At 39.6% G+C, this 42,364-nt stretch carries 39 protein-coding genes; 11 read left to right on the top strand and 28 right to left on the bottom strand.

Annotated elements, in window-relative coordinates; all coding sequences use genetic code 11:
* Positions 1 to 13 precede the first annotated feature (13 nt).
* Positions 14 to 520 (top strand): hypothetical protein, encoded by a 507-nt coding sequence (locus DKM50_12525; protein PZM78167.1) that lies wholly within the window; start codon positions 14 to 16, stop codon positions 518 to 520.
* 29 nt (positions 521 to 549) lie between these two features.
* Here the strand turns inward: DKM50_12525 and DKM50_12520 are convergent, their stop codons facing one another.
* From DKM50_12520 to DKM50_12395, 26 genes are all read right to left on the bottom strand, one after another.
* Complete coding sequence (locus DKM50_12520; protein PZM78166.1) at positions 550 to 2,376, bottom strand: ABC transporter ATP-binding protein; 1,827 nt, start codon at positions 2,374 to 2,376, stop codon at positions 550 to 552.
* 11 nt (positions 2,377 to 2,387) lie between these two features.
* On the bottom strand, positions 2,388 to 3,500 hold the full coding sequence (locus DKM50_12515) for a hypothetical protein (protein ID PZM78165.1): 1,113 nt from the start codon (positions 3,498 to 3,500) through the stop codon (positions 2,388 to 2,390).
* Positions 3,497 to 4,345: a dTDP-4-dehydrorhamnose reductase gene (gene rfbD, locus DKM50_12510; protein ID PZM78164.1), complete on the bottom strand. Its 849-nt coding sequence runs from the start codon at positions 4,343 to 4,345 to the stop codon at positions 3,497 to 3,499. Before rfbD ends, DKM50_12515 begins: the two co-directional genes overlap by 4 nt.
* A gap of 10 nt (positions 4,346 to 4,355) precedes the next feature.
* Positions 4,356 to 4,799: a hypothetical protein gene (locus DKM50_12505; protein ID PZM78163.1), complete on the bottom strand. Its 444-nt coding sequence runs from the start codon at positions 4,797 to 4,799 to the stop codon at positions 4,356 to 4,358.
* 2 nt (positions 4,800 to 4,801) lie between these two features.
* The gene (locus DKM50_12500) at positions 4,802 to 5,917 is read right to left on the bottom strand and encodes a hypothetical protein (protein ID PZM78162.1); all 1,116 of its coding nucleotides are present in this window, start codon (positions 5,915 to 5,917) and stop codon (positions 4,802 to 4,804) included.
* A 189-nt stretch (positions 5,918 to 6,106) separates the two neighbouring features.
* Complete coding sequence (locus DKM50_12495; GenBank protein ID PZM78161.1) at positions 6,107 to 8,827, bottom strand: hypothetical protein; 2,721 nt, start codon at positions 8,825 to 8,827, stop codon at positions 6,107 to 6,109.
* 58 nt (positions 8,828 to 8,885) lie between these two features.
* A complete protein-coding gene (locus DKM50_12490; protein PZM78168.1) occupies positions 8,886 to 10,139 on the bottom strand; it encodes an MFS transporter in 1,254 nt (417 codons plus the stop codon).
* 28 nt (positions 10,140 to 10,167) lie between these two features.
* Positions 10,168 to 11,289 (bottom strand): hypothetical protein, encoded by a 1,122-nt coding sequence (locus tag DKM50_12485; protein PZM78160.1) that lies wholly within the window; start codon positions 11,287 to 11,289, stop codon positions 10,168 to 10,170.
* 507 nt (positions 11,290 to 11,796) lie between these two features.
* Positions 11,797 to 13,320 (bottom strand): apolipoprotein N-acyltransferase, encoded by a 1,524-nt coding sequence (gene lnt / locus DKM50_12480; GenBank protein PZM78159.1) that lies wholly within the window; start codon positions 13,318 to 13,320, stop codon positions 11,797 to 11,799.
* Complete coding sequence (locus DKM50_12475) at positions 13,317 to 14,168, bottom strand: hypothetical protein (GenBank protein ID PZM78158.1); 852 nt, start codon at positions 14,166 to 14,168, stop codon at positions 13,317 to 13,319. Before DKM50_12475 ends, lnt begins: the two co-directional genes overlap by 4 nt.
* Positions 14,119 to 16,680: a hypothetical protein gene (locus DKM50_12470; GenBank protein PZM78157.1), complete on the bottom strand. Its 2,562-nt coding sequence runs from the start codon at positions 16,678 to 16,680 to the stop codon at positions 14,119 to 14,121. The genes DKM50_12475 and DKM50_12470 overlap by 50 nt, the downstream gene beginning before the upstream one ends.
* A 243-nt stretch (positions 16,681 to 16,923) precedes the next feature.
* Complete coding sequence (locus DKM50_12465) at positions 16,924 to 19,383, bottom strand: hypothetical protein (GenBank protein ID PZM78156.1); 2,460 nt, start codon at positions 19,381 to 19,383, stop codon at positions 16,924 to 16,926.
* A 103-nt stretch (positions 19,384 to 19,486) separates the two neighbouring features.
* Positions 19,487 to 20,593: a hypothetical protein gene (locus DKM50_12460; protein ID PZM78155.1), complete on the bottom strand. Its 1,107-nt coding sequence runs from the start codon at positions 20,591 to 20,593 to the stop codon at positions 19,487 to 19,489.
* Positions 20,594 to 20,627: 34 nt separating this feature from the next.
* Entirely contained in the window at positions 20,628 to 20,819 is a 192-nt protein-coding gene (gene rpsU / locus DKM50_12455; protein ID PZM78154.1) for a 30S ribosomal protein S21, read from the bottom strand.
* 101 nt (positions 20,820 to 20,920) lie between these two features.
* Positions 20,921 to 21,265: a histidine triad nucleotide-binding protein gene (locus tag DKM50_12450; GenBank protein ID PZM78153.1), complete on the bottom strand. Its 345-nt coding sequence runs from the start codon at positions 21,263 to 21,265 to the stop codon at positions 20,921 to 20,923.
* A complete protein-coding gene (locus tag DKM50_12445) occupies positions 21,258 to 22,007 on the bottom strand; it encodes a stage 0 sporulation protein (GenBank protein PZM78152.1) in 750 nt (249 codons plus the stop codon). Before DKM50_12445 ends, DKM50_12450 begins: the two co-directional genes overlap by 8 nt.
* Before the next feature lie 43 nt (positions 22,008 to 22,050).
* Positions 22,051 to 22,974, bottom strand: coding sequence for a hypothetical protein (locus tag DKM50_12440; protein ID PZM78151.1), 924 nt, complete (start codon positions 22,972 to 22,974; stop codon positions 22,051 to 22,053).
* A gap of 129 nt (positions 22,975 to 23,103) precedes the next feature.
* Positions 23,104 to 24,117, bottom strand: a complete 1,014-nt coding sequence (locus DKM50_12435) for a hypothetical protein (GenBank protein ID PZM78150.1) — start codon at positions 24,115 to 24,117, stop codon at positions 23,104 to 23,106.
* Between the two features lie 161 nt (positions 24,118 to 24,278).
* On the bottom strand, positions 24,279 to 24,773 hold the full coding sequence (locus tag DKM50_12430; protein PZM78149.1) for a hypothetical protein: 495 nt from the start codon (positions 24,771 to 24,773) through the stop codon (positions 24,279 to 24,281).
* A 283-nt stretch (positions 24,774 to 25,056) separates the two neighbouring features.
* On the bottom strand, positions 25,057 to 25,980 hold the full coding sequence (locus DKM50_12425) for a molybdenum cofactor synthesis protein (GenBank protein ID PZM78148.1): 924 nt from the start codon (positions 25,978 to 25,980) through the stop codon (positions 25,057 to 25,059).
* Entirely contained in the window at positions 25,973 to 26,425 is a 453-nt protein-coding gene (gene moaC / locus DKM50_12420; protein ID PZM78147.1) for a cyclic pyranopterin monophosphate synthase MoaC, read from the bottom strand. Before moaC ends, DKM50_12425 begins: the two co-directional genes overlap by 8 nt.
* Before the next feature lie 28 nt (positions 26,426 to 26,453).
* A complete protein-coding gene (locus DKM50_12415) occupies positions 26,454 to 27,641 on the bottom strand; it encodes a hypothetical protein (protein ID PZM78146.1) in 1,188 nt (395 codons plus the stop codon).
* A gap of 165 nt (positions 27,642 to 27,806) precedes the next feature.
* Entirely contained in the window at positions 27,807 to 29,048 is a 1,242-nt protein-coding gene (locus DKM50_12410; protein ID PZM78145.1) for an oxalate:formate antiporter, read from the bottom strand.
* Positions 29,049 to 29,332: 284 nt separating this feature from the next.
* Positions 29,333 to 29,662 (bottom strand): DUF190 domain-containing protein, encoded by a 330-nt coding sequence (locus DKM50_12405; GenBank protein ID PZM78144.1) that lies wholly within the window; start codon positions 29,660 to 29,662, stop codon positions 29,333 to 29,335.
* Positions 29,663 to 29,678: 16 nt separating this feature from the next.
* Positions 29,679 to 30,035: a fluoride efflux transporter CrcB gene (locus DKM50_12400; GenBank protein ID PZM78143.1), complete on the bottom strand. Its 357-nt coding sequence runs from the start codon at positions 30,033 to 30,035 to the stop codon at positions 29,679 to 29,681.
* Positions 30,036 to 30,056: 21 nt separating this feature from the next.
* A complete protein-coding gene (locus DKM50_12395; GenBank protein ID PZM78142.1) occupies positions 30,057 to 30,581 on the bottom strand; it encodes a chromosome condensation protein CrcB in 525 nt (174 codons plus the stop codon).
* A gap of 152 nt (positions 30,582 to 30,733) precedes the next feature.
* Between DKM50_12395 and DKM50_12390 the strand changes: the two genes are divergently transcribed.
* Genes DKM50_12390 through DKM50_12380 form a run of 3 tightly spaced genes read left to right on the top strand, consistent with a single transcriptional unit; the run spans position 30,734 to position 32,307 of the window.
* Entirely contained in the window at positions 30,734 to 30,913 is a 180-nt protein-coding gene (locus tag DKM50_12390) for a hypothetical protein (protein PZM78141.1), read from the top strand.
* Complete coding sequence (locus DKM50_12385; protein PZM78140.1) at positions 30,870 to 31,502, top strand: hypothetical protein; 633 nt, start codon at positions 30,870 to 30,872, stop codon at positions 31,500 to 31,502. The genes DKM50_12390 and DKM50_12385 overlap by 44 nt, the downstream gene beginning before the upstream one ends.
* 1 nt (position 31,503) lies before the next feature.
* Positions 31,504 to 32,307 (top strand): radical SAM protein, encoded by an 804-nt coding sequence (locus DKM50_12380; protein PZM78139.1) that lies wholly within the window; start codon positions 31,504 to 31,506, stop codon positions 32,305 to 32,307.
* Between the two features lie 19 nt (positions 32,308 to 32,326).
* Here DKM50_12380 and DKM50_12375 read toward each other — a convergent pair whose 3' ends face one another.
* Positions 32,327 to 33,898: a hypothetical protein gene (locus DKM50_12375; GenBank protein ID PZM78138.1), complete on the bottom strand. Its 1,572-nt coding sequence runs from the start codon at positions 33,896 to 33,898 to the stop codon at positions 32,327 to 32,329.
* A gap of 294 nt (positions 33,899 to 34,192) precedes the next feature.
* Here DKM50_12375 and DKM50_12370 point away from each other — a divergent pair, with 294 nt between their 5' ends.
* The 7 genes from DKM50_12370 (at position 34,193) to DKM50_12340 (ending at position 40,814) form a co-directional block, all read left to right on the top strand.
* Positions 34,193 to 34,726 (top strand): hypothetical protein, encoded by a 534-nt coding sequence (locus tag DKM50_12370; GenBank protein PZM78137.1) that lies wholly within the window; start codon positions 34,193 to 34,195, stop codon positions 34,724 to 34,726.
* On the top strand, positions 34,711 to 35,409 hold the full coding sequence (locus DKM50_12365; GenBank protein PZM78136.1) for a hypothetical protein: 699 nt from the start codon (positions 34,711 to 34,713) through the stop codon (positions 35,407 to 35,409). Before DKM50_12370 ends, DKM50_12365 begins: the two co-directional genes overlap by 16 nt.
* 389 nt (positions 35,410 to 35,798) lie before the next feature.
* Positions 35,799 to 36,023, top strand: a complete 225-nt coding sequence (locus DKM50_12360) for a hypothetical protein (protein ID PZM78135.1) — start codon at positions 35,799 to 35,801, stop codon at positions 36,021 to 36,023.
* Between the two features lie 98 nt (positions 36,024 to 36,121).
* On the top strand, positions 36,122 to 37,246 hold the full coding sequence (locus DKM50_12355; protein PZM78134.1) for a hypothetical protein: 1,125 nt from the start codon (positions 36,122 to 36,124) through the stop codon (positions 37,244 to 37,246).
* A gap of 382 nt (positions 37,247 to 37,628) precedes the next feature.
* A complete protein-coding gene (locus DKM50_12350) occupies positions 37,629 to 39,689 on the top strand; it encodes a hypothetical protein (protein PZM78133.1) in 2,061 nt (686 codons plus the stop codon).
* A gap of 117 nt (positions 39,690 to 39,806) precedes the next feature.
* Entirely contained in the window at positions 39,807 to 39,992 is a 186-nt protein-coding gene (locus tag DKM50_12345; protein PZM78132.1) for a hypothetical protein, read from the top strand.
* A 138-nt stretch (positions 39,993 to 40,130) separates the two neighbouring features.
* On the top strand, positions 40,131 to 40,814 hold the full coding sequence (locus DKM50_12340) for a DedA family protein (protein PZM78131.1): 684 nt from the start codon (positions 40,131 to 40,133) through the stop codon (positions 40,812 to 40,814).
* A gap of 109 nt (positions 40,815 to 40,923) precedes the next feature.
* Here DKM50_12340 and DKM50_12335 read toward each other — a convergent pair whose 3' ends face one another.
* Entirely contained in the window at positions 40,924 to 42,045 is a 1,122-nt protein-coding gene (locus DKM50_12335; GenBank protein PZM78130.1) for a hypothetical protein, read from the bottom strand.
* Positions 42,046 to 42,364 lie beyond the last annotated feature (319 nt).

Here is a 42,364-nt window from a genome sequence, read left to right as displayed (position 1 = left end):
TTGCAAAACAAGGTTGCAGCCTGGGAAAAATCTCAATCCAAACCGCCAACCAACTTCAAACTGCCAAAAGGTTATTTACCCACCGAAAGTATCTGCACCCCTGTCGATATTTGCACTTGCAGTATTTATTATTTACAATATAATTAATTATATGAACAGAAAAATATTACTCATTGATGACGTTGTTAGCATACTTACAGTATTTTCTTATAGTTTAAAACAAGCGGGATATGATGTCTATACTGCGGACAATTGCACTGACGGATACAAGTTAGTAACCGAAATACTTCCTGACTTAATAATAATTGACAACAAAATGCCAACTGGTATCAGCGGCTGGGAAACCACAAAAACCATCAAATCAAACCCTATAACAAGACACATCCCGATTGTAGGGTTTACCGCTTATACAGGCAAAAACGAAATAGCTAACGGAATGAGATCGGGTTTAGATGAAATAGTGCTCAAGCCAGTTTATATTGACGAGTTACTAACAGTAATCAGGAAATATGTTCGCTAACTCTCCCCAAAACACAATTTCCCCTCTATCTACTCAATATCTGGCATAGAAGTCCTCTTAAATTGTAAATTGTATAATTTACGGTAATTTCCCTCATCAATTTTCATTAATTCCTCATGAGTACCGATTTCGACAATCGATCCGTTATCAAATACAAAAATACGGTCCGCATTAACAATAGTTGACAACCTATGAGCAATAACGAATGAAGTTCTTCCTTCCATCAGCTTATACAATGCATCCTGAACCAGCCGTTCCGACTCAGTATCGAGTGCCGATGTCGCCTCATCAAGGATCAAGATCTTCGGATTTCTGAGGATAGCCCGGGCAATCGATATTCGCTGTTTCTGGCCTCCGGACAACCTCGCACCTCGCTCACCAACCCTTGTATAAAAACCATTTTTTAACTTTACGATGAATTCATAGGCATTAGCCTTTTTGGCAGCTTCAATAATTTCTTCCATTGTGGCATCTAATTTTCCGTAAGAAATGTTGTCCTTAATTGTGCCGCTAAAGAGCATTGCATCCTGAGGAACTATCGCGATCTGATTCCGAAGGGAAAATATCTGGCAATCTTTAATATTTATCCCGTCAACCAGCATACGGCCATCAGTGGGATCATAAAATCGCGGAATAAGGTTCGCAAAAGTAGTTTTTCCTGAGCCACTAGCGCCAACAAGTGCGACGATCTCTCCGGGAGTAACGGTTATATCTATATTCCGAAGCACATTCCCTTCAGATTTCTCATAATAAAAGTTAATATTCTCAAATCTCACTTCACCGTTAATGCTATCAAAGATGATCGGCTTACTGATTTCTTTAATACTGGGCTCTATATCAATAAGGGTAAAAACTCTTCGCGCCGACGCCATTGATCTCTGGGTCTGAGTATAAACACGGGATAAAGCCAAAATAGGATCTATTAACAAAAGTACGCCGATAAAAAAAGAGGCTAGTTCCGGACCGCTCATTTTTCCAATATAGATCTGATATCCCCCGAACCATATTACAAGAGATATGGCTGCGAATTGAAGCAGCTCAATAACCGGACTGCGTAATGCATCGATGCGAAGCCCTTTCATGGATATTTTAAAACTCTTTTCATTCTGCTTAGAAAACTTTTTAATTTCATGACCTTCCATGGTAAAAGACTGGACGATGAAAATAGCAGACAATGCTTCTTGGATGACAGAAAAAATATCCGCATTTTTTTTCTGGATCTTACCGGAGATTAATTTCAATTTATTTCCGAACCAATCAATAATATACATCAAAAAAGGAACAATAATTAACGTTCCTAGTGTCAATTGCCAGTTAAGGAAGGTGATATATCCAAGAACACCAATCAGCTTTATCAACTCTGGGAATACCGAAGTAAAATTAGACAGAATGGTACTCTGCACTTGATCAATATCGCCAAAAATACGAGAAAGAATGTCCCCGAGCTTCCATTTCTTAAAAAAATCCATTGATAACCGGTGAAGATGCTGGTACATATCCATCCGCATATCGATAATTATCCGCTGGGAAACATAAGACATAATATACGTCTGAAAAAATTTACATACAATACCAGAAAGACGAAGAATAATTGCATAAACTACGTATACGGAAAACAAGGCGAAATAATTATGCGTCGTACTACCGCTGCTTATTTTACTTAGTGTCTCAAAAATATCCCTTGAAAGAGGAACATTTAAAGCATTAGCAGCCCCATAAACAAGCGAGATTCCAAGAGATATCGCAACCCATCGGGTATGAGGTTTCATATACCTGATAAGTCTATAGTATAAGGTTTCTTTAAAAACACCTATTCTGATATCGATTTTTCTTTTAATATTTTCTAACGCCAACATGCTACCCTTTACTATTTCAGAATTTCACTAACAATTCTCTTAGCTGCACCAGGACTTCCCATTCTCTCGAAGGCATTATTTTTGCATTTGTTATAGAGTTGGGGTTTCTGTACCAGCTTCCACAATGTTTTAGCCTTCTGCCCGGCAGTGCCTTCGATGACTATCAAAGATTCACCTAACAATTTTCCTTGGTCTTCAATCCTTTTTTTACAAGTCTGCGGACCGCGGCCTTCCCACGTAAATACAGGTTTCCCGAATCCAGCTGCCTGCTCATTGGCAGTACCAGCCATACCAATAACAAAATTGCTCTGGGAGAGAACATCTCCAAACTTATCAGTAAAAATAAATCTTCGCGGGTTTAACACAGCGCCTTCGACTACCAACATCTCTTCAAGATCTTCTTTCTTGATAGTAGGTGCTACCGCAACCAGAAAACGGGCTTCGAGTTCGCTCTTGCGAATATGCTGGTATAAATAAACCAGCACATCCAGAATAGATTGGAAATTTTCATAAGCTTCTTTGCGAGAACCAGGCAATATCCCGATAGCTACCTCATCATCAGCGATATCAAAATTCACATTACTTTTAAGGATCGCATCCATCATGACATTACCAAAGAAATAAGTGTCCACACCATAGTTTTGAAAACTCTGGGCCGTAAGATTGTCTCGAGGAAAAACTTTGGTAGCAAACCGTTTGATCAGCTGCTTCTCTATGGGATAATGACGCTCAATATAATTAGACTTTGCAGTGGGGAGAAAATAGAGCCGGCACTTCTTCTTAGCAATAGCCCCCATCAATAAACAGAAAACATCGCCAATACATACAATCTTATCGAATTTATTTTTCTGCATTAATAAAATGGCCATCTGCCGGGCATGATGGATTAGCATACCAGCCATAATATCTCTTAAAATCACGGATTTTGAGGTTAAGAAACCTCCGCTTGGCATTTCTTTCGGTTTGCCAAGTATTGTAAGCTCCATACCTGCATATGATTTCCCAAGGCCCACCAGCGGCATTACGGAAATCTCAGCCTCTTCATACTGTTTTTTTATCTCTCTTGCAAGAATAGAACCAATTAAATCTTCACCATTTCCATTACTTATTATTAGTATTTTCAAAGATTTATCTCCCTATTAAGCAAATATTCTTTTAATCCATCTTTCCAATCCCGGATATATATGTCCAATGAATTTATTTTGCTTTTCGATAAAATCCCGCTCTTTGGCCTTGAAGCCGGTCGAGGATACTCATCCGTAGAACAAGGAGCAACAGATACCTGCTTATCTAAAAACGAAAAAATAGCACCGGCAAATTCATACCAGCTACAACTACCTTCATTGGTAACATGGTAGGTTCCATATTTCTCTGTCTTTATGAGCTTCTTTGATATTTCCACCAGGTCCTTCGTGTACGTCGGAGAACCCAACTGATCAGCAACCACTTTAAGAGATGGATTCTTATCAGCAGCAGCAACAATCGTTCTTACAAAATTCTTCCCGTTCTCGCCATACAACCAGGCCGTTCTTATAATAAAATATTTAGAACAAAACCGGCGGACATTCATTTCCCCCACTAACTTGGACTTACCGTAAATTGACAACGGGTTAGGAATATCATCCTCACAATATGCTGTTTTTTTTAAGCCGTCAAAAACATAGTCCGTTGAAAAGTGGACAAGGACCGCATCTATTTCGTTGCACACCTTTGCGATATTTCCAGGTCCTTCGCCATTGACAGCATAAGATTCATCTTTCATTATTTCACATTTATCCACATCAGTAAATGCGGCACAATTTATTACTATGTGCGGTTTTATCTCTAATAATAAAGATTTAATTGATTCCATATTTCGAATATCCATATCAGGATAATCAATACCGGTAATATGGTCGTCCTTGGAGTGATCAGAAAGGAACCGAGACCCGAGCATACCATTTGATCCGATAATTACTATTTTTACCATGATATATCCTTTATCCTTTATTATTAATTTTATTATTATTGACCATTTTCAAATACCGGTCTTTCCCTCTGCGCTTTTTATCATCAACCATTGCTTTAGTATCATCAGATATTTTTTCTATTTTCGAATCATTTACGTCAATATATCTTACCGGGAAGGACTTTTTTTTAAGTTCTGCTACCTTCATTATTTTAAAGATTACCTTTACAACCCCCTGCCCCCCATCGAGCCGGTACTGGTCTCCCGGCTGCACGGACTGGACATATTGCCTGCAATAACCACTCCTCAAAAAACTCAGGACTTCAGATCGCAAAACACCCTCGCCTTTACCATGAATTACCAGAAGTTCATCAACGCCTTTACTGTAAGATAGCGGGATAATCTGCTCAAGCCTAAAAAGGGCCTCAGCAACAGTATACCCATGCAAGTCAATTTCTTGTCTCTGAAGAGCCATTATTAAGTGGTTCTCCTTTGAAGATCATTCAAAGCGGTTACAGCTTTTCTTATTTTTTCGAGCACGCCACCGGCCCCCATAATACATTTCGCATCCTCAACTGACTTTCTAATTGCATTCTGGTCTTTTGCATACTGCAAAATAAAATTAGCCACATCTACCGGCACGAGCCTTCCGACTAACTCGGGAACAATTGTCTTTTTAGCTTTCATGCTGGGAATAGAAAAAAACTTAATCTTTTTTTCAAGAATAACAACAGCGGCTTTTTTTAAGTATTTACCAAGAAAAGGTATATTTCCTATTAAACCAAAAATTCCCTCTAATGGAATTTCTTCAGGATTATTAAGTGGGATAATAACACATAAGGGAATGCCGGCGATCGCTGCCTGGGCAGTATTGGTACCAGGAATAGTAACCAGCAGATCGGTATTACTAAAAATATCGACAGGGTTTCCCTTAAGAACGGTAAAAACAGAACGATCAAGCTGACTGTCCATCATCGCCGCTGCCTGATCATTAATAAATGGTGAAAGCCCGATAAATAATTGAAAGCCCTCATTAACCAGAAGCTTCCCGATATCATTATAGAAAGGAATAAGCAGCTTAAAGTGGTTCGGCCTGCTTCCGGCAAAAAAAGTAATTCTTTTCACGGTGCCGATAGGTGCTGCTGCGCTTTTGATGCTTTTAAAAGCATCGACCATTAAATCCCCATCATTTTCTCTCAAGAAAAAATAATCGAATTTATTGCGGAAATTTGTCTGTCCTTCCGTGTATGCAATTGACCGATAGCCTAACCGTTTTTTAAGGAGATACGCCCAGAGCAAATCTCCTCCCAGAAAAATAACAATCCCCCTTAACGCCATCGGGGTACTATCCGGAAGTTTTTTACTATTAAAAAGTTTCATAGTTTCTGCCGGTGTTAATACTGAGGATATTCCCTGGATGCTCTCAAGATACACCTTCTCATTACCACTTGCAAACCTACACGGAAGCAAGGCAACAATGATTCTCGCATTAATATATTGCCTAAGCTCTGCTACAACCGGCTCAACCCAAGAAACAATTTCACCCGGTCCATTTGTAGTTATCACAATATCTAACGTTACATTGTTAGTCATAAAGTAGCCTGTTTCAATGAACTCATATCCGAATCGTCAGAAAAATTCAGGTAACAATTCTTCACTCATAACAAGCAACCTTATGCTATCTTCGAATTAGTGCCTGCTAAAGTTATAATACTATACCATAATTGATATTTTTTTTTAAGCCGGACTTGTTAGGGGGGAAAAAGGCAAAGATAATAACTTCTAGGGGAGGTGTTTCAGCTGCTGCAACCTGTCACGCAGCTCTTGAAGAATGCGTTGCCGGAGCTCTTCTTTACTCCTGGTCTCTTCTCTGAGCAGTGAAGGTCGAAAGGGAGTACCAAAGCGGACAGATATTCGATGCATCCTGGGAATAATTCTTCCACGCGGAAGTGCCTCAAAAGTTCCTTCGATCCACACAGGAACAACCACTGCGTCTATTTCGCTAAGCAGGATACCTAGGCCCGGCCGCAGAGGCAAAAATTCTCCGGTCGGAGACCGCTCTCCTTCTGGAAACCAGACAAGTTTTTTGTCCTGCTTCAGGAGTAGCGATCCGTAAGCCAGACTTGAAGAAACACTCCTACCCGGTTGCACAGGGACAGTCTGTGACAAACGGGTAATCAATCTCATAAATGGGTCCCTAAGCATAATCCCTGCCCACCCTGCCCAGTAGACTGAGGATAACCGCCTATATTCCAAGGCAACGGCAACTGCCAGTGGATCAATATGACTGGGATGGTTCGGTGCAAAGACTATCGGGCCTTGTTCGGGGATATTCTCACGGCCAAACACACGAAGACGGAATACTACCTTAAGAGCAACGGCAACCAGCAGATAACCGAAGTAGCGCATAATCCGCTGAAATATGTTCAATGGGTACAGCCAACTCATTTGTTCCTGGGAAAGGTTTTCCTCCGGATGTTCGATAATCGATTCAAGGGATGAGGATATCTTTCCCTGCCCTCCGCGAGCGATCTCCTGCAAGAGCTCACGAACAGTCCAGGCCCGGGTAAGAGATTCTTCACTTAATTCTACACCGGTTTCCTGTTGAATATCGAACGTGAGGCTAATCCACATCAGGGAATCTACACTTAACCCCGAGCGAAGATCCGTATCAGGCGTTAACCACACATTACGGAACCGTCGCTCCAGCATGAACCAGGCTTTTTTTGCTGCCAGGTTGCGAAGAAGTTCACGGTCTTGCATTAACATCTGGTCTATCGGCATTGCACCTTTTTGGCGCGGTCCTTTTGCCTTCTGCTCAAGTGCGGACTCATATAGCTCCGGCAGGAGATGACGGCGTATCTTGCCTAATTGCGTCCGCGGAATAGCCGCTGTCAAAACGGCGTACTCTGCAAGATGCATATAAGATGGCACCTTCTGTGCCTGATGATGTAAAGCGCCGCTGATTGCTATGTTCATATTGCCATTGTATATTTTGTTAACTATTTCCTGGTCTGGCACAATTAACGCAACCAACCGGTCTGTATGCAGAAAAACGCCGATTTCCCTTATTACCGGATCGGCTGAATATACTTGCTCCACCGTTTCAGTCTGGACATTTTCTCCTCCGGGAAGGACAATCAGCGTAGAGCGGCGCCCCACGAGAAATAAGTAGTTATCCTTATCGAGATACCCGAGATCACCGGTTCTAAACCAACTGTCTTTAGTCAAGACGTCTTCAGTCTCTTTTCTCAAGTGATGGTATCCGGAGAAAACACCAGGTCCATGAGCTAAAACTTCTCCGGTTCCGGAAGGATGTTTTTGTCGCACTACTGATGTATCGATCCTAATTTTGGTCTCTGATACCGGTCGGCCGACACTTCCAATCTTATCTTCATTGGAAAATTTGATAGTTAGCAAAGGCGATGTTTCGGTTAACCCGTATCCGATAGCCAGATCCCATCCATACCCGTAAAGCCGTTTCTCTACCTCAGGATCGAGGGGTGCTCCGCCGCTGGTTAGTATCCTAAGAGAAGTTCCTATTTTTCGATGAAGCGGATAAAGAAAAATGCGGCCTGCATTCAAGCGGATCAATCGGCGCAACAACCGGTTTATTGCGGCAATTGAAAGCAGAAAAGTGGATTTAATATACCCCAATAAACCACGCTTGCCCTCAATGCCCTGAAGCATAGCCTGATACAACCTCGGAACGCCGATCATAACGCGTGCCCGTCCTTCTTTTATTGCACGGAGCAACTTAGGCCCGGTTAGCGATTCGGGCAAAATTAAAGTACATTCCAGTGCCAGCGGTGCAAGTATACCGGTAACAAAGGGATAAACATGGTGAACAGGTAAAGGCTGGAGAACACGAAAACCTTTTCTGACAATTCCGCTCCGTTCAATGGTCTGTAACTGAAAAATCAGATTGGCATGCGTTAGCGGCACCCCTTTAGGTTGTCCGGTTGTTCCGGAAGTATAAAAAAGTGCCGCCCTGTCATGAGCACTTACCCTGCTCGCCCTCCCGTCACTAGTACCGATCCGGACATCTTCCCAATAGAGTGTGTCAGGAATTGCTTCTGCAGTCCGTTCCAGCAGGATAATAACAGAAGTGGGCCGGACCTTTTTTATATTATCCACACCTGCAGCATCGGTCATTACAACTTCCGAGCCACTATCAAGGATAATATGTTCCAGTTCTTTTCCGCTAAGTTGAGAATCGATCGGAACGACAGTAGCTCCTGCACGGAATATACCCAGGCATCCGGCAATCCAATGAACACTGTTGCGACTGTAGAGGGACACACAAGAGTCTTTATTAACTCCCAAGCTCAAAAGTACCTGTGCTATATACTGTGCTTTTTTATCAAGTTCTCCGACAGTTACAGTATTCATGACCCCGTGCGTAAATGCTATGATCGCTTCTCCGCTTTGCCGGGCAAGTCGCTCAGCAAACTCTTGCAAGGAAGAAATATCTCCGGTTTTGTTGAGGGTTGTTTTCTGCATTATAAATAACCCTTTCTACTAAAAGGAAAAGTATTAAGATATCTTATGTTGCGGCGTATTATATGCTGTTTCCTTCCTTGATGTCCACCATAGACAGCAGCCAACCTCCTGCCATGAAAAACACTATAACTGAGGAAATACCAATCCGGTTGCTGTGCGTTAGGAGCGTAACCAAGCCGACAAACAACGGACCGATAATCGTTGCAAATTTCCCGATGACGTTGTAAAACCCAAAAAACTCTGTTGATTTATCAAATGGGATAAGACGTGAATACAGACTGCGACTGAGAGCATAGATACTACCCTGGAATAAGGCGATGAGAATTGCAAGAGCAAACAAGTGCCAAGATTTCTGAATGAAGTAGCCCAGAACTGAGATAAGTCCGTAGCCGGAAATAGTTACTAATACAGCGCCTTTGGCACCTATGCGAGCTACGACATACAAATAGAGTAAAGTTGCAGGAAAGGAAATAAATTGAACAAGCAATACCGCACTAACAAGAGCACCAGGAGAAAAGCCTAGAGCAACACCATAATCTACAGCCATTTTGCTAACAGTGTTGGCTCCATCGATATACAGCCAATATGCAAGCAGGAATACACCGACTGACTTATATTGTTTAATGGTGCCCAGCGTAGTGCGTACCTGCTTCCAGTCTCGAGAGAGTGAACTCGTGACGGAAGAGCGACTAGAAGGTGGTTCTTTGACGAACAACATAATCGGAATAGAAAACAGGGCCCACCATATTCCGACTATAAGGAATGATATCCGGATTGCTGTTTGACTATCCGTCACACCAAACCAATGCGGATACAGATAAAGCACAACAGAAAAGGCAAAAGCTATTCCTCCGCCGAGAAACCCTAAAGCCTCGCCAAATAAAGAAACAAAATCAATCTTTTTTTTAGAGGCAATAGTTAACAGTAATGAATCATAGAACAAATTAGCCCCCGAATACCCGAGTGAAGCCAGAACATAGAAAAAAACAGCCAATGCCCAGTTACCCATGCTTACAAAGTAGAGCGCAACGGTCATGATAATTCCTAAAAAAGCGAAAAAAGCTAAAAACTTTTTTTTGGCTGATCCCTTATCAGCAACTACCCCAAGGAAAGGTGCAAGCAATGCGAGAATGATACCAGCAATTGAATTGGCCAGGCCCAGATAAAAGGTACTCCTATCGAGAACTTCAGGCCCGGCCCAGTAAGTTTTGAAAAAAACGGGGAAAAAGCTCACAACAACCGAGGTAGGAAAAGCAGTACTACCCCAATCGTATAACGCCCAGGAAATAATTGGCATACGACTGTCTTTTATATTTGGGGCACCCTCGTCCGTCATACTGCTAAAAAACATAGGAACATTCTACAGCGCTGCCATCCCAGGATCCCCACCCTTGTCTAGGTCTCACAGAGTGCAATATTTTTAGATAAAAATTGCCTGTGAATTGGAATTTGGCAGTTAGAATTACTTTGCTTCTCGATTTTTCTGTATGTTTTTGGGATTCCAAAAATGCATAGCCATACTGCAGGTCAATAACAGGCATGAGCTGGTGTGTAAGCAAGGTCATCAGTCCCCAATAGGAATTAGAATTGTTGCCAGTCTTACCATCTTTGAAATACGTACTCACATACATTCCGGTAGTATCAATACTCATACCGGGAAGGATCGGTACCTGTATAAATGGCCTCACAATAAGCAAATTTGATTCTTGGTCTACACCCGGTTCTCGCTGCTCCTGCTCATCCAGGTAATCAAGAAGAAATCCACCGGTATACATGTCGGTTTTATTCTTCAAAAAAATTGTTACGTTATTTTCTTCATTACTTAATCGTTGCTGACCTGACGGTTCACTCCTGGCAACGAACTCTCCGGCTTTAAGTGAGGAATAATGAACTAAACCAATTAGGCCACGAGTCCTGTATAACCAGTTAAGAACATATTTGCGGGGATACTTTTTATAATAATTTTGAGATTCGGTCTTCTCATTATAAAGATAATCCAGGGTCCAGTACTGCGCTATAAAGTAATTATTAAAAAGCGAAAACCGTGCTGAATATCCGACATCAATAGAACTCTTGTCAAAGGTCGGCTCTCCGATAATGCCAAATCCCAGCGATGGCAGGATTCTATAACCGAATTCATAAATATTATGCAATTCTTGCTTTTCTAGCAGGCTCAATTCCGTATACCTGGCTGTCAGATAAAATGGCTCTGACACAGGAAGCGGTACAAAAAACTGTCTGTCTATAGCAAATTTGTTTCCGCTGATACTGGCAACCTGTACTCCGGCATAATTAAAACGCAGCGAATAATCGGCAACATAAGCTAACTCATTATCAATCGTGAATCCGGTATGAAATAACCGATTTAAATAATAAATTGTTCCATAGGAAGGGTCTTCCAGCGCATAAGCACACGTGGACAGCACAAAAAATGCCAACACTAGTATAATCTTACTTCGCAATCACGCACCTCGCTGACATGCGGATTATAGTACAAGGTGTCTATTTGCGAAATATTCACGTTTTGGTTATATATACAGTAAAACTATAACGATTATACCTTTTTGCAACTTTTCGCTAACCTTCTTCCTTGGCAATTCACCCCAGACAATTCTTTTCAAGGTACTTTTTTCAATTGGTTTCAACTAACAAAAGACATCTTTCACCATATCGAAATGTTTGAATGTCTATAATTATGGGAATCATTCTTATATAAGAAATGCAAATCAAGAAACAGGTGACTACCATGGCAAAAAAAATATACAAAGGAAACCCGTTATCTAGAAGAAGTATGGAACACCGGTTTGATTATCTGTTAAAAAGCGTATTGCATGAAATAGAAAACCAGGAGCTTTCGAAGCATTCTCCTGAATATAGCAATCTTGAACTTACCTCGAAACGAAATAAATCTATGTGACCGAGACCTCCTCGAACCTTAAAGTAGCAAGGGCGCAGTTTCTGCGCCCTTGCTATTTTATACCCAGAAAACGCTTTCTAAGAAACAACTCGCCAACAATACTTAACAACAATACCATTGCACATACTAAGATGAACAGATTGAAATGCTTATAATAATAGGTATTTCCAGTGTTTTTTTTGATCTTTGTGATCATATACCCTTTAGAATTATACGCAATCAACCGGTTAATTTTCCCTGAAGGCTGTATTATAGATGATATGCCGGTATTAGCGCAGAAAAGTACTTGTTTTCTCGATTCAACGGCTCTGAACGCAGTAGCATTCTGATGGATTTTAAGTGCAATGGTATCAAAAAACCAGCCATCATTGGTCACAACAACAGAAAATTCGCTCCCATTTTGGTGCTGCTGATAAAAAATTTCTGGAAATATTGATTCGAAACAAATAGAAACACCAAAACGCTCATGGTTAGAGGTAGAAAACAATTTGATCCCGTCACCGGGAGAAATATCTGCACCCATATATTGGAGAGTTTCGGGCAATAAATGGTCAATTAATTTTCGAAATGGCATATATTCCCCAAATGGAACAATCCGTTGCTTATCATAGCATTGAAGATTATTTCCACTCTGGTCCATAACAAACAGTGAATTATAGTATTTATCAGGAGTTCTTCGATTGGAACCAAAGAGCATATAACTTTTGGCTGGCAACAACTGAGCTAACTGCCGGTATAAAAGTTCATTTTGATTATACAGCCCGGGAATCAAGCTTTCTGGAAAAATGTAAAGGTCCGCATTAATCAGCCGCATAGTATTCATATCTTTATACAATTCCTGGAATATCTCGAATGAATACCGATAAGAAAGCTTTTTGTATTGGGCCACATTTGGCTGGAAAACCAGCGCTTGGGTAGAAGAACGGGTGATATCGTCAATATGCCTATCTCTGTGAAGGAATGTCATCCAGCTACTTAGAACGATTATAGCAGCAAGGAAATACCCACTGAACAAAATCTGGTTTTTCTTATGTGCCCCCCGCAACAAAACTATGCCCAGGATTAGTGAATTAACGAGAACAATAATGAATGAGAGAAGGTAAATACCGCCATATGCTGCAGATTGAGAGACGAGCCATTCCGCTTTTTGCGAATACGCCAGAGACCCTGCTGTCTGGCCAAAAGCGCCTTTCGATTGGAGCCATTCGAATAACACCCACACAAGCGGAGGAGCGAACACTTTCATCCATAGAGAATTGCAAATCTTGTAGAGAAAAATTCCCATAACAGAAAAAAGCAGCGTCAGATATAAAAAAGTCCCCAGCCACCCTGCATAGCCGAGCGGACCTACCCATTTAGAGACGATCGTAATCCAATAAAACAATGTTCCGTAGAAAATACTGCCAAATGTAAAACTGAGGAAAAAAGCCTTTTTAATTGTAGGCATTCTGAATAAGATAAAAAAATATGGAACAAGTGCTCCCCACGCAAGAAACGCCATATTGTAATTATAAAATGACCTCCCTAATAAAAAGGCAGATACTATTATTATAAATACTTGTCCGGCAGCCATCATCGTACAATAACATTCCAATCCACAATATCCAGCCCGGAAATAGTCAAGGCATCATTTTGAGAGTACTCATCATCAACACCGGAGACACTGTTCCCCTGCTCGTTTGAAATATAACTGATGCTGTTCATCCAATCCGCGAGAAGGAAATCTCCCGTCCCAGTCACAATAAAAAAACGGATATTCTCACCTCTGGCATAAGGATGTGATAATTGATCAATTCTCACCGTAAAAGAAAGCCTGACATTACCGTTATTGTTATCAATACTGCCAATGGTTGAGGTTTGAATATTCGTGGTTATTGTTCCATCTGCCGGAAACGGGCCCTCATTAAGCTTCACTTCAGAGCCGTCAACCTCGATATAATCAAACCAGTTCTGATAGTAATGCTGAAAATAATAGGCTATCGGGTCCAATCCAAGTTCATCGCTAAGATAAAAGTCATTTAATCTATCGCGAAAATCCAGGTTATTATTATGAGGAGCATCAAAGAAAGGATATGGGCTATCAATACCATCTTTATCCGGGATTACGCTACCCAGAGTCGCCTCAGGTTGAGGGAAAATCACATAATAATTCGCAGTAGTCGTAGTAATTGGTCCGTTATAGTTAATAGTAAAAAACAGCTCGGACCCTGAATCAAATTTATCGGTCATAGTTCTTGCACACCCTTGCGTCACAACTACCAGCATGAATAGCATGAATAAGAGACCAGCTTTCAATATAATTATATTTCTCAACATTTCTTTAATCCCTTCTTTTAACCCGACATAGAAGCATATTTGATAAATATACCGCGCACTACCTTTGTTCCATAGACTTATCAAGACCTTGGATCTGCCATTTTTCAACCTTGTTCACCTTTGACTTCGTAAAGCCAACAGGGTCAGCTTCAAAGGCTTTCACCTTAAAAGTAAACTTATGTTCCTCATTTTGTCTTTGATAATCATACATATACTGCAGGCAGTCAAGCTCCCACATCACGGAGTAGCTGTTCGTCTTCCACTGTTTATTCGGAGCATCCCAGATTGTATTCCAGGTAAACTTCCAGTACTCCGATTCGCCGACCTGATGTACATATCCAAGCTCTGTCGAAGCTGACAGCAAGTTCTTTCGGGCGGGAAGATTAAGATCATGCCGAAAGCTCTGTTTTAAGTATAATTCCTTTGAAATATTCCATAACACATTAGTTATCAGCGGTTGCTGGCTCCAGAATTTCTGGGACCGCTTTCTCTCGATTGCAAAATAAGTATCCATATCGATAGTCAGCGTATTTAATGGTTTAAGCGTAAGCACTGTATGCACATCAACCGGATTCTTGTTAATAAAATTGTGATTCCAGGAAAACATCCAATTAAGCATCTTCCATTGAGGTTGCACAGGTGTGAGCTCAGAATACCTGGCAGGCAGTTCCTCTTTGGGAGACATAAGGTAAAATGTTAACGCCTGGCTCCGGGAAAAACTCTTCTGATGGGCTTGCGCATCAAAAAAGAATGGAGAGTTGGAATGCTCCGTCTTATCAAACATATCTATTCCCGGATAGTTTTTATTGAAGGTTAAAGAATAGTTGATACAATTAAACCAATTATTGTCCACACCAAAGGTATCAGACCGGTAATTGGACTGATCACCGGTACCGTAGAAATTCTGTTCCAGGTTTGACCGGAAAAAAAAGGTAGACCCAAGTTGTTCTATAGGAATACTCCGTGAAAGTGCCAGTTTTATACTATATTTATTCGTATCCATTTTGTAATCGGAGGTTCTAAGCTTTCTTCTCTCAATATAGTGCCCGAACAAAAAGCTATTCTGCACTTGAAAAATGTTAATCCAGCCGTTGCCCACCGGATTAGGCACATCAAGTGTCGCATTCTTAAGTGCGACATTCACAACCGGCAAACTTTTAACATTATATTTGTCATAATAATCGGAGGTAACCGTTTCCCCATCCATATCATCTACCCAGTTATAGTTTATATCCACACTATTAACCGGCGACCGGCTATCAAACCCTAATTTCGTCGTATAATTATGTTTTAAAGATTTATCAAATAAACTATTATTTGCACGGGACTGGATTAATTCGGGTGACAAACTGAGGGAAACCATTGTGAGTGGAGAATTCGAAAAATAAAAACTCTTATTATAGCGTTCACTTATCGTGGATCGATTTACCTTCCGGTCCTGTTCATCGATGGTATGGTATAAGCTTTGGCTACCGCCAAGAAACTCATTATTAAAGGAATATTTCCTTGAAATACTTTCATGGTACTTATCCCAATTCTTGCTCTCGTCATAGCCAAACTCATTTATATTAATCGCAATGTTATTCCTGAAATATGCGTTAGTCCTTTTATCGTAGAAATGGTCGAAAGAAAATCCATATTTTTCTTTATCTTTAGCGTATTTTATTGAAAAGTTCATCTTTTTCTGTTCTTTTTTTGAGTAATCGTTGCTATTTCGATCATAATTCTGGAAATAATAGCCGGCATTGGTAGTGAGATAAGGACTCAGCTTCGTATCATACTTCACGTCTGTATAGAACTTGCTTTCTCCTTTTAAGACTCCCGAAGTATCTATTATTCCGAATAGCTTTGCACTAAGATTAGTTGAATCATTAATACTCCAGCGCTGGTCAACACCAACACCATAACCTACTTTCTCATACCAGTCCAAAAGCACTAAGCTGCGATTACTCTTGTTCCAGAAATAGTCCCAGGTTGTTTGAACAAACCACCCGTTTTTCTCATCTTGTCCAATAACGGGATAAGAAAGAATTGGGTTCTGGTACCCAAGCCTATAGAACCAATAGGGTGAATACATGACCGGGACCGGACCGACAGAAAAAACAAGATCGTGTGCTTCTATCCTGCTTTTTGGATAGTACTCAAAGCTATTAGCATGAACACGATAATGTGACCCAGGATATTTGCAGGTCGTAAAATCCCCGCTCTCTCCCCAGTTTTTCTCCGGGTGCCGATGCAAGGTATCGGCCTTAAAAGTAACGATACCGCCGACATCTTTAGACCTGAGCTTTGCTTCGATATTATTAGCAATTGAGTACTCGTCATCAGCAAAGAGAACGAATTTATTCGAGCTGAAAGTATTGCCCTCCATCGTCCCATTGACGTGTCCATCAAAAATAAAGTGGTTTCCTGAAGGGTCAATAGACAAGGAATCAGAAGATATCAGAAAAATAGGGCTGCTTACTTCCACATTGCCGGAAGCATTCATAAGTGTACTGTTTTTGTCATATCGAAGATAATCAGCTTTAACAGCAATCTTTTCTTCGCTGGCACAGATCTGAGAAACTGATAAAAACAACAAAAAAAATAGAAGAATAAATTTTATATATGATTGGAACATAGTATAATTCTTTAGCGTTCTTTATTTTATAGGGAGCTACTGCAAAGTAAACACAGCAATATAACTCCTATGAATTCGTCATCCAGGCAATATATGGACGAGTAGCGCTCTTAGTTTCAGGAAAAGGCAGGAATAAATTTCTGCTTCCACAATATTATAATATCAACATATAGCGCATAAAAAACAGTATTATCTGCAATAAAACATTTGGTTAGCAATACGCCGGTAAAATAGCAACTTATATTACTTAATATCTATAAGCTCTTCTTCCAATTTGAAAGAAGATTTTTTGAATAGAAGCCGTTTACGCGCTAACTCAGGAAGGGTACATTCCGAATAGGCTTGTTCCCAGTATTCAAGCGCTTTATCAACCTCATTAAAATGATAACAAATATCGCCCAAATTTAGCAAAGCATTACTCAACTTGGGATCAAGCGCAATGGCCTTATTATATAACTCTCGTGCACTTTCCATTTCGCCTGACATGTAGTGCATCAATCCCATATTTGCATAAATAATTGCCATATCAGGATTATCTTCCAATGCTTTCTCGAAAAACTTTTTGGCCTCTTCATTATTTTGTTTCTCAAGATAGAGGAGCCCAAGATTATTATAAATAATGGTTAAGCTCTGGTCTAACTGCATCGCTAACAGAAACTCTTCTTCAGCCGCTTTAATCCTTCCCTTCAAAAAATGGTTAACCCCTTCATCATTATGTGACTGAGAAAAAGAGATATCCATAACCATTCCGGCACGCTTGTCTTTTTTTACCAGATTTCTTTGCGCTTTGTTTGGTGCCCATACCACTATCATTTCTGAATTTTCATATTCTCGCTTTATCCCGAGAAGCGCTTTTCCGGCAGTGTTTGCCCAACTCATGGAATTAATCTCTTTGATCCGGGTTTTAACAGAACTAAAAGAAATATCATTCTCAAGTATTCTCTCGTATTTTTCTGTGGCGCTCTTTAAGTCTCCCATTGATTCATAGGCTAGCCCGATCTGGTATTTAATTGCATTCATTGCAGCATAATTATTAGCTTCTTTCTCATATTCAAATGCCCGGCTCAGTTGATTGATCGCCAGATCAAACCGGCCACGGGCCTTAAAGCACAATCCAAGATAATAATATGACAAACCGGCATATTTAGATTCACGGGCAGAAATTTGGAAGGCCTTAATTGAGTCTTCAAGTTTATTTGTTAAATAATATTTCTGACCGAGATAATAATTATATAAATGGGGGCTACTTTGCTCAAGTATCTTCTCTTGATCAAACTTCGCAGAAACAATTTTCTCTGCATATGCATTGCAGAAATCATGCAAATCTTTTTCTTTTTCATTAAACTCGATAATAGCATAGAGATACTTTTTACAATCTTCATATTTCTCCAAATGGTAACATACTTGGACCAACAACTTATAATTCTCTACTTGAATATGATCAGAATTACCATTACTGATAAGGAAAAGGCATTCGTCATATGCTTTCTTATATTCATTCCTTACATAATAACATTTTGCAAGCAGGAGATGCGCTCCCGGATACTGTTCGTTTTCTTTTAAGAGCGATCGGCATTTAGTCATCACGAAGCCGGCATCCTGACCATTGTATTCAATTAATTTGCTGAACTCTTCTACAGCTTCATCGATTCTCCTGACAGACAGAAAGGCTTCTCCAAGATACTGCCGTGCGAGTACTTGCTCCGGACATTGTTCCAAAACCCGTTGATACCCCATAATAGCCTCTTCGATATAACGGGAATTATCCTTCATTAGCTTTGTAAAACACATGACAGATTCAGAATAAAGATGTTTTTTAAGATACATGTACGCTAAAGAGACCACGGCGGGAATAAAATCAGGATAAGCAGAGAGGATCTTCTTAATTTTTTTGATAGTCTCATCACACAGTTCAGGTTTTATTACGCAGGTCTGTTCAAGCATTTTCAGAGATAATTCAGGCTTCATCTCTGCAAGATAGGTCTCGGCAAGGGCCTCCATGATAAAAATATTATCCGGGACGTATTGCAAGAGCTCTTCCAATTTCTGAACGACTTCGTCAAGACAAGCCTTATCATTTTTAAAAAGGAAGAGATAGGTTTCCGTTGCCTTATTATATTCTTTATTTTTTGTATACAATTCTGCTAATATTTTTATGACTTTAGGACTCTGTTCTTTTTTATCGAGCATTTTAGAATAAATGTGAATTGCTTTTTGATAATCTTTCGTCTGGACATAACTGGACACGAGCCCATCTATTATTTCGTCTTCATCAACATGATTGTAAGCTTTTTCAAATAGTCTAACTACATCCTTTATATCTTTTCGCTGAAGTATTCTCGCCAATAATAAATATGCCTGGATATTTGAAGGATCGAGTTCAATAACCTCCTCTAGCTCATATCTCGCCTCATTCCAATCCTCAATAAAAAACGAAATATCAACAAGAGACATCTTTAAGGATACATTTTCAAGATCTTTGACGAGTAATCGTTCATATGACTGTAAAACAAGAGGAATTTTCTGTGGGCTTGAAGAAATTATTTTCTTATATTTCTCCTGTGCTGGAATATAGTCTTTCTTAACAAGGTCTTTATCTGCCAATTCCTTTAAGTGATCATTCTCATTTTTATACTTATTTTCATTTACCGTTAAATGATTATATTTGTTTTTACTTTTCTTATTAGAAATATACAGGTTCATAATTGCCAGGTAGATCCCCCCCCCTCATAAGCTAAATGTCCACTCCCTGCGAAGGGAAGCCAGCGAAAATACCGTTAAGGTCCTATCGGCTCAAAAGCCAAGCTTATCTGCTATATGCTTTATAAAATATCGCACCTAACCCTAGTGTACTAAACAATAAGTTAGGCGTCCAGGCTCCCAGGAACAAGGGAACTTCTCCCGCCCGGCCAAGTGAACGGAAGGTTGCCATCAGAAAGAAATAAAACCCCACAGCCAGCAAAGCAATGAGTACGGAAAAGATCACGCCCCACCAATCTTTGCTCGAAGATACAAACAGAATACAAAGCGACATTCCAATAATTGCAAAAGAAAGACTCGCGGCAGGAATTGATTTTTTCATACTTAATTCTATTTTCAATGAATTAGTATTAATCCCACCTTTATCCAGAGTTCCAATCTGCTGCCTCAACTCGTCGCTTCCCATCTCTTTTGGGGTTTTCTGTTCGGTAAAAAACGATTCCACATCCCTATCAACATGGATTTCCATTTCTGCAAAATCAGCCTCATATTTGATAACGCCATCATCACCATATTTATGAACTTTCCCATTGATCAGTTTCCAGGTCTTCATATTCCATCGGGCTTCTTGAGCCGTAATAACACGGGGATATGAAGATAAAAGCTCATAAATAAGAATGTTAAGCATCCGGTTATTTTTGGAATCAATTTTCTTAACATAAAAATACCGGTCACCTGATTCTCTGAAAAATATATTTTCAGCAACATCCGGCGGCGGTGTTTTCAGTACTGCTTTTCTGATGAGATTATTTGAAACATGATTTGTCCAGGGCACCAGCTTTTCGTTAATCGCAAATGAGAGAAAACTAAAAAATACTGCCATTACGATAAACGGCAGTATAATTCGGAGAACATTCACCCCACTGGCACGCAAAACTGTAATTTCGTTATCTTTCGCCATACGTATAAGTGTAAGCATAACAGAAAATAACGTAGCCATCGGGAAAAATAGCACCATTATCGCCGGGATTTTATAAATCAACAGGCGTAATACTACAAGAAATGGCACCCCATTATTAATAAAAAGATCAATCAATGTAAAAAGAATGTCCACAATGCCGATCATTACAAAACCACAGACAGCAAAAAAGAACGGACCAGATATCTCTTTAATTATATAACGGTCTAGTATTGGAACTGATGTTCTAACCATAGTTTTTTATAAAAATAACCCGATCAGCGCTATGCTAGTCTCTATCGGACTTGCGTTGCTGTCTTCGGATAGCTGCTCTTATTTTCTTTTTTCTTGCTTCCGAAGGTTTCTCATAGAACTCTCTTTTGCGAAGCTCTTCGATAAGGCCCTCTTCTTTTAATTTCTTTTTAAACTGACGCAACACCTTGTCGATTGAATCTTCCGGATTTTTTCTTAATTCCGCCATTATTACCACTCCCTTAATTTTTTTTATTATTATAAAAACACTTCTTGTTCCGCCTCAGTTATTCCTGACAAACACCACCGGCACGTTAGATAACTACGAAGCTATCCTGGAGGCCAGTCCAGTTTCCTGCCACCCAGCAGATGAACATGAATATGAAACACAAGCTGCCCGGCACTTTTATTACAATTGATTACGAGCCTATAGCCATCATCGGCTAAACCCTTCTCTTTTGCAAGCTTTTTCCCAACAATAACCAGCTCTCCGATCAGAGCTTTATCTGACTCTTCAATATCATTTATAGTAGGAATATGTTTCTTCGGAATAATAAGCAAATGAACAGGGGCTTGAGGATTAATATCCTCAAATGCCAATACATTTTCATCTTCATAAACCTTGTTCGCCCTTATAGCGCCTTTAACAATGTTACAAAAAAGACAATCACTCATTGACTACCTCCTCTCCCGACTCGAATATCTCTTCATAGTTCCCGGATATCTCTTTATCCGCAGCAATAAGAACGCCTTCCTGGTAGTTCTGTCTTTCATATCGCAAACAACACATTAAACGACCGCAAACACCCGATAATTTGGGAATATTAATTGACATACTTTGCTCTTTAGCCATCTTAATTGTAACCGGCTTACTCTTAGTCAGCCAGGTAGAACAGCATAGTCCTCGACCGCAATTTCCTACGCCACCAAGGATCTTTGCTTCACCCCGCGGCCCAACTTGCCGCATCTCCAGCCTTATTCTCAAAACAGAAGCCAGTTGTCTAATTAATTCTGATAAATTCAACTTTCTAGCGCCGTTCTTATCATTCTCATCATTTTGTTTATAATAAAAAATTGCCTTACTATCATCAAAAAGGTACTCAACCCGCACAAAACGCATTGGAAGGTTCAGTTCTTCGACCTTCGTCATGCCAATAGTTAGCGCCGAAGATTCTTTCCCTTCAAGAGCTTCCAGTTTTTTAATATCAGCTGCATCGGCAATACGAATGATCTTATTAATTTTAAGTTCAAATCTCTGTTTTTTTGCGCATTTACAGCGTGGCTTAACGATACCGCATTCAATGCCCCGGCTTGTATCAACGACAATATGCTGATTTATTTGTATATTAAAATTAATATTATCAATAGGATATATCTTATCAAAATGCCGTATATTTATTCCTAATTGAGATTTCATAATAACCACCTTAATTGAGAGCGTTTCTTTGTACTCTCTTAACTTATTGCCTGCATAAACGCATTTGAAGCATCGTATTTTCCATATGCAATTTCAAATTAATGTTATATTTTAAATTGCGTAATGTCGAGAAACATAATTGAATGCATTTTCGCATTATTGTTCTCTCGTCAAAACTTATATTCCTGTTTTTTATCTTGTTAAGCATATACATAACATACAAATTGATGATATTTCTAATCGCATCTTTATCCTGCGCAACCAGAGTTTCAACATATTTCAATGTTTCAAAAATACTTTTCTTAGGTAAATCGTCGAGTTCTTTTATAAATGCCCAGCCATCGGTTTTTCCATCGGCAAGGATCGTTCCCAAAAGGAATTCTCCTTGAACAACATTTACAATGTCTTCGGCATCATCAGGGGATAATTGATACCGGTCCAGAAGCAAGCCCTTCACTCGAGAAGAAGATAGCTGCGAAAACTGCAATATCTGGCAACGGGAAATAATCGTAGGAAGCATGGTAAACAGGTTAGCTGTTATCAAGATAAAAACAACATTATTAGGCGGCTCTTCCAATAGTTTAAGAAAGCTATTAGCAGCCTCCACAGTAAAATTTTCGGTATTGTGAATAATGACACAGAGTTTCAACCCCTGCGCCGGACCAAATCTGGTAATCTTTTTAAGCTCTCGGATCTGATCAACCCTGATCTTAGCACCATCAGGATAAATCTCTACAATATCAACAAACGATCCCTTTGCTATCGAGCTACAATTCTTACAGGTACATAGAGCATCTTCCATATCAGACATACAATTAAGTGCTCTAGAAAACGCCTTTGCTCCGTCGCCCTTATTTACTCCAGGAGGACCAGCGAAGAGATAGGCATTTGCCACTTTGTCGTTTTTTATTGCATTCAAAAGAATATGCGCTATCCTTTCTTGCAACGAAATCGTTAAAGAAACCAATCAATTCAGTCCCCTTTGTTAACGTAGTTATAAACTTTAAAATTTAGTTATTACTACGCTATAAATTTATATACCACTTTTGACGTTATTAGTATAACACACTACAGCATAAAAAACGAGTCTAAAAAATTAATTGCCCTTGATTTTTCCATAATGCCAGCGCTTTGAATAATTAATTTTCCCTCGGCTATCTATTATTAAGGCGGCTGAATCATCGAGTGAATCAATGAGGTTAATACCCCGCTCAGGACCCAAAACAAATAGTGCTCGGGCAAGACCGGAAGCAACAATCGCTTTCTCTGAAACGACAGAAACAAAACGAGGAACATCCTGGACCGGATATCCGTTACGAGGATCAATAACCGGACTTGAGTCCGGTAAATGGGAGGCTCTTTGTGAAAGAACAATCCCGCTATAATCACCGAGAGAAACAACAGCTTTATTTTTAATATTGAGAATCAGCGGATGATAAGTATTATTCGCGCCTGTTATCAAAACCTTCCATCCAATATTTTTTGGTTCTGAGCCTATCACCAGAACTGTTCCTCCCATGGCAACTTTTGCTGGATATACCATCTTCCCTTTAAAGAACTTAGCAATTAGATCCGCCGCGTACCCCTTTGCCAGATCATCCAGATTTATTTCCACGCCTTTTTTATCGAACCCTATAATCGAACCGGTTACGGTTATATGCCTATAATCTACTTGCTTCTGAATATCAGCAATGCTTTGGCTATCAGGAGTGGAGTTCATCTCATCAGCTTTACGCCAAAGATCAACGAGAGGCTGTGACGTAATATCAAATGCACCATCGGACAACGCTGATATTATTATTGCTTTTTTCACTGCATATTCAAACAACTCATTTGCGACAACCAGTCTTTCCCTATTTAACTTACTGACAGTACTATCAGGAACATAGCCAGAAAGATCATGAGAAACATAATAGAGGATATCGGTGATCCCTTTTTCTATTTCCTTATTTTTTGATTCATGATGTTGCGGATATGTTACAGTAACTGTCGTGCCAAGAGCAAATGTTTCGAACTGCACAAGCTTCTTCTCCCAGAGGAAAACATCAAGGATATGCCATAAAACAAGGGATAGGACAACTGTGATTATTACTTGATGTTTCGTGCTCATATTAATTGTCGGATTTCATAAGTAGCTTAATACCATAGCGAACAATATTACTTATAGCATAAAAACAAGTAATAGGATATATTTAGAATTTACCGATGAATACTCAGCTAAAAAATTTGTAAGCACGAAAGTTCGGTTAGCTAACAAACTCTAAAATCAAGTTAATCTGGCGGTGAAGGAGACCTTACAAGCTTTGAAGAAAAAGGAACGGCTAATGTCGCTTCTTTACTGTAAATTTTCAGACCAAACAAATTAAACAAAAACTCATCAAGAACACTGCCTTGTACATATCCACTTATAACTTCTACCGGGACACTATTGTACTCAAATGGACGATTATGACCTTCCGGCATCCTCCACAGAGTACCATTAACTTTGTTTGCAAATACAAGAAAATCAATATCGGATTGAGCAGTTACATAGGCAACTCCACTCTTTTTTTGCAAAAAAGGAACTCCAGTACAACTGGAACCATAAAAATAGACAGTCGCTGATTTAGGATCAACATTTTCTTTTAGCAAATATTGATCAAGTGGTCCGCCGGGAACAATAATTTCATCTACTAATTTAGCTCGCTCTTTAATCAGAGCTAAAACATCGGCGGGCAATATAGGCTCAGGACAGGCAACAATTTTACGGTTCACATAAGCATTCATTCAATTACCCCAACGCAAGAAATTACCCCGACAAATTAACACATAACGATATTTATGTATAGTGATATTTGCAACAAAAAAACTCAACTTAAATAACCACGGCATTACACCAGAACAAATGCAAAACATAACAAGCCCTCAAGCTATTCAAAAAAGCAGGGATTTAAGCCATGGCAAAAAGTCTCCGAAAATTTATGTAGGCAAGACAACCGGGTTAATGGGGAATTCTCGGTCGAGAAGGGTAGAAAAATGTTTCAAATATATAATTGTTATATGGCAGGTATTAGTGCATGTCCAGATCATGTACCATAGAGAACAAATGGTTTAGCATCGGAATAATTTCAGCCAAGTATTCATTCACGGCTTTAACGCTTCCAGGCAGGCAAAAAATAAGTGTTTTGCCATTAACACCGACAAGGCTTCGGCTGGTAAGAGCATTTCTGTTATGCTGCCCATATTTATTACGGATAAACTCCGCGATACCCGGAATCTCTTTTTTAACGAACAAGCGAGTAATCCCTATTGTAATATCTTTAGGTGAAACGCCGGTCCCTCCGGTAGTCATGACAATATCGTAACTTTTGAATATAAACTTCAAAAAAAGGCTAATAAGTTTTAGTGATGAATCGGGAATTACAATTTTATCAATTAATACCTGACGATCACTTGAAGCAAAATATTGTTGTAGTTGCGAAGTGATAAGTTCGCCGCTTTTATCCTGATAAACTCCCTGGCTAGCCCGATCACTAAGCGTTATCACCGCGACTTTAAATGTTTTAGGGATATACTGAGCTTTGGCACCGGGACGAACTATGCCCCCTCCACGAATGACCCGAACAAAAAACCCTTTTTTAGGCATAATGCAATCGCCCATACTATGATAGATATGGCACCGGTCATGACATTCTTTCCCGATTTTGGATACTTCCAGGACAACATCCCGAAGCTTCATTCTATCCAGCAACTTTATATTAGAAGTATCTAAGCCTTCTATTGTAAAATTCTCGCCAAATGATCCATCAGGAAGATCAGGTTTAAAACCATCTATCTCTTCACGGGAAAGCAGGCTTATTTCCCGGTTTTTCATTCCACGATGCGCGTCAGCGACGATCCCTAAGCCTTTTTTGATAATAGCTTTATCAACAGGATTCTTGGCTGTCCCTTTTTCATTAGACGTGTTAATAGATCGGATAACAAACTCAAACATTGGTTTTCTCTTTCTTCAGAAGTGTGATATCTCCAATTACCATAGCTTTGTCGACAGCTTTGCACATGTCGTAGATAGTTAAAAGAGAGACACTCACGGCAGTCAGTGCCTCCATCTCTACTCCCGTAACATCAACAGCTTTAGCCTGGGCAATCGAAACTATCGACTCTTCATTTATTTCGAACTTAACGCTGATGTTACTTAGAAATATCGGATGACAGAGCGGGATCAGATCAGAGGTTTTCTTTGCTGCCTGAATCCCCGCAATCTGGGCAGTAACCAAGACACTCCCTTTCGCGATCTCATTTTCCATTATCTTCAGGATTGTTTCTTTGGCTAATCGAATACTGCCTGATGCGACAGCAATTCTTGACTGTTTAGGTTTCTTCGAAACATCTACCATTGCGACCTTGCCTTGATCGTCAAGATGTGTGAATTCGCCCATATTGTTACCTTTCTAACTTTTTAATTTATTACATATTATTGATCATAAAAACTTCAACTTCTTGCCCGGCTTTGAGTTCCTGAGTTCCTTTCGGTACTATAAGGAACGCATTACAAGTATTCAGTGCCAGGAGATGCCCGGAGCCATGGAACGTGATAGCTTCAATAGTATTGTTTTCATTGAGATAAACGGGAATAAATTGTTCCCGCTCATTGTTTTTAACGATAAAATCACTGATTAAAGTTATCGACAAAAAAGCCTGTCGAACCGTTTTTCTTCCCTGCATTATCCGAAATACGGGGAGAACAAACAAATAAAACGAGAGAAACACGGAAACCGGATTGCCTGGCAAGGCAAAAACAGGTTTATGGCCCCAGGTAAAAAACGCTACCGGCTTGCCCGGTTTCATGGCAATATTGTGAAAAACCAGTTTCCCTCCAACCGCTTCGAGGCTTTCCTTCGTAAAGTCATATTCACCCACCGATATTCCTCCGGTAAATACAATCAGATCATGAGAATTTAAGATTTCCGGCAACTGTAGCACAATCTTATCTTTATCATCAGGGAGTTTAACAACCGATACCGCAAAGTAACCTCTATCATGCAATAAGCCCTTAAGTAACGGGCCATTACTATTGTATATCTTGCCCTCCTGGTAAGCTTCTCCGGCTTCGAGCAATTCATCCCCAGTAGTAATTATTGCTATAGACGGTTTTTTATATGCTTTTACATTGCTAATCCCCGAAGAAATAATATTAGCGATAACGATTGGCGTAACAAGTTCGCCCTCTTGATAGATGAGATCACCTTTTCGTACATCCTCTCCCTGGTAACAGATGTTCTTCTTATTCCGATAATGATTAACCCGAATCATTTCATCAGAAATAATGGACACGTCTTCCTTTATTATCACATTCCCGGCACTAACAGGGATACGGGCCCCGGTCATAATCTTAACAGTTTGGCCTGGGCACAATTCAAAATCAATAAAGTCTCCAGCCTTAATTATGCCGATGACTGACAATTCTGTAGCGCTCTCATTCTCGATGACAGCATATCCATCCATTGCGGACTTATTAAATGGAGGAAGGTCAAGACGTGAGTATACCGGTTCAGCCAGCACGCTTCCCAAGGTTTGCTGCACTGGCAAATCGATTGGATTGATTGTCTGCGTATGGTCTCGAATTAGTTTGATTGCTTCTATGCGTGTAATCATAATTAGTTCCTGCTCGGGAGTTGAGTAATAATATCATATTATCTGATTTGAAGGTATGGGTTAAGCGTAAATAGAATCATTGAAATAAGAGTGTAAACGCCGGTATCCTACAAAAAACCCCAGGGAATTTGCCCTGGGGTTTTTTCGGGTTTTATAGCAACTGGCCTACACAGTAACTGGTTTTAGTTCTGGTATAGGTGTTTGTGTATTTTTTAAGACCGGCTTTTTGTATAAACTTATCAAGACAAGACCAATTAAAAGAATTCCAGCTGCACCTGTAAATGCTAGTTTTGAGTCATTTAGCAGATCAAGCAACATCGGTCCGGCTGCACCTGCAACTGCCCAGGCAAATAGGATCTTACCATAAATCTGTCCGATATTCTTTGATCCGAACGTATCCGCTGCGAATGATGGCATAGTTCCAAACCCCCCGCCATAGCAGAGAAAAATATAGCAGGTAAGAGCTACAAATACTGCGAAGCTGGTAGTCTGCGGTAAAAATAGGAAGGCAGGAATCTGTGTAGCGATAATCAAAACAAATGCAGTTTTTCTTCCTAGCTTGTCAGAAATAGCTGCCCAAAACAGCCTTCCGAATCCATTAAATAGCGAGGCAATAGCAACGATTGTACCGGCTGCAACAGCTGTAATTTTTAGCTGGGATTGTGCCATTGGTGAAAGATTGCTTACAAGCGCGATACCTGCTGTTATATTAATGCAGAAAGCAATCCATAACAGATAGAACTGGTTCATTTTTAGCGCTTCCGGTAAAGTTGCAGATGAAACCTTAGTCGCAGATTGTTTTGCGCTAGCTGCTGCTACTGAGTAGTCTGCCGGTGGATTGTTAAGGAATTGTGCAGCTATTGTAAGAACAACAAAAAATATTATTCCGAATAAATAAAAAGTATTTGCAACACCGATCTGTGGATTCTTAATTAATAAAGGAGCAATTTGCCCGACTGCCGCAGCGCCAAGGCCAAAACCCATAACTGCCATGCCAGTGATAAGGCCTTTTTTATCAGGAAACCATCTTACCAGGACAGCAATCGGAGTTAGATACCCAAGCCCATTACCGATACCGGCAATAACACCATAGAAAACATATAAAAGGATCAAATTAGAAGTCTGTATTGCATAAGCTGCACCAAGAGTCCCGATAGCAAACAGGATCCCTCCGATAGTAGCAATTTTTCTGGCGCCAGCTTTATCTACATACTTACCTCCAACCGCTGCCGCAAAACCTAAAAAGAATATTACAAGAGTAAAAGCCATACCAACTTCTGGCTTTGTCCATTGGTTAAGCTCCATTATTGGTTTCTTAAATACGCTCCAACCGTAAACTGAGCCTAGCATAAGCTGCATAACAACTCCGGCGATGGCAACAAACCATCTATTCTGTATTTTCTTCATTTCCCTAACTCCTCTTTATTATTTTTATTAAATTACATTATTTCTGTTGCTAGTAAGGCATAATTATAGAAAACCATATCAAGTTTTACTATGTTGTAATAGCCTCATGCTTTTAGAAAAACCAAATATGCTTTTCCCTTATCCCGTTGTTATACGGCTTTGCAAAAAATTGCCAACAACAACAAAACAATTATCCTCCCTTCACAAAATCTCTGCGGCATGTGAATCAAATCACATATAGCAGCTGGCATTTTAAAGATAAAGGAGTAGGATTGTCAATATTTTTATTTTCCGTATTGCACAACTTCTATGCTTGTCAGTGTAATTAACCCTCCGTTTACTACCGATTTCACAATGGGAAGAATTCGATCGATCTGTTCCTCAGTATCAATAACTTCAACAATTATCGGAAGGCTTAGGGATAAGTCCAAGATTTTCGCTGTATGCAGCCGCTTATTCTTGCCATAACTTTCTAGGCCCCTGCTCACGGTAACGCCAGCAACTCCCATTTCTTTCAATTTTAATACCAGATAATGATAAAGATTATGTCCGTCATACTTCGCATCTTCATTGATATAAATGGTCAAAAGCTTACATTTTCCACTCAGATCCATCCCCCCCACCTCCAATTTATAAATATCGAGCAATCATCATACCCAGAGCAAAACCGATAATACCAAAAAGCAGAGAAAAGATAATATAGATAAAAGCATTAAGCATTTCCCGATCCTGAAAAAGATTAAATCCTTCATACATAAAGGTAGAAAAGGTAGTATATGCACCAAGAAATCCATCTGCAATAAGATGGTACCAATGCTGACTTACACCGCTTGCGCTAAATACACCCAAAAAAAATGCACCCGAAATATTGACGAGCACTGTCCCCATCGGAATTGTTGAAGAAGCTTTCTCCGACACGAACCTGCCGAGGACATATCTCGTAAAACTTCCCAATATCCCGCCAATACCAACCAATAAATAGGTCATTTGCCTTCCTCACTCTTTAGCTCACAACGTCTCATCGATCTCTTCTTTTGTCACAATAAGAATGATTTTTCGAGCGATCAAAATACCGCAATACGTAGCCAATAGCCCTAGTACCACAGAATTCACCATATAGAATAACGCAAACGTATATGCTCCCTGAATAGATAAATCTACAGTTTCTTTGCAAAATGCAGAAAAGGTAGTATATGCACCAAAAAAACCAGTCGCCACACCTAGGCGTATATCAGAGTCAAGTTCCCATAAATCTAATGCCAATGTAATAAACAATGCCAGAAAGAAACTACCGGAAATATTAATAAACAGCGTAACATAAGGAAAATGACTCAAAGGATAAACAAGCATCAGTTTTTTTAGCAAAACCCTTGCAACAGCACCGAAGAACCCACCGCCTCCGATAAACAGATATTTTCTTAACGCGTATAATTTCTTTTTAATAACCACCAGAAACACTCCACTTAAATTATACACAAGAACTCTATAGCTGTATTTAGTATATAATTCACTGTTTAAGACAGGACAGTCCAGCTAACCTGTTCAAAAAACCAACAGCTTATGTTACCATAAGCATTAATAATAATCCCGCTCCGGCAGCAAGGAAACTAGCCAGCGACCAATAAACAGGGTCCCTTTGCTAACGGGAAATGTCCGAAAACTACCGGTATTTAAGGAGAATAATTATGAGCTGTTGTAATGAGCATAACAAGTCAATGGAAGTAGAAATCGAAGTGAATAACAAGCAAATTGGATTAAACCCTTTTATACAGGAAATAGTTGCCTCGACAATTCTAGGTCTGCTAAAACCTCTAAAAGGTACTGAAGGCCACAAAGAAATTGTCATTAAATTACGTGAAAAATAAACTTACCTCAATAATTTTGGCAGGCGGAGAAGGAACTCGGTTAGGCAATATAGAAAAAGCCTTTGTTACCTTCGACGGAAAATATCTTATTGACAGAAAGATCGCTACACTTAAAAAAAAGAGTACCCAACTGATCATTGTTACCAACCGCCCGGAACTCTATACAAACTATGAAGAAAAAATTGCTATCGATAAAGAAAAACAGCAGGGCCCGTTAATGGGGATCTATAGCGGATTATTAGCCAGTTCAAGCCTCCACAATTTTGTTACTGCCGTTGATATGCCATTTTTCCATGAAAAGCTATTCAGCTATCTGCAAAACAATTGTGCTGAATATGATGCGGTTATTCCCGTTGTTCAAGGCAATTACGAACCTCTTTTCGCCATCTACTCCCGCAATTGTTTACCGGCTATCGAAAACGCCATGAAGGAAAAACGAGGCCGGATAATTTCCTTTCTGCAAAAAGTAAAGGCAAAATACATTAATGAAAAGACAATAAAGGAACTTGATCCTGATATGAGATCATTTATTAATTTAAATACTGAAACTGATATAAAAATGGCAGAAACGATGATAAACAGGAGATAAAATGCTTTTTGACAGCTACGGGCGAAAAATTAATTATCTCAGGGTTTCAGTAACAGATAAATGTAACTACGCCTGCAAATACTGCCGTCCGGAAGAAGGCGTTACGCTAAAAAAACACGAAGAAATACTTTCGCTTGAAAAAATTCACGAGATAGTCAAAGCATACGTTGCATCCGGAATCGACAAAGTAAGGATCACCGGAGGAGAACCACTCGTGAGAAAAAACATTGTTTACCTGATACAGCTTATCAGTTCGATCCCAGGAATTAAAGACCTATGCATGACAACCAACGGCTCTCTCTTACCACACTATGCATACAAGCTAAAAGCCGCAGGCCTTCAGCGGCTAAATATAAGCTTGGACACATTGGTCCCCGAAAAGTTCTCCTATTTGACCAGGGGAGGAAAATTAGCAGATGTCATCGAAGGGATACACACAGCCAAAAAAGCCAGGTTTACCACAATCAAGATTAATACCGTCGTTATCAAAGATTTTAATGAAAACGAACTTGATGACCTGACTCAATTTGCAAAAAAAAATGGGCTGGAAATACGGTTCATTAAAGAAATGAACTTAAAAACGGGGCAACGCTATATCATTGAAAATGCAAATGCCGGACAATGTGAGCTATGCAACAGGCTCAGGCTCACCTGTGATGGGAAACTAAAACCCTGTTTATTCTCAGATTATGAGGTTAATATCGGCGAGCTTACAATGACCGAAGCCCTCGATCAAGCCGTGCAAAACAAACCAAAATGCGGCACGTATAATTCGAATGACTGCATGGTACAAATAGGCGGTTGAGTAAAGAGAAAGCTCCATTTCATCTAGCTTTTACCTGTTTCCTTGTGAATCCTTTTTTTTTAATTCGATAGGGAGAGTCTATAATAAGCCATAAAAAAGCCAGATTAATAGCTATCAAAACAATCCAGCCTCCCATCTCCCGGCTATATATCGCTATTACCGGCAAATTGACTGAAGATACCTTTGGCCAGCGCACATGGATATAACCGGCAGGATCACCAACAAGATCTTTCTCTTCGGCACCGACTTCCAAGGTAATTCCTTTCGTAGCCCCTTTGGCTATTACCGTAACTTGCGCAGGAACCATTTTGGAAATTAGTTTCCCGTCTTTCCAGACTTCAGCCCACCCCCACACAGCTATCTCAGGGATTATCTCGGGCAATTTGCTTGTTCCGATCCCTGTCATTCCATGTATCTTAGGATTAAACGCAACCCCCATCCAGACAGGATAGGTCCCGAGTGGGTGACGCGGCATAGCTCTCGTAATAACCACTCGATAAGCTGAATTCCCTGCCATAAAATTAGATACGATATTTACTTTATCATTATTCTTTACTTGCGATTCTCGGTTACCGATATCGTTTACCTGAAGTTTGATAGAACCGATCATAGGCTGGACTATCTTCAAATTATAAGGATCAGCGCCAAAATAACTCGACCCGCTCCCAGAAGCTGCAGCTGACGCAAAAAGGCCTTCGGATGCAAAGAGAGGATTGCCTAGGGCTATAATGGAAACAAAAACTGCTGAGATCAAAACCACTGAGTTAGGTTTTTTTTGGGGGATCAAACGGGACAAAATAAATATGCCGGTGAAAATAGAAAGAAAACTACCGGGAAACACCTTTAACCAGAGTGGAATATAGTTAAGGTACCGGGGAGGAGATAATGGCAAATCTACCGGACCAAGATACATAGAGTAGCCCGTCCATATCAAGCTCAGCAAAAAAGCAGAGGAAAATATCCCCTGTTTTTCGAACCCGATATACACTGTCCAGAAATAGAGGACTATATAAGACAATAAAAAACGCTGGAAATAAAAAGTCACTCCTGGAAAATGCCTGAATAATAATCCCTGAGTAATTAAACCATCGACGATGAGGACCGCAAGGCTGGCAATAACTGTAAATCTTAAGATTTCAACATGTTCACAGGTAGCCAGAGTTGATAGTTCGGAAGACTCTTTTCTTGCTTTTATTCGAAGCCACATCCATAAGGAGATAAGATACCCGGCTAACACAACCAGATAACAAGTCACAAATCCGGCAGTCCACAAATCCCGGGACTCCAGCCACCAAGACTCCTGAGGAAGCCCTAACGGTGCAAAATAATCATAATAGAAAGCAAAAGCCCAGGCACTGAAAAAACTTAGAACAAGTCCCTGTCGGAGCCCGACACCCCAGAAAGTAGCTCCGATAGAAAATACTGTACTAAAAAGGAACACATTCGTTACCCAATAAGTCCAGTAAGGATCAGTTCCCCTCCAGATACCATGAGCTATTACGGCATCGATAAAAGTAGCTAGAATCCCCACAAGCAAGCTATATTTAAATATCTCTCTAGAATTTAATCGAAGGATTATTCCTAAATTCATATCATTCCCCTGCTGCTGCAAGCGTAATAATTACAATTCAAGAATATGGCACATTATTCCTTACTGATTCCGTATTAAGCAATTGTATTCTAAGGTAGATTTATTATATCTACAGAAATATGTCAAGAAGAGTCTATATTGAATTTTACAGGAAAAGTATTAAACTATATAAGTTATAGTCTGGCTTTAAGTCATCACTATTATTAATAAATGCTGCAAACTATGGTCTTATAAAAACAGATCGTAACTATAAACACTCTCATTCGTCTTAGATAGAAAGTATATGGGGTATTAATATTGATTAGCGAACAGGTTATCTCTCGTGCCAAAAATTATGATAGCGAAGCACTGACAGAAATATGTGAATATTACTACTCAAAAATATATAATTATATTTTTTATAAGGTCTCGACACGTGAAGATACTGAAGACCTAACACATGAAGTATTTATGAAAATGGTCAAAAACATTACTACTCTGCAAGGAAATATAGAAAGCTGGCTTTATACCATTGCCAGGAACCTGATCATTGATTACTACCGAAAAAGAGAAAACAGCAAGCTTGGAACCGCGATGACACAGGAATATCAGGAGACCGAAACAGATTTTACAGAATATGTAAGCGGAGAAGATCTCCGGCGTCAGCTACAGAAATTGCCGCAAGAGCAACAAGATGTAGTTATTTATAAATTTATCAATGATTTTAGCAATAAACAAATTGCAGACTTCCTTGGCAAAACCGAGGGTGCAATTAAATCGCTTCAATTCAGGGCAGTCCGGAGTTTGCGAAAAATGTTATCGAAAGGCGAAAAATGGGAAACGGAATAGACGATGAATTCGATCAATTACTTGATAACAACGCGGATGACCTTTCTGCAGGGAGCAAAGAACTCGAAGAAATGTCGGCACTTGCAAAATCGATAAAAAAACTTCCTAAGCCTGAGATCAATATGCTTGCTTTTGCAAAAACGGTCATAGCCGTGGATAAGATCGCCCAAAAGAAAAAGAATACTTTCAGCCTGCGATTGAAACTACCTGTAATGTTGAAAGCCGCAAGCTTCCTCCTTGCAATGTTCATGAGTGCCAGTGTTGTCGGGACTTCTGCTTACAGCTTACCGGGAAGCTGGCTCTATCCGATCAAACTTGTGACAAAGAAAATAGCTTATGTCATGAACACTGACCCTTCCGGAAAAGCAGAGCTAAATATTAGCTTCTCAGAAGAAAGCCTTAAAGATCTTCGAAAAAAATTCGAAAATGATCAGCAAATTGACAAAAAAGTTCTCGCCGCAGTCTTAGCAGAAGCACAAAAAGGATTGGAGCTGAGCAACAAATTAGCTCCTGAAAAGCAGAAACAAATAAAAGAAAAAATCTCCAGGCTCAATGAACATCAAATCCACGAACTGATGCTCCTCCAGGAAAAATTGCCAACGAGCCAACAACAGCTGGTTGCAGACGCAATTTCCTGCTGTCGCCAGATGAAAGATACGACTCAGTGCCCATACATATATTAAGCTTTCAGACACACGGAAACTTAAATCAACTCAAAAAAAGCCAACTATCTTCTCTATTTTAATCCCGCCACCTTATCCCTGATGCTTTATCAATATGGAGGACATCTACGGTAGCATTTTCTTTTATTGTAACAATAGGGATCTCGAACTCGTCTTTATTATCTTTAACCCTGCCCCATCATCAATTGAACTTGATCAGATTTGCTAAAGTATTCAGCATATTTTTTTTTGATAAAATGCAGTATAATTTTAAGCCGATATACGATTTTCATTCCGCAGTCTATAATAGTGGTAATTGTACTGGTAAAATCGAACATTGTTATCGGTACAAAGATGATTCAAAAAAAGGTCATCATCAAGTTGGTTAAAATAGAAAGGAAAATTATAATATGGACAACTGGGTCATTGCAATAATTGTCATAGTAGTCGTTGTAGTTTTAATTCTGCTTTTTATCGGAGCACTCTATCTTGGCAAAAGAATATCAAAATCATGGACTAATCTCAAAAAAATAATACAACTCTCTAAAGGAATGCAAAATCAGCAAAAACAGGCAGGCTTTAGAAAACCACAGCCACAGCATGCTCATCATAAAAAAAAGCATCGCCGCAAATAATACAACAGAATCTTTCGATACAAGATTATTATATAAACATGCCGATTAACAGTTATGAATAGTTAGTTCAGAATTTGTTCAAAAGGTGGTAATAAACTATGCCCGAAATTACGATAAAACCACAGGAACCTACCACCACACCCGTTAACAACAATCTATCAGGTATCAACCAGGAACCCGGTTACTTAAGCGTCGATGACGCTCCTCCCATTCAAAGTAACAATACCGACACCTACGAAGGCAATAATCCCGGAGCACTCAGTTATGCACCAGGAACCATACCACCCGCAGCAGCCACAGAAACAATCCCTGGTATCGAGAAAACAAACATTAACGTCACAACCATGTTTAAAACTGACTTAATAGATAGTGGAAACACAATCAAACCTCAGACCGACAATCTAATCGACAATAATAGAGTAGTCCCTACAACACCAGGAGTAGGAAAAGATTTTGATCCGAGCTATACAGCTCCGGGAATTGATCCGACCAAAACCACCCAAATATCCGTAACTTCAACAACTACAGGCAACATAGTCAAGCCCAAAACTTCCACATTTGCCAAAAACCTGATAGATGGAATAATCAATAAGGCAATTAATGCTAAACCTGGAGACCCGGATTCTGAAGAAGAAGAAACATCAATCGTAGCCGATGCTTTTTCAGGGAAAAATTTCGCTCAAGATAAGATATTTAATAATAAAACCAAGAAAACAGACAAAACAAATAAAGCAACAGGTTCAAGCAATATAGAAGGAATTGGTGAAGGAGTAAGCGTAGTTGGTGAAGGAGTTGCTCAAGATGCGACAAGAAAAGCATTAAGCTATCTTGGAATTAGCGAAGGTACCGGCGGACAAGCCCAGTTTACTCAGAACAAATGGCATCAAGGTGGTTACAATGAGCACTGGTGTGCTGACTTTGTAAGTACTGTTTACAATCAGGTAACAGGGGGAAACAGTCCCTTTGGGTTCCAAGCAGGTTGCAGCTCTATCGTAAATTGGGCACAAACCAACGGTAAATATAATCAATCCAGAAATCCAGGCACGGTCAAACCAGGAGATTTAATTCTGTTCGGCGCTGGCGGAGGATCTCACGTAGGAATTGTGGCAAGTGTAGAAGGAGATATCATACATACCGTTGAGGGCAATTACAGTAATAAGGTCTCAGCTGTTAACCGAAACATTCGTGACAGCTATGTCCATGGCTTTGTAAGCATGAGCTAAATAATCGCAGGTCGTACAAAACAAGATTAAAACAAGTATTCCGGTTTATCAACGGGATTCAATAATTATGACAGCTGCTAATTCCGGATATATACAGCAAATACGCTTCTATATTTAAGTTCTATAAATGCCAGAACAACCGGTCTGATTATTTTCCCGAATCCCCTCATTACACTTTATCTGCTACAGAATTATACAAATGGATTTCCATATTATATAATTAAAAATAGTACATATTTCTAGGCTACTATATATATATCCTGCAAAATAAAAAAGAAAGGAGTTGCAAAACACCCTGCCATACCGTTTTTAGATGATGGTAGAAAATAGTAAAGACCCTTATCTGTTTTTTTTATAAATAATACTAATAAAAGGAGTTCGCATGTTAAGAAAAACATTATGTTTGTTTGTCTGTCTGACTTTTTTGGGCTGTTACGCAAATGCTCTTGAAAATATAGAAGATTTGTTATTTATGGATTTACCAGTTTTTTCGCTTTCATCCGGAAGAGCTGAGAGCATAGTTAAAGCTGCCTCGAATGCTTATGTCATAACCGGAGAAGAAATGAAAAGCCGCGGTTATCGAACCTTCATTGATCTAGTTAACGATTTGCCTGGAACTGTATTATTTGATACTGAAGGCAATGCCGAAAAAACCCTGATTGCAAGAGGTAACATCTGGAACAGTAAGTACCGTATAATGGTAAACGGTCAGTCCCTCAATCCAAGAGATGGGGTTCAAACTATTATGCAATATAATATCCCGATCGATGGCGTTGACAAAGTAGAATATATAATTGGACCGTATGCCTCCATGTATGGAAGAAATGTTTATGCCGGCATAATCAATATAATTACAAAAAGAGGAGTAGACATCAACGGAGGAGCCGTTGCCATTATGAACGGCAACTGGGACCGGAAATCAACAAGCGTCTATGCAGGCAGTAAAATAGGTGGATTCGATATATATGCATCTCTGTTCAATGATTCAAGTCTTAAAGGGTATGATCTAAGAAAAGAATATCCTGACTATTATAGTGCTAGCGCCAGACAACTCCCAGCTGGACTTCCAAATGAATACTATTTGCCTCATGACAATAAAGATCTACTATTGTCAATCAAGCATGATTCAGGACTAGCATTAGACCTTGAATACAATGAAGTTAATTCATCCAAAACAGGTACGGATATGTATCCTACTGATTATCAGTCTAATGACGATACTCTTGAGACAATAAAACTAGCTGATGCCCGTGTTGGGTATACGGCTAAAGTCAATTCTGAGCTGGAATCAGACTCGATATTATCATACCAGAAATATTCAATTTACGGAAAAAACAGGATTACCTATTCAGCTGGCGGCTATTCTGCTACAGATTATTATTCTATTTGGGCTGCAAGAGCGACTTCTTACATGCTGGAACAAAAGTTCCGGTATTCGCCATCTGATACCAATACTCTTTTCGCCGGGCTATCTTACGAAAACGTACGGTCCGTTCCTAAGAAAAAAGGAACTCTTTCTTACCCAGTATGGGCTGATTGGGAGTTAGTGAATACAAATTATGTTACCTATATGATTGAAGACGATTTTTATCTGACAAACTCACTGAGAACAATTGCCGGGTTCACTTATGAGCAGCATACGAATATTCTTATTCCAAGGCTGTCCGAAATCTGGAGTATAGATGAGGCAAACACCTTAAAATTCTTGTATGGCGGCGGTTTCAAGACTCCTGATACCATATTTATGGTAGATCAAGTAAAAGGAAGTAACAACAACATCAAAGGCAATCCTAACCTTAAACCGGAAAGCATTACTTCTTACGAATTGCAATATATCTTTAATCCTAATAGTGGTTTCAAGTTTGATACCTCTGTTTTTCTTAATAAAGAAAAGCATACAATTTTACAGGATATCAAAGTTGTAAATGATCCTTACTACGCAAAGACTTATGCAAATTCAAAACAAGATAGAACTGTATACGGAATCGAAGCTAATGCGACGGGCAAGGTTAATAATTGGATTAAGCTCTTTGCATCCTATGGATACGTAAATGGTAGTCAGGAACAATATGAAGATACTAATGACGGGCCAGTTGGGAAAATGTATGACAGTTTACCAGGAACGGTTAAGCATCAGTTTAAAGTCGGGATGAATATGCTATTAATTGAAGACAAGTATAATTTCTATATCCATAATATCTTTAAAGGGCCCTGGGTAGAATTCGCAGACAACAATTTCGCCAAAAACAATGGCTATAGCCTGGTTGACGTAAACCTCAGTACTACACCGAAATTTAATGACAAATGGTCATTATCTCTTGGTGCAACGAATATATTTGATTTAAAGGCTTATGATGGTCCGGTCCTACCAGACAACACAAGCAGTATTCCTTCGCCAATTAGAAGAAGGATAATTACAGCACAATTAACCTGTAACTTTTAATCCGCTTGATTAAAAAAAACCTGATAGTTAGGGCCCGGTACGCATCGTACCGGGCCCTATATTTTTATTCCGGGCGGGGAAAATCCGTCGTAAACCATTGATCTCTATCGGAAGGCCTTGAGGATTTACAAGGAAACAGATACGCTCAATCATGCAAAAGTCCAAGAATTAATAGCTGAATGCCAATCGTTTAAAAATGCTTCTGAAAATAATTTCGAAGATATAATCAGGCATAGCAATCGAAATAATGTTCATTATCAGCTGGCATTAACAGCCCTGCGGGAAAACAAGCAATCCAGGTGAGTAGCCTCTCTTACGCCCTGAGAAATTACAAAATAATGATTGACGATGCTGACACTCGAATGCTATTAATCAAAAGGCACCCGATAGAAAACTCGAATGATCTGGTCCACTACTATGAATGAGTTTAAAGGAAGTATTATGGAACTAATAAATAATTTTGTTGATCTGTTTTTGCATCTTGATAAACATCTGAGCATGGTTATCCAAACTTACGGCAGCCTAACATATATAATTTTATTCCTGATAATCTTCTGTGAAACCGGTCTCGTTATCACACCGCTACTTCCGGGAGATTCACTGCTTTTTGCCGCCGGCGCTATGGCAGCAACCGGAGCATTAAATATTAAGATATTGCTCGTATTACTTTTCTGCGCTCCGCTTATCGGAGATCAGGTAAACTACTGGGTTGGACGTTTCTTTGGGAGCCAGCTGTTTTTCAAGGAAGACGCAAGGTTCTTGAAAAAGGCTTACATTGATAAAACTCATGGCTTCTACAATAAATATGGCGGGAAAACAATCATCATTGCCCGTTTTGTCCCCATTGTCAGGACCTTCGCCCCCTTCGTAGCAGGACTTGGAAAAATGAACTATCTGCGATTTATCGCCTTCAGTGTTGTAGGCGCACTGATGTGGGTAGGCGCTTTTGTACTCGTCGGGTTTTTCTTTGGAAACATTCCAATTGTTAAAAATAACTTTACCTTAGCTATTATGGCTATAATCGGAATATCACTTCTCCCGGCAATTTTTGAATACGTGCGGCAGAAAACCCTTATCAAAAAAACCATAGCCAGAAAACAAGCTGCACAAGTTAAAGAACTGTAGAAAACAGTCCTGTTTAACTAAGAATTCCCAATAATCGAAGTAGATAGCCTATTTTGAAAACTCTTTGCAAAGAAAAAATGCAGATATAAAGATCTCGACAAAAAACTCATTAAGAAGTACAAAAACATGATTCTTCCGACAAAAACCCATCAGCCAAATCCAGCTTATTGTGTGTCGTTTGATACACCGGCAGATGGATCATGAGTTCTCTCATGGCTGTCATTAACAGTTCCTTATCTTTTCGCGCTTTAAACTCTATTATGTAATAAGTACCGTTTCCATTCTCAATTTCGTCGACTGCAAAGTACAGCTCTTCATTCTTTGCGCCCCATCTTTTAAAGGTGATATCCTTATATGTTTTACTATCCTGAATCCCGTTAAGAAACCGCTTAACATTTTCTAGTTTAAGGTCATCAAGAGACTGTGCCATCTCAACTTCTCCTGGCAGGATAGAATAAAACTTTTTCTTCTCAGCGATAAAAAAACGGTGCTGTTCGGGAGTTTCTACTGATTGATCATTAACACGGGTAAAAACAATTTGTACCGATCGGTAATTTTGTTTACTGCCCGCAGAGAAGTCATCCCTATTTCTCAGCCTGAGAATATAATTTCTTCCAGATACTTCCGGCGTTTTAAGCGGAATATACCTGTCATGATAAGTAATGACGTCAGTTGAATCATTCAACTGAAAAGCTTCTACAGTTCTGCTTCGGATCTCCTCAATCTTATTCTGGGTTTCCGGGGTTTTTTCCATACAAAATCTGGCTTCGTAGTAGTGTTCCATTCCAAATCCTAAAGACTCCAGTTTATGCTCCAGTTTCCGGTATTGAAGCTCTTTGAGTGCCACTTGCAACAACACAACAAGGCTGATCCCGGTAAGATAACTAGCAATAGATATAAGCCACATCGGGGTATCGGGGATCATTTTCTGCCCGGCATACATGCTAAGGACATATATCGGGTCGTGACATAGAACATCCCAGAGCAGGGTATTTGCGCCTCCCTTAAAAGCTTGCTTCATATAATAAAATGGCGACCTTTTTTCTATTGAAGGTGGCTGGGTCCTATAATCTCTTAGTCCGGTAAAAACATGCGGGACAAAAAACCATACTTTTTCTAAAACCGGGCCAACACCGATCAGAAGTGTCGTTTTCGTACTCTGACTGACAAGGGAAGGAAATTTTCGAAAAACAAAATCGAGGAGAGCAACATTAAAAGCATCGGCCCCCATGGCTATGAATTCATCTCTCCCAAAAACACTAAACACCTTAAAAAAAGGATTAACCGGTTTCACGATCAAACTCGTCGATATATTCGGCCGGTATGGCTTCTTTATTGCTATGGGGATGTCAATTGTTTTGTAGCATTGATACATGGAGAACTCTCTCTTTTTTTTATTTACTCATCTATATTATCGAAACCTAGGCAAAGGAATTGCAATATGTTGTGCTCCCCAACTCCTAAATAGAAAATTCACACAAAGATATAGGAATGTATAGGACAGATTTTTGCCAAAAAATTTACTAAACCCTGGATGGTTTTGATTTTTT

The organism is Candidatus Margulisiibacteriota bacterium (genome assembly GCA_003242895.1).
Taxonomy (GTDB): domain Bacteria; phylum Margulisbacteria; class Riflemargulisbacteria; order GWF2-39-127; family GWF2-39-127; genus GWF2-39-127.
Note: the sequence above shows the minus strand (reverse complement) of the source record. Positions and strands in the feature narration are given on the sequence as shown.

What these genes read in the sequence shown, in the direction of transcription:
- DKM50_12520 (PZM78166.1), bottom strand. Translation starts at nt 2,376, where the DNA reads ATGTTGGCGTTAGAAAATATTAAAAGAAAAATCGATATCAGAATAGGT.
- rfbD (PZM78164.1), bottom strand. Translation starts at nt 4,345, where the DNA reads ATGGTAAAAATAGTAATTATCGGATCAAATGGTATGCTCGGGTCTCGG.
- DKM50_12505 (PZM78163.1), bottom strand. Translation starts at nt 4,799, where the DNA reads ATGGCTCTTCAGAGACAAGAAATTGACTTGCATGGGTATACTGTTGCT.
- DKM50_12500 (PZM78162.1), bottom strand. Translation starts at nt 5,917, where the DNA reads ATGACTAACAATGTAACGTTAGATATTGTGATAACTACAAATGGACCG.
- DKM50_12495 (PZM78161.1), bottom strand. Translation starts at nt 8,827, where the DNA reads ATGCAGAAAACAACCCTCAACAAAACCGGAGATATTTCTTCCTTGCAA.
- lnt (PZM78159.1), bottom strand. Translation starts at nt 13,320, where the DNA reads ATGATGGCTGCCGGACAAGTATTTATAATAATAGTATCTGCCTTTTTA.
- DKM50_12470 (PZM78157.1), bottom strand. Translation starts at nt 16,680, where the DNA reads ATGTTCCAATCATATATAAAATTTATTCTTCTATTTTTTTTGTTGTTT.
- DKM50_12465 (PZM78156.1), bottom strand. Translation starts at nt 19,383, where the DNA reads ATGAACCTGTATATTTCTAATAAGAAAAGTAAAAACAAATATAATCAT.
- DKM50_12460 (PZM78155.1), bottom strand. Translation starts at nt 20,593, where the DNA reads ATGGTTAGAACATCAGTTCCAATACTAGACCGTTATATAATTAAAGAG.
- rpsU (PZM78154.1), bottom strand. Translation starts at nt 20,819, where the DNA reads ATGGCGGAATTAAGAAAAAATCCGGAAGATTCAATCGACAAGGTGTTG.
- DKM50_12450 (PZM78153.1), bottom strand. Translation starts at nt 21,265, where the DNA reads ATGAGTGATTGTCTTTTTTGTAACATTGTTAAAGGCGCTATAAGGGCG.
- DKM50_12445 (PZM78152.1), bottom strand. Translation starts at nt 22,007, where the DNA reads ATGAAATCTCAATTAGGAATAAATATACGGCATTTTGATAAGATATAT.
- DKM50_12435 (PZM78150.1), bottom strand. Translation starts at nt 24,117, where the DNA reads ATGAGCACGAAACATCAAGTAATAATCACAGTTGTCCTATCCCTTGTT.
- DKM50_12430 (PZM78149.1), bottom strand. Translation starts at nt 24,773, where the DNA reads ATGAATGCTTATGTGAACCGTAAAATTGTTGCCTGTCCTGAGCCTATA.
- DKM50_12425 (PZM78148.1), bottom strand. Translation starts at nt 25,980, where the DNA reads ATGTTTGAGTTTGTTATCCGATCTATTAACACGTCTAATGAAAAAGGG.
- moaC (PZM78147.1), bottom strand. Translation starts at nt 26,425, where the DNA reads ATGGGCGAATTCACACATCTTGACGATCAAGGCAAGGTCGCAATGGTA.
- DKM50_12415 (PZM78146.1), bottom strand. Translation starts at nt 27,641, where the DNA reads ATGATTACACGCATAGAAGCAATCAAACTAATTCGAGACCATACGCAG.
- DKM50_12410 (PZM78145.1), bottom strand. Translation starts at nt 29,048, where the DNA reads ATGAAGAAAATACAGAATAGATGGTTTGTTGCCATCGCCGGAGTTGTT.
- DKM50_12405 (PZM78144.1), bottom strand. Translation starts at nt 29,662, where the DNA reads ATGGATCTGAGTGGAAAATGTAAGCTTTTGACCATTTATATCAATGAA.
- DKM50_12400 (PZM78143.1), bottom strand. Translation starts at nt 30,035, where the DNA reads ATGACCTATTTATTGGTTGGTATTGGCGGGATATTGGGAAGTTTTACG.
- DKM50_12390 (PZM78141.1), top strand. Translation starts at nt 30,734, where the DNA reads ATGAGCTGTTGTAATGAGCATAACAAGTCAATGGAAGTAGAAATCGAA.
- DKM50_12380 (PZM78139.1), top strand. Translation starts at nt 31,504, where the DNA reads ATGCTTTTTGACAGCTACGGGCGAAAAATTAATTATCTCAGGGTTTCA.
- DKM50_12375 (PZM78138.1), bottom strand. Translation starts at nt 33,898, where the DNA reads ATGAATTTAGGAATAATCCTTCGATTAAATTCTAGAGAGATATTTAAA.
- DKM50_12365 (PZM78136.1), top strand. Translation starts at nt 34,711, where the DNA reads ATGGGAAACGGAATAGACGATGAATTCGATCAATTACTTGATAACAAC.
- DKM50_12360 (PZM78135.1), top strand. Translation starts at nt 35,799, where the DNA reads ATGGACAACTGGGTCATTGCAATAATTGTCATAGTAGTCGTTGTAGTT.
- DKM50_12355 (PZM78134.1), top strand. Translation starts at nt 36,122, where the DNA reads ATGCCCGAAATTACGATAAAACCACAGGAACCTACCACCACACCCGTT.
- DKM50_12350 (PZM78133.1), top strand. Translation starts at nt 37,629, where the DNA reads ATGTTAAGAAAAACATTATGTTTGTTTGTCTGTCTGACTTTTTTGGGC.
- DKM50_12340 (PZM78131.1), top strand. Translation starts at nt 40,131, where the DNA reads ATGGAACTAATAAATAATTTTGTTGATCTGTTTTTGCATCTTGATAAA.
- DKM50_12335 (PZM78130.1), bottom strand. Translation starts at nt 42,045, where the DNA reads ATGGGGGCCGATGCTTTTAATGTTGCTCTCCTCGATTTTGTTTTTCGA.